Source organism: Aldersonia sp. NBC_00410 (genome assembly GCF_026342035.1).
In the GTDB taxonomy this organism is placed as follows: Bacteria; Actinomycetota; Actinomycetes; order Mycobacteriales; family Mycobacteriaceae; genus Aldersonia.
Map to the genome: position 1 here is coordinate 1 of NZ_JAPENM010000014.1, position 56,283 is coordinate 56,283.

At 65.4% G+C, this 56,283-nt stretch carries 56 protein-coding genes and 2 pseudogenes (1 of these 58 only partly in view); 27 read left to right on the forward strand and 31 right to left on the reverse strand.

Translation table 11 applies throughout. The features are described from left to right. A partial coding sequence (locus OG921_RS24500; RefSeq protein WP_266115156.1) for an AMP-binding protein occupies positions 1 to 2,370 on the reverse strand: 2,370 nt, incomplete at its 3' end. Between the two features lie 1,266 nt (positions 2,371 to 3,636). After that, on the reverse strand, positions 3,637 to 4,857 hold the full coding sequence (locus tag OG921_RS24505) for a lipase family protein (protein WP_266115157.1): 1,221 nt from the start codon (positions 4,855 to 4,857) through the stop codon (positions 3,637 to 3,639). Positions 4,858 to 5,218: 361 nt separating this feature from the next. Here OG921_RS24505 and OG921_RS24510 point away from each other — a divergent pair, with 361 nt between their 5' ends. The 4 genes from OG921_RS24510 to OG921_RS24525 all read left to right on the forward strand — a co-directional run bounded on the left by OG921_RS24510 (position 5,219) and on the right by OG921_RS24525 (position 7,673). Further along, complete coding sequence (locus tag OG921_RS24510; protein WP_266115158.1) at positions 5,219 to 5,539, forward strand: hypothetical protein; 321 nt, start codon at positions 5,219 to 5,221, stop codon at positions 5,537 to 5,539. An 869-nt stretch (positions 5,540 to 6,408) separates the two neighbouring features. Further along, complete coding sequence (locus OG921_RS24515; RefSeq protein ID WP_266115159.1) at positions 6,409 to 6,672, forward strand: hypothetical protein; 264 nt, start codon at positions 6,409 to 6,411, stop codon at positions 6,670 to 6,672. 295 nt (positions 6,673 to 6,967) lie between these two features. Then, the gene (locus OG921_RS24520) at positions 6,968 to 7,153 is read left to right on the forward strand and encodes a flavodoxin domain-containing protein (protein ID WP_266115160.1); all 186 of its coding nucleotides are present in this window, start codon (positions 6,968 to 6,970) and stop codon (positions 7,151 to 7,153) included. Positions 7,154 to 7,163: 10 nt separating this feature from the next. Further along, on the forward strand, positions 7,164 to 7,673 hold the full coding sequence (locus tag OG921_RS24525; RefSeq protein ID WP_266115161.1) for a hypothetical protein: 510 nt from the start codon (positions 7,164 to 7,166) through the stop codon (positions 7,671 to 7,673). Between the two features lie 103 nt (positions 7,674 to 7,776). Here the strand turns inward: OG921_RS24525 and OG921_RS24530 are convergent, their stop codons facing one another. After that, a complete protein-coding gene (locus tag OG921_RS24530) occupies positions 7,777 to 8,217 on the reverse strand; it encodes a hypothetical protein (protein ID WP_266115162.1) in 441 nt (146 codons plus the stop codon). Positions 8,218 to 8,552: 335 nt separating this feature from the next. Here OG921_RS24530 and OG921_RS24535 point away from each other — a divergent pair, with 335 nt between their 5' ends. The 3 genes from OG921_RS24535 to OG921_RS26745 all read left to right on the forward strand — a co-directional run bounded on the left by OG921_RS24535 (position 8,553) and on the right by OG921_RS26745 (position 9,981). Beyond that, a complete protein-coding gene (locus OG921_RS24535) occupies positions 8,553 to 9,368 on the forward strand; it encodes an SGNH/GDSL hydrolase family protein (RefSeq protein WP_266115163.1) in 816 nt (271 codons plus the stop codon). 245 nt (positions 9,369 to 9,613) lie between these two features. Further along, positions 9,614 to 9,829, forward strand: coding sequence for a hypothetical protein (locus tag OG921_RS24540; protein WP_266115164.1), 216 nt, complete (start codon positions 9,614 to 9,616; stop codon positions 9,827 to 9,829). Next, positions 9,826 to 9,981 carry a PIN domain-containing protein gene (locus OG921_RS26745; protein ID WP_353962103.1) on the forward strand — a complete coding sequence of 52 codons (156 nt, stop codon included), beginning with the start codon at positions 9,826 to 9,828 and terminating at the stop codon, positions 9,979 to 9,981. Before OG921_RS24540 ends, OG921_RS26745 begins: the two co-directional genes overlap by 4 nt. 109 nt (positions 9,982 to 10,090) lie before the next feature. Here the strand turns inward: OG921_RS26745 and OG921_RS24545 are convergent. Both OG921_RS24545 and OG921_RS24550 read right to left on the reverse strand, forming a co-directional pair. Next, positions 10,091 to 10,252 (reverse strand): annotated as a pseudogene (locus OG921_RS24545) (enoyl-CoA hydratase-related protein); the annotation flags it as partial. A 216-nt stretch (positions 10,253 to 10,468) separates the two neighbouring features. Next, positions 10,469 to 11,461, reverse strand: a complete 993-nt coding sequence (locus OG921_RS24550) for a LysR family transcriptional regulator (protein WP_266115165.1) — start codon at positions 11,459 to 11,461, stop codon at positions 10,469 to 10,471. A 116-nt stretch (positions 11,462 to 11,577) separates the two neighbouring features. On the opposite strand from OG921_RS24550, the gene OG921_RS24555 reads away from it, so the two are divergent. From OG921_RS24555 to OG921_RS24585, 7 genes are read left to right on the forward strand one after another with little or no spacing between them, the layout of a single operon-like run. Continuing rightward, positions 11,578 to 12,714, forward strand: a complete 1,137-nt coding sequence (locus tag OG921_RS24555) for an FAD-dependent monooxygenase (protein ID WP_266115166.1) — start codon at positions 11,578 to 11,580, stop codon at positions 12,712 to 12,714. Between the two features lie 38 nt (positions 12,715 to 12,752). Beyond that, positions 12,753 to 13,691: a VOC family protein gene (locus OG921_RS24560; protein ID WP_266115167.1), complete on the forward strand. Its 939-nt coding sequence runs from the start codon at positions 12,753 to 12,755 to the stop codon at positions 13,689 to 13,691. A gap of 33 nt (positions 13,692 to 13,724) precedes the next feature. Beyond that, the gene (locus tag OG921_RS24565) at positions 13,725 to 14,723 is read left to right on the forward strand and encodes a fumarylacetoacetate hydrolase family protein (protein ID WP_266115168.1); all 999 of its coding nucleotides are present in this window, start codon (positions 13,725 to 13,727) and stop codon (positions 14,721 to 14,723) included. Beyond that, complete coding sequence (locus tag OG921_RS24570) at positions 14,720 to 15,496, forward strand: SDR family NAD(P)-dependent oxidoreductase (protein ID WP_266115169.1); 777 nt, start codon at positions 14,720 to 14,722, stop codon at positions 15,494 to 15,496. The genes OG921_RS24565 and OG921_RS24570 overlap by 4 nt, the downstream gene beginning before the upstream one ends. Before the next feature lie 11 nt (positions 15,497 to 15,507). Continuing rightward, entirely contained in the window at positions 15,508 to 16,506 is a 999-nt protein-coding gene (locus tag OG921_RS24575; RefSeq protein ID WP_266115170.1) for a cyclase family protein, read from the forward strand. After that, positions 16,503 to 17,291 carry an SDR family NAD(P)-dependent oxidoreductase gene (locus OG921_RS24580; protein WP_266115171.1) on the forward strand — a complete coding sequence of 263 codons (789 nt, stop codon included), beginning with the start codon at positions 16,503 to 16,505 and terminating at the stop codon, positions 17,289 to 17,291. Before OG921_RS24575 ends, OG921_RS24580 begins: the two co-directional genes overlap by 4 nt. A 35-nt stretch (positions 17,292 to 17,326) precedes the next feature. Continuing rightward, on the forward strand, positions 17,327 to 18,517 hold the full coding sequence (locus OG921_RS24585; protein WP_266115172.1) for a S9 family peptidase: 1,191 nt from the start codon (positions 17,327 to 17,329) through the stop codon (positions 18,515 to 18,517). 144 nt (positions 18,518 to 18,661) lie between these two features. On the opposite strand, the gene OG921_RS24590 is transcribed toward OG921_RS24585, so the two are convergent. The 9 genes from OG921_RS24590 to OG921_RS24630 form a co-directional block, all read right to left on the reverse strand. Next, a complete protein-coding gene (locus tag OG921_RS24590) occupies positions 18,662 to 19,894 on the reverse strand; it encodes a cytochrome P450 (RefSeq protein WP_266115173.1) in 1,233 nt (410 codons plus the stop codon). A 12-nt stretch (positions 19,895 to 19,906) separates the two neighbouring features. Beyond that, positions 19,907 to 20,920 (reverse strand): PDR/VanB family oxidoreductase, encoded by a 1,014-nt coding sequence (locus tag OG921_RS24595; protein ID WP_266115174.1) that lies wholly within the window; start codon positions 20,918 to 20,920, stop codon positions 19,907 to 19,909. Between the two features lie 45 nt (positions 20,921 to 20,965). Beyond that, the gene (locus OG921_RS24600) at positions 20,966 to 21,775 is read right to left on the reverse strand and encodes an IclR family transcriptional regulator (protein WP_266115175.1); all 810 of its coding nucleotides are present in this window, start codon (positions 21,773 to 21,775) and stop codon (positions 20,966 to 20,968) included. A 214-nt stretch (positions 21,776 to 21,989) separates the two neighbouring features. Then, positions 21,990 to 22,583 carry a histidine phosphatase family protein gene (locus OG921_RS24605; RefSeq protein ID WP_266115176.1) on the reverse strand — a complete coding sequence of 198 codons (594 nt, stop codon included), beginning with the start codon at positions 22,581 to 22,583 and terminating at the stop codon, positions 21,990 to 21,992. A gap of 9 nt (positions 22,584 to 22,592) precedes the next feature. Further along, the gene (locus OG921_RS24610; protein WP_266115177.1) at positions 22,593 to 23,729 is read right to left on the reverse strand and encodes a phosphotransferase family protein; all 1,137 of its coding nucleotides are present in this window, start codon (positions 23,727 to 23,729) and stop codon (positions 22,593 to 22,595) included. Further along, complete coding sequence (locus OG921_RS24615; protein WP_266115178.1) at positions 23,726 to 24,082, reverse strand: hypothetical protein; 357 nt, start codon at positions 24,080 to 24,082, stop codon at positions 23,726 to 23,728. Before OG921_RS24615 ends, OG921_RS24610 begins: the two co-directional genes overlap by 4 nt. Positions 24,083 to 24,158: 76 nt before the next feature. After that, a complete protein-coding gene (locus OG921_RS24620; protein ID WP_266115179.1) occupies positions 24,159 to 25,217 on the reverse strand; it encodes a TIGR03857 family LLM class F420-dependent oxidoreductase in 1,059 nt (352 codons plus the stop codon). Continuing rightward, the gene (locus tag OG921_RS24625; RefSeq protein WP_266115180.1) at positions 25,210 to 25,371 is read right to left on the reverse strand and encodes a hypothetical protein; all 162 of its coding nucleotides are present in this window, start codon (positions 25,369 to 25,371) and stop codon (positions 25,210 to 25,212) included. Before OG921_RS24625 ends, OG921_RS24620 begins: the two co-directional genes overlap by 8 nt. Positions 25,372 to 25,527: 156 nt before the next feature. Then, positions 25,528 to 27,261, reverse strand: a complete 1,734-nt coding sequence (locus tag OG921_RS24630; protein ID WP_266115181.1) for a PEP-utilizing enzyme — start codon at positions 27,259 to 27,261, stop codon at positions 25,528 to 25,530. A 249-nt stretch (positions 27,262 to 27,510) separates the two neighbouring features. Here OG921_RS24630 and surE point away from each other — a divergent pair, with 249 nt between their 5' ends. Next, the gene (gene surE / locus OG921_RS24635) at positions 27,511 to 28,287 is read left to right on the forward strand and encodes a 5'/3'-nucleotidase SurE (RefSeq protein WP_266115182.1); all 777 of its coding nucleotides are present in this window, start codon (positions 27,511 to 27,513) and stop codon (positions 28,285 to 28,287) included. Positions 28,288 to 28,303: 16 nt separating this feature from the next. Here the strand turns inward: surE and OG921_RS24640 are convergent, their stop codons facing one another. Both OG921_RS24640 and OG921_RS24645 read right to left on the reverse strand, forming a co-directional pair. Further along, entirely contained in the window at positions 28,304 to 28,930 is a 627-nt protein-coding gene (locus OG921_RS24640) for a MarR family winged helix-turn-helix transcriptional regulator (RefSeq protein ID WP_266115183.1), read from the reverse strand. Further along, positions 28,927 to 30,612, reverse strand: coding sequence for an AMP-binding protein (locus OG921_RS24645; protein WP_266115184.1), 1,686 nt, complete (start codon positions 30,610 to 30,612; stop codon positions 28,927 to 28,929). Before OG921_RS24645 ends, OG921_RS24640 begins: the two co-directional genes overlap by 4 nt. Positions 30,613 to 30,789: 177 nt before the next feature. Between OG921_RS24645 and OG921_RS24650 the strand changes: the two genes are divergently transcribed. From OG921_RS24650 to OG921_RS24680, 7 genes are all read left to right on the forward strand, one after another. Continuing rightward, positions 30,790 to 31,989: a cytochrome P450 gene (locus OG921_RS24650; RefSeq protein ID WP_266115185.1), complete on the forward strand. Its 1,200-nt coding sequence runs from the start codon at positions 30,790 to 30,792 to the stop codon at positions 31,987 to 31,989. Further along, entirely contained in the window at positions 31,986 to 33,431 is a 1,446-nt protein-coding gene (locus OG921_RS24655; RefSeq protein ID WP_266115186.1) for an aldehyde dehydrogenase family protein, read from the forward strand. The genes OG921_RS24650 and OG921_RS24655 overlap by 4 nt, the downstream gene beginning before the upstream one ends. Further along, positions 33,428 to 34,261, forward strand: coding sequence for an SDR family oxidoreductase (locus OG921_RS24660; RefSeq protein ID WP_266115187.1), 834 nt, complete (start codon positions 33,428 to 33,430; stop codon positions 34,259 to 34,261). The genes OG921_RS24655 and OG921_RS24660 overlap by 4 nt, the downstream gene beginning before the upstream one ends. Further along, positions 34,258 to 35,742 carry a pyruvate, phosphate dikinase gene (locus OG921_RS24665; RefSeq protein ID WP_266115188.1) on the forward strand — a complete coding sequence of 495 codons (1,485 nt, stop codon included), beginning with the start codon at positions 34,258 to 34,260 and terminating at the stop codon, positions 35,740 to 35,742. Before OG921_RS24660 ends, OG921_RS24665 begins: the two co-directional genes overlap by 4 nt. Beyond that, a complete protein-coding gene (locus tag OG921_RS24670) occupies positions 35,742 to 36,461 on the forward strand; it encodes a TetR/AcrR family transcriptional regulator (RefSeq protein WP_266115189.1) in 720 nt (239 codons plus the stop codon). Before OG921_RS24665 ends, OG921_RS24670 begins: the two co-directional genes overlap by 1 nt. Further along, positions 36,458 to 37,501, forward strand: a complete 1,044-nt coding sequence (locus OG921_RS24675) for a ferredoxin--NADP reductase (RefSeq protein WP_266115190.1) — start codon at positions 36,458 to 36,460, stop codon at positions 37,499 to 37,501. Before OG921_RS24670 ends, OG921_RS24675 begins: the two co-directional genes overlap by 4 nt. A gap of 139 nt (positions 37,502 to 37,640) precedes the next feature. Continuing rightward, positions 37,641 to 38,018 carry a pyridoxamine 5'-phosphate oxidase family protein gene (locus OG921_RS24680; RefSeq protein ID WP_266115191.1) on the forward strand — a complete coding sequence of 126 codons (378 nt, stop codon included), beginning with the start codon at positions 37,641 to 37,643 and terminating at the stop codon, positions 38,016 to 38,018. A gap of 25 nt (positions 38,019 to 38,043) precedes the next feature. Here OG921_RS24680 and OG921_RS24685 read toward each other — a convergent pair whose 3' ends face one another. The 6 genes from OG921_RS24685 to OG921_RS24710 all read right to left on the reverse strand — a co-directional run bounded on the left by OG921_RS24685 (position 38,044) and on the right by OG921_RS24710 (position 43,874). After that, positions 38,044 to 38,559, reverse strand: a complete 516-nt coding sequence (locus tag OG921_RS24685) for a glucose-6-phosphate dehydrogenase (protein WP_266115192.1) — start codon at positions 38,557 to 38,559, stop codon at positions 38,044 to 38,046. A 231-nt stretch (positions 38,560 to 38,790) separates the two neighbouring features. Next, positions 38,791 to 39,306: an acyl-CoA thioesterase gene (locus OG921_RS24690; protein ID WP_266115193.1), complete on the reverse strand. Its 516-nt coding sequence runs from the start codon at positions 39,304 to 39,306 to the stop codon at positions 38,791 to 38,793. Positions 39,307 to 39,389: 83 nt separating this feature from the next. Beyond that, positions 39,390 to 40,640, reverse strand: a complete 1,251-nt coding sequence (locus OG921_RS24695; RefSeq protein ID WP_266115194.1) for a pitrilysin family protein — start codon at positions 40,638 to 40,640, stop codon at positions 39,390 to 39,392. Positions 40,641 to 40,872: 232 nt separating this feature from the next. Further along, entirely contained in the window at positions 40,873 to 41,949 is a 1,077-nt protein-coding gene (locus tag OG921_RS24700) for a dihydrodipicolinate reductase (RefSeq protein ID WP_266115195.1), read from the reverse strand. Positions 41,950 to 41,958: 9 nt separating this feature from the next. Then, entirely contained in the window at positions 41,959 to 42,960 is a 1,002-nt protein-coding gene (locus OG921_RS24705) for an LLM class flavin-dependent oxidoreductase (RefSeq protein ID WP_266115196.1), read from the reverse strand. A 71-nt stretch (positions 42,961 to 43,031) separates the two neighbouring features. After that, positions 43,032 to 43,874 carry an SDR family oxidoreductase gene (locus OG921_RS24710; protein WP_266115197.1) on the reverse strand — a complete coding sequence of 281 codons (843 nt, stop codon included), beginning with the start codon at positions 43,872 to 43,874 and terminating at the stop codon, positions 43,032 to 43,034. Positions 43,875 to 44,175: 301 nt separating this feature from the next. On the opposite strand from OG921_RS24710, the gene OG921_RS24715 reads away from it, so the two are divergent. Together OG921_RS24715 and OG921_RS24720 are read left to right on the forward strand one after the other, a co-directional pair. Further along, entirely contained in the window at positions 44,176 to 45,456 is a 1,281-nt protein-coding gene (locus OG921_RS24715; RefSeq protein WP_266115198.1) for an amidohydrolase family protein, read from the forward strand. A gap of 218 nt (positions 45,457 to 45,674) precedes the next feature. Continuing rightward, positions 45,675 to 46,892, forward strand: a complete 1,218-nt coding sequence (locus OG921_RS24720; protein ID WP_266115250.1) for a TetR/AcrR family transcriptional regulator — start codon at positions 45,675 to 45,677, stop codon at positions 46,890 to 46,892. Positions 46,893 to 47,198: 306 nt separating this feature from the next. On the opposite strand, the gene OG921_RS24725 is transcribed toward OG921_RS24720, so the two are convergent. The 3 genes from OG921_RS24725 to OG921_RS24735 are packed head-to-tail and all read right to left on the reverse strand — an operon-like array spanning position 47,199 to position 49,400. Continuing rightward, positions 47,199 to 48,404: a cytochrome P450 gene (locus OG921_RS24725; RefSeq protein ID WP_266115199.1), complete on the reverse strand. Its 1,206-nt coding sequence runs from the start codon at positions 48,402 to 48,404 to the stop codon at positions 47,199 to 47,201. A 37-nt stretch (positions 48,405 to 48,441) separates the two neighbouring features. After that, positions 48,442 to 49,227, reverse strand: coding sequence for a spirocyclase AveC family protein (locus OG921_RS24730; RefSeq protein ID WP_266115200.1), 786 nt, complete (start codon positions 49,225 to 49,227; stop codon positions 48,442 to 48,444). Then, on the reverse strand, positions 49,224 to 49,400 hold the full coding sequence (locus tag OG921_RS24735) for a hypothetical protein (protein WP_266115252.1): 177 nt from the start codon (positions 49,398 to 49,400) through the stop codon (positions 49,224 to 49,226). Before OG921_RS24735 ends, OG921_RS24730 begins: the two co-directional genes overlap by 4 nt. Before the next feature lie 98 nt (positions 49,401 to 49,498). Between OG921_RS24735 and OG921_RS24740 the strand changes: the two genes are divergently transcribed. After that, positions 49,499 to 50,161: a TetR/AcrR family transcriptional regulator gene (locus tag OG921_RS24740; RefSeq protein ID WP_266115201.1), complete on the forward strand. Its 663-nt coding sequence runs from the start codon at positions 49,499 to 49,501 to the stop codon at positions 50,159 to 50,161. A gap of 15 nt (positions 50,162 to 50,176) precedes the next feature. Here the strand turns inward: OG921_RS24740 and OG921_RS24745 are convergent, their stop codons facing one another. After that, a complete protein-coding gene (locus OG921_RS24745; protein ID WP_266115202.1) occupies positions 50,177 to 50,863 on the reverse strand; it encodes a phosphoribosylanthranilate isomerase in 687 nt (228 codons plus the stop codon). A gap of 112 nt (positions 50,864 to 50,975) precedes the next feature. Here OG921_RS24745 and OG921_RS24750 point away from each other — a divergent pair, with 112 nt between their 5' ends. After that, on the forward strand, positions 50,976 to 51,749 hold the full coding sequence (locus tag OG921_RS24750) for an SDR family NAD(P)-dependent oxidoreductase (protein ID WP_266115203.1): 774 nt from the start codon (positions 50,976 to 50,978) through the stop codon (positions 51,747 to 51,749). 83 nt (positions 51,750 to 51,832) lie between these two features. Here OG921_RS24750 and OG921_RS24755 read toward each other — a convergent pair whose 3' ends face one another. Further along, complete coding sequence (locus OG921_RS24755; protein ID WP_266115204.1) at positions 51,833 to 52,798, reverse strand: zinc-binding dehydrogenase; 966 nt, start codon at positions 52,796 to 52,798, stop codon at positions 51,833 to 51,835. A 94-nt stretch (positions 52,799 to 52,892) separates the two neighbouring features. Between OG921_RS24755 and OG921_RS24760 the strand changes: the two genes are divergently transcribed. Next, the gene (locus tag OG921_RS24760; RefSeq protein WP_266115205.1) at positions 52,893 to 53,537 is read left to right on the forward strand and encodes a TetR/AcrR family transcriptional regulator; all 645 of its coding nucleotides are present in this window, start codon (positions 52,893 to 52,895) and stop codon (positions 53,535 to 53,537) included. Between the two features lie 106 nt (positions 53,538 to 53,643). Here OG921_RS24760 and OG921_RS24765 read toward each other — a convergent pair whose 3' ends face one another. The 4 genes and pseudogenes from OG921_RS24765 to OG921_RS24780 all read right to left on the reverse strand — a co-directional run. Then, complete coding sequence (locus tag OG921_RS24765) at positions 53,644 to 54,450, reverse strand: alpha/beta hydrolase (protein ID WP_266115206.1); 807 nt, start codon at positions 54,448 to 54,450, stop codon at positions 53,644 to 53,646. A 358-nt stretch (positions 54,451 to 54,808) separates the two neighbouring features. Then, the gene (locus tag OG921_RS24770) at positions 54,809 to 55,036 is read right to left on the reverse strand and encodes a hypothetical protein (protein ID WP_266115207.1); all 228 of its coding nucleotides are present in this window, start codon (positions 55,034 to 55,036) and stop codon (positions 54,809 to 54,811) included. 257 nt (positions 55,037 to 55,293) lie between these two features. After that, positions 55,294 to 55,605, reverse strand: a pseudogene (locus OG921_RS24775) (LysM peptidoglycan-binding domain-containing protein); the annotation flags it as partial. A 263-nt stretch (positions 55,606 to 55,868) separates the two neighbouring features. Continuing rightward, positions 55,869 to 56,283, reverse strand: the final stretch of a protein-coding gene (locus OG921_RS24780; protein WP_266115208.1) for a bifunctional 3-(3-hydroxy-phenyl)propionate/3-hydroxycinnamic acid hydroxylase. Its footprint extends 1,130 nt past the window's final position; the window shows 415 of its 1,545 coding nt (coding positions 1,131-1,545); the start codon falls outside the window, past its right edge — the gene reads right to left on this strand; the stop codon is at positions 55,869 to 55,871.

Sequence of the window (56,283 nt, forward strand, 5' to 3'; positions counted from 1 at the left end):
CAGGGCAACGGAATTCCATACCGGCACACCGATCGGCACCGAAGTACCCGGATGCACCACCGACGCCGTCGCATGCACGGTGAATTCCGTCGGTCCGTAGAGATTGTGTAGTTCGGCGTGGGGTAATTTCTCTGCCACTGGCTCGGCGAGGGAGATCGGAAATGCCTCGCCGGCAACAAGTATCGCCCGTAGCGAGCCACTGGCGCCGTTCTCGAGCGCCGACACAAATGGACCGAGCATCGAGGGTACGAACGACAGCATGGTCACCGACTGTTGGTCAATCTCGCGTGCCAGATAGGTCGGATCCCGCTGCCCGTCCGGAATGGCGACCACGATGCGCGCGCCTGAGATCAGGGGGGCGAAAAGCTCCCATACGGACACATCGAATGTCACAGCCGTTTTGAGGAGTATCTTGTCGGCCGGTCCGATCTTGAATTGCTGTACCAGCCACAGTATTTGGTTGCCCACCGAACGGTGCGAGACCGCGACCCCCTTCGGTTGTCCTGTCGAACCGGAGGTGAAGAGCACGTAGGCGGTGTTGTCCGGATGCAGTCGACCCAGTCGCTCAACATCGGTGACCGGGCCGTCCGGCATGCGCGCCAGATCGTCGTCCACGAAAACGACAGACCCGAGTCCCACGATACTGGCGTCATCAGCATGACCGGCCAAAACGCACGCTGCGTTGACGGTCTCGCAAATATATGCGACGCGGTCGAGGGGCTGCTCTGGATCGATAGGAACATACGCTGCCCCTGTCTCCAGAACCGCATAGATTCCGATCACCATATGCGCCGACCGGCGGATCGCCACCGCCACTGCCGTTTCCGGCCCAGCTCCGTGCTCGATCAACACCCGAGCCAGACGCCGTACACGCGACGCCAACTGCGAATACGACAAGGACTCGCCTGCGAAGACCACCGCCGGCGCATCCGGTGTCCGCATCACTTGCTCATGGAACAACGACACCACCGTCGCACCCGAATTCACTCGGTGTTCGGTGTCGTTCCATGTCTGCACCACCAGTTGGCGTTCGGCGGCATCGAGCAGACTCAGTCGCCAGATCTCGGTATTCGGCGGGGCAGCAAGAAAGCGGCCGAAGAAACTGACGAACCGAGCACGTATGCGATCCAACTCTTTCTGGTCGTATCGATTCGGATTGCCATGGAAATCGATCGTCAGATCCGAATCACTGCCGCTTCCATGGATGTTGACCTGAAGATCCTCCAACCGACCGGACCGAAGAATATGGTATTTCGCTGTCGCCTCACCGAATTTCAGCTCCGAGTCGAAGAGCAGAAGATTCATGACAGGTCCGAACGTGCCGTAAACGTTGTCGAGCATATTCGCATCACGTCGAATGTCCTCGAAGCGGTAACGTTGATGCCGCAACGCCCCGAGCATTTCATGGGCCGACTCTGCGATCAGTTCTTCGATGGTGGTACGCGCCGAAAGACGAAATCTGAGGGGAAGAAGGTTTGCGAACATTCCTGCAGCCCGCTTGGTCCCGGAGGTGGTCCGCCCGGTGACCGGTAAAGTGAGGACTACGTCGGGAGATTCTGTCGTTTTCGACAGAAACGCCGCAATAGCTGCAACGACGACCTGCGCCGCGCTCTGGCCTGTTCGATGTGTGAGTTCCTCCAACCGAGCCGCCGAAGCCGCACTCAGTTCTTCACCGCTTACAAGATCATATGCGGCCGGAGGAGCGACCTTACGTGTGAGGCTGGCCGGAGCGGGGAGATCGGCTACATGATCCGCCCAATATTCACGATCCGCAGTGAATCGACGGGATTCGCGATACTCGTGTTCTGCCCTGTATAGCTTTTCCAGGCTTACTGTCGCCAGTTCCGAAGGCGTCCGTCCCTCGACTGAGGCGGTGTACAGTTCCGCGGTGCGACGGGTGACGTTCAATCCCCCCAGCCCGTCGAGCACCACGTGATGGGCCCGCGAGTACCAGAAATAGTGTTCGTCGGCCAACCGGAACAGCTTCGATTCCGACAACTTATCGTGCAACAAATCGATGGGTTTTCCGAAGTCCGCACGCATCCATTCCATTGCTGCACGAACCGGATCCGATTCGCCCCGGAAGTCCAAAACAACTTCCTCATGTGAATTCGGACCTTCCAGTCGCAGGTGGGGGTACCCATCGATCTCGACCAGACGCAGGCGCTCGAATTCCATTTCCGCTTCGGCACGCTGACCCGCCCGCACAAAGAGTTCGACGTCGAGCGATCCACGAATCTCCAAGTATTGCGCGATATTGAACGGAACGCCATTCGACATGATCTCCGCGAGCCATATACCGTACTGGCCCGGCGACAATGGGTATGTTACTGCCGACCGTGTTGATGAGCGTTCGGAATGCGTGACCATGTATGACCTCTCCCGCCCGGGGCAAATATCCCCCGGAACATCAATTAATCAAATCTGTATTCGCTCCTCCAAGCCTGGACGGACGGAAAACATTCTCCCGATGGACAACGCGGATATTGGGGAACGGAGCGGACATTCCGAGCGTCACGGCAACTTCCCACATCCAGGTACTCCGGCAGTGCGCACCGAATCCCCGTGGAGTTGGCATGTCGACCCGTCGCCTGATTGAGCACAGCTCGCACATCATCCTGCGGTCACGTGCGGACAGATCGCGGCTACGATCGGTGGCGGCCGTCAGCATGGTGCGCAGGCCGGATGTCGGCGAAAAGACCGACCGGACGTAGGCCGAGCGGGAGCGGACAGTGTCGCTTGCCGGAGTGGTGCCACACCGAGAACTCGAACCCCGGGGAATGTAACACCGTCCACACGTAGGACTCTCCGAAACCGAACGCGGACAAAGTGTTTGTCAGGAAGTTCGCGCGAGCGCTCCGCACCGATCCGTTCGGTCTCCGAGTGCACCGCCGCCACCGCGGTGTCCGTGTCTGCCCGCACCATGTCGTCGAGCAGTCCCACGACCTGCTTCTGGTGGCCAACCAATCGCGCCTCTTGTACCAGTGCGGACTCGCCCCGCATATCGACAAACGCGCGATCCATCAGGGCGCCTCCCTGAGCCAAGAAGTACGAACCAGGGGCGGCCCTCCTGAACCGCCGAGCATATGTGGAGCAACCATAGCCACGCCGTGTCACGCATGTTCCCAATCGCAAAACAACGGCACCCACACACGCTGAGCTACCCCTTGGCGCTCGGTTCAAACCAGCCGTCTTTCTGGGGTCCCGGCCGGGATCGAACCAACCTCCTAGGTCAGACGGGGCGCATCACCTCCGATTTGCAGCCACTGGACCGGTACGCCCGACCCACTGACCCGATATTGGCCCGATAAACGCTCCTCCGGCTCGCGAATCGGGCGGTATTGATGCCACCCCGGAGATGGCGCCATGTTGCCCCGCACCAGAGAGGGCGGGACGATCGGCCTCGAGCACTCGCCTTGGCGATGGTGTCGACATCGGTCCGTCCGGCCAACGGTGGGTTGCGCGATGTCACGGGCGCAGCCACGCAGACCCGGAGCGCGCACCGACACGTTCCCCCTCGCGGCGGGTGTGGCCCACGTGAGGCCATCGACCATTGTCGGCCAGCCAGGTTGACCCCCGAGCGGGCGGGGCGGCGTTGCCCGATGTGTTCCAGCCCGGCGGCCGGCCGTCACGCGGTCAACATGTACGCGCGGTCGGTTGACCCTGGAACTTCTTCTCGAGCCAGTCGAGTGCCTGGAACATGCCGAGTGGCGCGGCTGAGAGGTGGTCCGGCGTCGGAGTCAGCATCGTGAACAGCTCGACTCCGGCCGCGCAGTAGCGCTGCAGAGTGTGATCGATCGCGTCCACCGGAATCAATCCGTCGATCGGACTGTGCCATTCGAAGACCGGGGCGTCCGGTTTGCCCGGATAGAACTCCAGACTGTTCTCGTTCAACACCTGCCACGCTCCCGGATCGGCCATGAAGTTCTTGTTGTCCGTCATCTGGCCCGCGCTCTTGTAGGCCCCGACGAACATGGCTTCGTTGGTGCAGCCGTTGATGACCCAATTGGCGAGCCAGTGACCGTAGGGATTGAGTTGGTCGGCCACGTTCAAGCGGTCCGGATACTCGCGCTCGAGTCCGATGAGCGCGATTGCGGCGAGTCCGAACGCGATGTGCGGCTGATCGCCCAAGGCTCGCGCCATCGTGGTCAAGTTCATCGGGACCCCGCCATAGGCGGAGCCGACGATATCGAGCTCGGGCGCATAGGTCTCCGCGAGTGCTGCGGCCCACGCCGTGGCCATGCCGCCGCCGGAGTAGCCGCCCATCCCCACCTTGCTGTGGGTGACGCCGAGCTCGGGAATCTTCTTGACGGCTCTGATCCCGTCCAGTGTGATCTGTCCACCGAGTTTGGCGGCGCCATAGGCCATTCGCGGGCCGAGATGGTCCGGTAGCACGACCGACCAACCACGACTGAGCACGAGGTTCAGACCCGGCATTTCCAATATCAGGTTCGTCGGGTCGGACGTGTACAGCTTGGTGGCGACTTTGCACTTGGTGCCGAGCGCGTTGATGATGTGCTGATACGACATCAGCGGGCCGTCCGGCTGGTGATTTTGCGGAAGTAGGTAGGTCGCATTCGCCGCGATCGGCTTGCCTTCGGAATCGGTGCTACGGAACAACACCTCGTACACCCGACTGGTCGGGAAGTACACGTGCCATGGCTTTTCGCGAAACTTCAGCACATCTCCGGGCGCGTGTGCGGCAAGGTCGGCCGGGGCCGCATAGAACTGGTCCGGGTCGGGCGTAGGCATCAGCGGCGCTGCGGGAGCATGGCCCGCACTGCCGAGCGCGGCGGCCAACGCCATGCTCAATGCAATTGCGACAATTGCGGCGAACCGGCGCACAAACGCACCCATGCCATCACCTACCCTCGATACAGCACACGGTCCGAGGACCGTCGCTGCGCGACGAAAACGCACGGTTCGATGCACTATGCCAGAAGTTCGCTCAGAAGTAACCAGTGTTCGGATAGACCACTGTCGGCGACGTGTGAAATCTGGTCACGGAGCGACGGATGAAAGCAGACCCTCCGTGACGCTCCGGGCACGCTGCCGCGCTGCCCGAGCATGATCACAACGTTCCCGAGTACGCGCCCGATCTACTGTCAAGATCGCTCGAAAGGCACCGTTACGTACATCTGCCCGTTTCGTCCCGCCACGCGTCGGGTATCCGACGCCCACGCGATGTCGGCAATCTCGCGCCAACGAAGGAGCGCAGATGAAATACGAGCTCAGTCCCGACGCCGAGCAGGCTCTCGACGAACAACTGGAAAAGTCGGACACCGAGACGAATGACGATGGCACCGATCCGTTGGAGCAGGACCTCGACGTGCCCAAGGGCGGATCCGAGGACGACGCCACGGACGCAGTGCAGAAGCAGTACAAAGCGAAGTCGGGACTCGATCTCGACGACGACGTAGCTCGCGATATTGCGCGGGTCCCACGCGACAACGAGGGTGACGCGAAATCCGGCAACGACGACGAGACCAAAGCCGCCAAGAGCGAGGCCGAGTCCGACAAGGACGACACCGATAGCTGAGAGCGTACGAGTTCGGAAAAGAGGAGGTCTCCAGTCGGTGCCGCCCATCACCGCGGCTGCACTGAAGGCGGCCGGCCGAAGCGCTGGCCTGCGGAGGTCCTTGGCAGTGGAAGCGGCTTTGCCAGAAGATCGTGAGGCAATTCGGGTCTATTCAAAAAATATCAGCGACAGACCGACCGCGAATTGCCGGTTATCACACAGCTCAGTCGCAGCGAGATAAGCACTAGTGAATCGACCCGCCGAGCAGCAACCGTCCGCGTAATTGTGGCGCATTCCTACTCAGCCAACTTTGCGACGGCCCGTGAGCCCACACCAAGAAATTTGTTGGTGCCCTGGTCGGCCATCGTGGTGCTGTTGAACGCGGCCTTCAGGTCGGGAACTTCCGGTCTCGGAGTCGCGAATGGCCAGCAACGGCATCGACGGCGTCACCGACAGCAAGACCAATTCCATGGTTGCCCCGCTGCGCGGGCGGCAACGAGGCAACACGCCCGATCATCGGCGTCGTCCACCGACTGCCGCGCCAGCACTCGAGGTCCGGCTCAGGTCCTGGCTAAAGCCTGTGCGACCGAGGCGATGTAGTCGCAGTGAGCGTCGACGGTCTCGAGGCCGAAGCCCATGGTGGCGATCGCGAAGTGCGTGCCGCCGGCGGCCCGCCATGGACACTCCCAGCTGCGCTGCCAGAGCGAGCACCCGCCGCAGCAACGCGGCGCCAACGAATTCGAGCCAGAACACCGAGCCCCTGAACACTGCACCCTACGTTCGGCGCCGCGCCGATGCAGCGGGGGTTCCGGTGGCGCGCCCGGAGTTGCAGACTGATGTGGCGACCTCCGGAGGCATTCGGAGTCCCCGTTAACGAAGGAGTGATTCACGTGCGGCGCGCCTTTTTCTCGGTGTTGTGTGCAGCAGCCGTGGCGGGTGGCACTGCCGCCGGCGCGGCGGCGGCGGCCCCGCTCGACGCCGATCCGCACTTCCAGCCGGTCGCCGGCACACAGTTGGTGGATCAGGTTCGCCACGATCCCCGCTGCATTGGTGACCTGCGCCTGGACAAGGAGATCAGAAAATGGTTGAGGTCGATCCCTACCGGTTCCGCGGCCGGGTGGTGGGATCGCATGTGCGACCGGGACTGGGACTAGCCTCCACCTGCCCCGCAGCCACCTGCAGAGTGCCGAAGACAACACTTCGCCGTTGACGCACGAGATCCCAACCGCTCGCGCTCCCCGCTCCGGCGTTACTTTGCTGCAGGATTTTGCCGACCAAGTACTCGCAATCGGTGACCAACGACCCCGGACACAGCGTCTACGTGTTCGTAACGTGAACAGTGTCAGGATTCGGAGTAACGACCCGAAGGCGGTGACCCGGTCGTAGCGATCCTCGAGACCCGCGGTAAGCGCTCACGCACCGACCGCCCGCGCAAGATTGGGGTGCACAATGACCAGAATCTTGATCGCCTACGGGACCACCGAAGGGCAGACCGCCAAGATCGCCGAGTACATCGCCGACGTGGTGCGCAGCCACGGCTACGAGGCGGAAGCGCTGAACCTCGAGGAAAACCACAGCCTCGCTCCCGAGACCTACGATGGCGTGATGGTCGGCTCCTCCGCCGGACCACGATGAGGTGACCACCATGCTTCAACAGCAGGATGTTTCGCGATCGAGGGGTCTGCACGCGGTCGCACAGTCGGTTTGGCAATTCGGGGTCCTCCTGGTAGCGGGCCGAATCCACCAGCCGCGCGCCAACATCGATGCCGTTGCGGCGATCCCGGACGGGACCCATGGCCGCGTCTATCGGGAAACCACGGTCGATGGGCCACCAGCGGCGGAGCCTGTCGTGCTCGTGGTCGAATTCCGTCTGCGCGGCGTGCACGGATGGGGCCATCGCCTCTTCCGCTGGGAAAGCCTGTTCAACACACCGATGTTCGTCGGTTTCCCGGGGTTCGTGTCCAAGCTGTGGCTCGCGCACGACGAGCGGGAACGCTATCGCGGTATCTATGACTGGGACGGCGCGCGAAGCGCCGACTTCTACGCCAAGTCGCTGTCGTGGGTCCTGGTGTTGGTATGCGTTCCGGGTTCCATCTCTTACGAAATCGTCGAAGGCCGCAAACGGAACGACTGGATCGAACTCCCGCACGATTGAGCCAAAGGCGTACGCGGAGAAGGAGGTCCGGCGCCCGATTCACTGCGCAGTACGCTGTCGCGGCCACCGCCGCCGCATTGTTCCCTGTGCTCGACGAGGGCGGTTAATCCGCCGCGTGCTGACCGCTGGCGATGCGCCCGGCAGCGTCCTGCGTGTAGGTCCGGACTCGATCGGCGAGCCACAACAGTTGCTGATTCGCGGGGTCGAGTGGGTCGGCCGAGTTGGGCCGGCCCGTGGGTTCGAACAGGTAACCCTGGGTGATGGCCCGAACGACTTTCCCGAAGCAGATGTCCTCCGGATCGAGCCGATCGACCGTCGTGATGCTCAAGCCGGCGAGCGTCTGCGTCGCCTGGCTGCGTTTCCTGGCACTGCCGTCGCGGCGGGTGCTCGGCGCCAACTGGTTGAGTTCGACCTCGGCGGCAGCACACAACAACGCGGCCGGACACACTGCGCAGAACTCTCGCTCCGCCAATCGGCCGAGTCCGGTCTCGAGAAACGCACGGGTCCGCTCGGTGCGGAAGGAGTTGGCGGCCGCATCGAGCATCCACTGGAACCGGCTTTGGAGACCTGCCGCGTGATGTTCGCTGTCGCGATGCGCCATAGCCGATTGTGGGTTGCCGCTCCCGGGATCGTCAAACACCAGCGCGAATGAGTTTCGCTACGACGGCGGACGAGCGCTGACATGGCGAAGGTGCTAGCGCCCATAATTCCACGTGGCAGAGGAGAATCCGCAGCTCATAGGCAGTTCGTGCGGTCGTACGGCCACCGTCTTTCCGATCCGGGTCCACTCCCCACCGGTGCGGCGGCGGCGATATGGCGGACCAGTTGTGTTCGACACCGTCCCTGGGCACGGGACGGAAATGTGGCTACGGTCACATCATGATGCTCCATCTTCGAACATGGTCGTTCGCACTGCTCCTTTTGCCCCTCCTCGCCTTCAGCGGGACCCTTGCGTCGCCCACGGCCGCCGCCGCGCCGCCACACCCCGTGGTGTACGACGCGCTCGGCGACTCCTACGCGTCCGGTTACGGCGTGCCGCCCTACGGGCCGTGCGGTCGCTCGGCGTCGGCCTACCCCGAACAGCTCAACGGGCGGCAGCAGATCAAACTCGACAATTTTGTCGCGTGCGCCGGTGCCACCACGACCTCGCTCGTGACGGACGGACAGCTCAACGCACTCAATGCCGACACCGACCTCGTCACCCTCACCATCGGCGGAAACGACATCGGCTGGTCGGGGGCGGTCGGGGCCTGTCTCGGCGGCACCGACGCCCAGTGCGCCGGCGCCATCGCCAAGGCCCGCGAACGCATTACGACCCAATTGCCCGGCCTGCTTCGCACCGTCTACGACCAGGTCGCCGCGGCAGCGCCGAACGCACACGTCGCGGTGACCGGCTACCCGGAGCTCTTCTCACCGGAGAACGGCGCCTACCTCGGTGCGTCCCCCGCCGAGCAGGTCGCCCTCAACGACGGCGCCGACCTGCTCAACGACACGATCGCGGGAGTGGCGGCGAAGACCCGGCCCGTCTTCCAGTTCGTCGACGTCACCCCCCGGTTCGTCGGCCACGGCGTCAACGCGCCGGACGCCTGGATCCTCCCTCCGTCCGATCCGGCTGCCTTCCACCCGAACATCAACGGCTACAAGGCCTACACGGCCGCGGTCAACTCGGCGCTGGGTCCGGTCAAGCTGGGTTAGCGGTGTCCGCCGCCGTGCGTCGACGGGAATGCGCCCGGCGGGTCGACAAAGCAGGCAAAGGTGCCTACCCGCGCGGTCCTGCACCGCAAGTCCACCCCGGAATCGCCGTCTACCAACCCGACCTAGCTACACGACTGCGTGCCGATCGAACAGGCCTGAGCACGGAGAAGGGCAGCCCACGGCATCCGTGCCTCCGTCGCGTCGAGAGCGGTGAATCGCTCATAGTCACCAATAATCGTCGACCGGTGGCAGTCATCAGCCCCCTCGGGCGCCGCGTGCTCGAATCCGAGCCGCTGCTGCAGGCGCTCACCTCCGATCCGCCCCGGCACCTCGTCGCGTCATGGCTGCTCCACACCGAATTGCATTGCGCGGCAAAGCGACATCCGCACGTGATTGCGATCGAGGCGATCACCGCCGCGCTCGAGTCGGTCGATCTCGTTGATTTTCCCGTGGTGACATGATCGCAGCCGGCACCCACGCCCCACTCCGGTCGAACGATGCTCTCCACCTCGCGGTCGCGATCCGCCTCGGCGTCGACGAGTTGCTCACCTACGACCGAGAACCGGCCGACACTGCAGCCCACGCGGGCCTGAGAACCCTCTCGCCGCGCTGATCCGATCCACTCCTTGCCGAGGCGGTCGGCATAGGGCTCAGACCGCGTCGCATGCTCCGTCCGGTGCGGTTGTCCACAGCGTCCGGCTTGAATTCGTGTCGTCCCGCACCACAGCCCGGTCCACCACACGACCGGCGGCGACAACTTCACGCACGTGTCCGCGTTCGAGCGCCTCCTGCGCGGAAATCATCTCCGCTCCGCCCGTCCATTCGATCGCGGTCGACATGCCGACGACCCGAGGCAGGAACCAGGTGGAGCATGCCTCGGTCAGATGTGTCGGCGCCCCCGGGCCCGAAGAAGTTTGAGTTTGCGCGACATACTCCGACTTGCTCGCGACGGTGTACTCAACAGGCGGCGAGACTTTGTCGCTTTGCATTGGTCAACGACAGACTTGCCGCCGAACTCCGCAATCTTATGGACCCCATCCGTGCAAGCATCGCCGCGCTTTTTACGGCAAGGTGTTGGTGTGTCGACCCACACAGCGCGTTCACCGTCGTGCGCTGCTCGACTTCGCCAACTCTTCGCAGGTGCGCATCACAATGTCGCGGAGAAACTTGTGCTCGGGCTCATGTTCGAAGATCGGATTCCACCACATCGCTTGGACCAGTGGATCCAATCGAACCGGACTCGGATGGGCGACGAGTCCATAAGTGGCGGGAAAGAATTCGAACATGCGAGACGGAATCAGCGAGATCCGGTTGCTGTTGGCGACCAGCGGCGGCACCGTGAGAAATGTTTCGGTGATCACCTGTGCGTGCGGTTCGATACCGCGCATACGCAACTGGCGCGCGGCCGGGGTGGACGCGGAAAGGCTGTGGTACACCAAGACCCACGGCAGGTTCTTCAGATCGTCCTCTGTCGGTCCGAGGTCGGCGGCGGGGTGGCGTCGGTCCATCACGATCGCCCATTCGTCGCGGAAGAGATCGGCGTGCGGCAGGTCGGTGACGAACCCGTGCGGCACCACCATCAGGTCGGATTCGGTCAGGACCTGTTCGGCGCGCGAAACATTGTCCGGAGTCGTTGGTACCAAACGGATCCGGGCGTGTGGCGCGGTGCCCAGGAGCGCTGCGGAGATCTGCTCGCCGAGCAATGTGGTCGCGTAATCACTCACCACGATCGAGAACTCTCGGATCGTGTCGGCGATGTCGAACTGCGGCCTGCTGTTGAACACTCGCTGGATGCCTTCGAGCGCCACTGGTGTGCGCCGACGCAGATCGATACCGAGTGGCGTGAGCTGGGAGCGGTTGCCGACACGGTAGAGGAGTTCGTCACCGAAGTGCCGCCGGAGCCTGCGTAGGGCGGCGGATACCGCGGGTTGGGTGACGCCCAGTTGTTCGGCCGCCCGCGTCACGCTCTGGTGCTGAACCAGCGCATCGAGCGACACGAGCAGGTTCAGGTCGAGATTCGCGAGCGTGCGTGACGCGGGTCCGGCAGAGTCCGGCACCGCCAATTCCGAGTATCTTCCCCGATCGATTGCCATAAATAACCATTATGCCGGTCATCACCACATCGACCTTCCCTTATGGTGATGCAGCTCTCAGAGTGGAGGTATTCCGCTTTCCGGCACATGACCGGCATCACCTGGGAGTAACTTTCATGGCTCGACGCACCGCATCATCAGTCCTGGTCATCGGCTCCGGTATCGCCGGCTCGGCCGTCGCGATCTTCCTCGCTCGTGTCGGTGTGGCCGTCGACGTCGTCGAGGCGAGGGCCCGCGACTACGCCACCGGCTCCGGCATCACCCTGCAGGGCAACGCGCTGCGCGTCCTGCGCGACCTGGGCGTCTGGGAGCAGGTGCGCGAGCACGGGTGGGGGTTCGACACGCTCGGCCTGCGGGCGCCCGACGAGTACGGCACTCTGCTCACCGAAATCGAAGATGCCCGAACCGGTGGCCCCGACCTCCCGGCAGCCGTCGGGATGGAGCGGCCCGAACTTGCCCGCATCCTGCGGGATACCGCCGACCTCGCGGGAGCCAAAGCCCGCTTCGGCACAACGGTCACGTCCTTCCAACAGGACGACGACGGCGTCGATGTGCACTTCTCGGACGGCTCGCACGGACGCTATGACGTCGTGGTCGGTGCCGATGGCGTCCGATCGACCACCCGGCGCGCACTCGGCATCGACCTGGAGACTGTGCCCACCGGTATGGGCATCTGGCGGCTGATCTGTTCCCGACCCACCTCGATCGCCCGCACCGACCTCTACTACGGCGGTGCCGGGTACATCGCCGGGTATTGCCCGACGGGCGAGGACTCCATGTACGCCTACATCGTCGAGGACGCTCAGAACCGCTCGCGCCTGTCCAAACAGGAGCAACTCGAGACGATGCGCGAACTCGCCGAGCACTACCACGGTCCATGGGACGAGATTCGCACCCAGATGACCGACCCGGACGCCATCAACTACACGTGGTTCGAGACCCACCTGCTCGACGGGCCCTGGAACCGCGGCCGCGTCGTCCTCATCGGCGATGCCGCGCACGTGTGCCCGCCGACCTTGGCGCAGGGCGGGGCGCAGGCACTCGAAGACGCCGCCGTGCTCGCGGAACTGCTGATCGGACGGCCCGTGGGCGACGACCTCTGGGAGTCGTTCGTCGACCGGCGACTTCCCCGCGCCGGCGCCGTCGTCGGCGCCTCGGTCCAACTCGGCAGCTGGATGCTCGACCACAGCGCCGACGCCGACGTCCCCGGCTTGATGGGCCGCATCGCCGCCCTCGTCAGCGAACCCGCCTGAGCCCGAATCCACTTGCCACCTTCGATGAAAGCGATCTCATGACCGACTACGCCTTCACCCACCTCCGCCATGTCGCGCTGGCCGTCCCCGACTACGACAAGCAACTCGCCTTCTACACCCAGCACTGGGGACTGTCGGTGGCGGGCAGCGACGGCGACGTCACCTACCTGGCCGCCGAAGGGTCACCCGAACCTTACGTGGTGCGGATTCGCCGCGATGCCGACAAGCGGCTCGACCTTATCTCCTACGGCGCCACCGACCCCGCTGCGGTGGACGGCATCGCCGAGCGCCTCGGCCGCAGCGGGGTCCAACTCGTCGGCGACCCCGGCGCGATGCAGACGCCCGGCGGCGGATACGGCTTCCGCTTCTTCGACAACGACGGCCGCACCATCGAGGTGTCCGCCGAGGTGGCGCCCCGCACGCACCGCAAAATCGAAGAGGGTGAGTCGATTCCGGTGAAGCTGTCCCACGTCGTGGTCAACACCACCGATCCGGAGGGGACGGTTGCCTTCTACGAGAAGCACTTCGGGTTCCGCGTGTCGGATGTCCTGATGCACCCGCGGATGGGCAACATGATGTGGTTCCTGCGCACCAACGATTGGCATCACTCGATGGCCATCGCGCGCGGACCGCACGCGTCGCTACATCACGCTTCCTTCGAACTGCGTGGAATCGACGAGTACATGCGTGGCACCGGCCGGATGCTCCGAACGGGTGTCGAAAAGATCTGGGGACCGGGCCGTCACCTGGCCGGCAACAACACCTTCTCCTACTTCCTCGATCCGAACGGCAACACGATGGAGTACACGACCGAACTCGAAGTCCTCGAGGAGGATACGTGGCATCCGCACCTCTACGACTTCTCCGATCCCGAGGTTTCCGATCAGTGGGGCACCGCCAACGCGATGGACGAATTCGTCGCCGCGAAGTCGTTCAACGACGTCGACAAGGGCCTGTTCGTCGCACCGCCGGTCTAACCCATATCGCTGCAGATCCAGGAGCCACCGCACATGCGTTTCGCCACCATCTCGCGCGGCCACGACACCGTCGCCGTGGTCGTCGAGGACGATCAACTCTTCCCCATCGAGGGACGCTCGGTTCTCGACCTCGTCCGCGGCGGGCTGACTTCTGCCCTGGTCATCGGCCGCCGGGCAGTCGCGTCGGCGACCCCGATCCCGCTGGCGGGTGCACATCTCGTTTCGCCGATACAGCCGGTCACAATCCGGGATTTCGTGACCTTCGAGGAGCACGTCGAGGGTGTGCGCGCGAGTGTGCAGAACCAGGCGGGCGTGCCCGACGCATGGTACGAGGCACCACACTTCTATTTCACCAACCCGCACACGATCACCGGACCGGACGCGCACATCGCGGCGCCGCACGGGTGTACGGACCTCGACTTCGAACTCGAGGTGGCCGTGGTCCTCGGCCGGGGTGGCAGCAACCTGACCGTCGAGGAGGCAGCCGGCGCGATCTTCGGCTACACCATCCTCAACGATTGGTCCGCGCGTGATCTGCAACGGCGGGAAATGGAGGTGGGCCTCGGCCCGGCGAAGGGCAAGGACTTCGCCAACACCCTGGGCCCCGTGCTCGTCACGGCCGACGAGTTCGCCGCGAGCCACGACGCCGACGGATTCCTCACACTCGGCTGTACCGCGCACATCAACGGCGTCGAAATTGGACGAGATGTGTTGTCCAACATGGGCTGGACATTCCCGACGCTGGTGGCGTACGCATCGCGGAGCAGCCGTGTCGAAGCCGGTGACGTACTCGGCTCGGGGACGACCGGCAACGGTGGCTGCCTCGCAGAACTCTGGGGACGCCGCGGACGCCAGGATCCGCCCTCGCTACGACCCGGTGACGTCGTGCGCCTGACGGTGGAAGGTATCGGGACCCTGACCAACACCGTCGCTTCGCGCCCGGACGCGCCCGCACCGGTTCCACCGGTGCGGCGCCGCGACGACCGGAACGCCGAACGCGCTCGTCATCTCGGTACCGGGAGCCCGGTATGAGCTTCGCCGAACGGACAATCGTCGTCACCGGCGCCGCCGGTGGTATCGGTGCCGCGGTGACCACCCGGCTACGGGACGCGGGCGCAACAGTCGTTGCCCTCGACCGCACCGCGAACTCCGAGCGCGGCAGCCGGGCATTCGATGTCGCCGACCCCGGACACTGGCACACGCTCGCGAAAGAGCTTGCCGCACAGGGACACGTGCACGGGCTGGTCAACTGCGCGGGCATCACCCGTCGGGCACGTGTTCCCGAGGCCAGCGAGTCGGACATGCTCGACGCCTACCGAATCAACGCGATGGCGCCGCTGCTGGCCATTCAGGCCCTGCTGCCACTGTTCGGCCCCACCGCGTCGATCGTCAATATCGGCTCCATCGCCGCACTCACCGGCCACTACCCAGTGGCCTACACCAGCAGCAAATGGGCACTGCGTGGACTGACCCACACGGCCGCACTCGAATTGGGCCCACGGGGTATTCGGGTCAATATCGTGCACCCCGGTTTCATCGACACTCCGATGACGGCGTCGGCACCCGAGGAGTTCCGCTCCACCTCGATTGATGCGACATCACTCGGTCGCGCCGGCGCACCCGGGGAGGTGGCCGACGTCGTCGCGTTCCTGCTCGGCGACGCAGCGGCCTACGTCACCGGTAGCGAGATCACCGTCGATGGCGGCGCCACCTCGCACGGCGGCGTCAAGTCGATCTCCGATGCCCTGCGAACTCCGTCCCTACCAACTCCGCACCCGTCGCCGCAGTCGGCGACCGTCCGATGAAAGGCACCGCCATGACCCACGTAGAAGTCCCGTCCGCCGCGATGGCCATCGATCCGACCGACCCGGAGGGGGCGATCGCCGCTGCCGCTGCGCGCTGCTCCAACTGGGGCCGGTGGGGAGCCGACGACGTTCACGGGACGCTCAATTTCATCGACGACGCGAAGCGCGCAGCCGCGGGGCGGCTCATCCGCCGCGGTGCGACCTTCAGTTTGTCCCAGCAGTTCAATATGGATGGGCCGCAGAAGGGTTGGCGCCGACGCACGAATCCGCTCCACACCATGCTCGACACCGGCACCGAGGCGCAGGCCGGCATCCAGGGGTTTCCACACGGACTCGGCGGTGCCGACGACGTCGTCACGATGCCGCTGCAGTGCTCGACCCAGTGGGACGGCCTCGGGCACATTTTCGATCACGGCCACGCCTGGAACGGCCGCCCCGCAGGCGACGTCGTCACCTCGGCCGGCGATCGGGTCACCGGGATCGAGACCGCGGCCGACCGTATCGTCGGGCGTGGCGTGCTGCTCGACGTCGGCCGGGTATTCGGCACCGACGGTGAACTTCCCGACGGGTTCGCGATCACCACCGAACACCTACGGGCCACCATCGATGACCATCACCTCGCCGGCGCCGTCGGCACCGGTGACATCGTTCTGGTACGCACCGGCCAACTCACGCGAGCGAAACGCGAAGGGTGGGGCGACTACGCCGGGGGCGATGCGCCCGGACTCTCGTTCACGACGGCCGACTGGTTGCACGACACGGAGATCGCCGCGATCGCCACCGACACGTGGGGATTCGAGGTGCGCCCCAATGAGTTCGACGTGGCCTTCCAGCCGCTTCATCAGGTCGCCATCCCCAACATGGGGCTGTTTCTCGGGGAGATGTGGGATCTCGACGGACTGGCGGAGGATTGCGCGACCGATGGGGTGTACGAATTCTTCCTCACAGCCGCTCCTATTCCCGTGACCGGCGCGGTCGGCGCACCGGTCAACCCGATTGCCGTCAAATGAACGTCGACACTTCCGGTCGGCTGGCCGGCAAGATCGCCGTCATCACCGGCACCGCCGGCGGGCAGGGCCGCGAAGCCGCGCTGCGGTTCGCCGCCGAGGGCGCAACGGTCTATGGCTGCGACCTGCAGCCGGATGCGGCCGAGGAGACCGTGGACCTTGTCACCGCGACCGGCGGGCAGATGTCGAGCAGCCATCCGCTCGACCTCACCGACGAGACCGCCGTTCGTGGCTGGCTGGATGAGATCGGCAGCCGGCACGGCCGCATCGACATCCTGTATGCCAACGCCGGACTGGCGACCTTCGCCCCGGTCGACGAGATCACTTTGGATGATTGGCATTTCGTCATGTCGCACGAAGTCGACCTGGTGTTCCTCCCAGTCAAGCATGCCTGGAAGTACCTGATGCAATCGGGGAACGCTTCGATCGTGCTGGTCGGATCGACCGCAGGCGTGAGCGGCTCGGTCACCAACACCCGCCTCGCACACACTGCGTCCAAGGGGGCGGTCGTCGCGATGACCAAGCAGCTCGCCGCCGAAGGCGCTGCACACCACGTCCGGGTGAACTGCGTCAGCCCCGGCATGATCCGCACCCCGCAGTCCGAAGCCACGCTGCTCGCCGAGGAGCATCCGATGACCACCATCGCATCCGCAATCCCCCTCGGCCGACTCGGCACCTGCGCAGACGTGGTCAACTGTGCGACCTTCCTCGCCTCCGACGAGGCCGGCTATGTCACCGGCGTCAATCTCATGGTCGACGGTGGATGGTCCGCCGTCCTGCCCGGCTAACTCGATCCCGAACTCAACACACGAAGGAACACACCATGTTCGAATACTTTCCCGGCAACTACGTCTGGAACCTCGGCACCGTCGCCACGCTGAACAGCGGCGGCTACATCGACGAGATCGACCGCGCCTGCCGCCCCATCAAGGAGGCCGCGAGCCGAGGGGAAGACGCCGGCACCGAGGAATTTCTCGCGTCCTGGACCGCGGTGGTCGACGATCTCGTCGACCAGGCCGACAGCGAACTCGCCCAGGGGCATTCGCGCACCGCAGGACGCATGTACGGACGCGCCGCCAACTACCTCGTGAACGCCGAACGGATGCAGAGCGCGGATGCACCCGACCGCAACGCCATCTATCGGCGCGTCATCGAATTGATGGAGCGCTCCTTCGAACTCGCGGACCCGCTCACCACCCGGGTCGCCATCCCGTACCGGGACACCACGTTGCCGGCCTACTTCACCCGCCCCGCCCAGGTGGACGGCTCGACGCCGTGCATGATCCTGTGGAACGGCCTCGACAGCACCAAGGAACACCAGTACACCTCGGGATTCGGTCACGAGATGGCCGAGCGCGGTATCGCCACGCTGATGGTCGATTGCCCCGGAAGTGGCGAAGCGCTACGTCTGCAGGGGCTCACCTCACAGATCGAGTCCGAGGAATGGGCTGCCGCGTGCGTCGACTACCTAGAGACGGTCGACGGGATCGACACGACCCGAATCGGTTTGGCCGGCTGGTCGCTCGGCGGCTATTACGCGCCCCGCGCCGCGGCGTTCGAGAAGAGGCTCGCGCTCTGTGTCGCCTGGGGTGCAAATCATGACTGGGGCAAGGTACAACGTCGCCGAGTGGAGCGCGAAGGCGAACGCCCCGTGCCGCACTACTGGCGTCATGTGCTGTGGGTGTGGGGTTTCGAGGACCTCGATGAGTTCCTCGACTTCGCCGACGGCGTCAACCTCGACGGCGTGGTCGAACAGATCTCGGTGCCCTTCCTGATCGTGCACGGCGAAAACGACCGACAGATTCCGGTTGAATACGCCCACCGCTCCTACGAACAGGCCACCGCGAGCCCGAAGCGCCATCTGCGAATCTTCACCCAGCGCGAAGGCGGAGCCGAACACGTCGGACTCGATCATCTGCCCTACGTCAGCGAATACGTCGCCGACTGGGTGGCCGACACCTTCGGCGAACTGGCGCAGACCCGGGTGGTCGCCGACGCGAGCGCAGCTCGCTGAATGGCATCCTCGGTACCGGTCACAACCGGTACCGAGGACTCCGTCGGCTCCACTCTCATCAACGCCGGCAGGAAGCCAGCACCGTCAATCCCGGCGCCGCCTTCTTCGATTCGAGTCTGGCCGATGCGGCGTCACCGTGCGCAGTCACTCCGCGAACGCGACCGGAATCGACGCCCATCCACGCATTGTGTTGTTGTGATGTCGTGTCGGCACCCCGGTGAGCTCGATCCGACGGAATCGTTGCGCCAGCGCGATCAGCAGAGCTTCGCCTTCCAGCCGGGCCACATGCTGGCCGACGCATTGATGAATACCCATCCCGTAGCCGACGTGACCCGACGGGTCGCGGGCCAGGTCGAACCGATCGGGTTCATCCCAGCGCTGCGGATCGCGGTTGGCCGAGCCCAGGAACATCAGGATCTTTCGGCCCTCGGGGACCACGACATTACCGACGCGAATGTCACGGGTGGCAGTGCGGAAGAACGTCTGCACCGGCGATTCCCACCGGACCGCCTCGTCGAAGGCGATCCGGGCCAACGCCGGATTGGCCCGCAGCCTCGCCCACTGATCGGGGTGGGTAGCGAACGCGTAGAGTACCGCGCCGAGTCCATGCACGGTCGTGTCGACGCCGGCAGACAGCAGCGAACGCACGATGGTGGGCGCTTGTGCGACGGTGATGTCCCCCCGATCGGCGGCCGCCCACACCTGCGCACCGAATGTGGGCTGATCGCCGTAGACGGTCTGTGCCAACCGGTCCCGGGCGCACTGCTCGTTGACCCATCGCGACACTTCGCCGATCCGCGGCTCGCCCTTGGCGACGAGGTCGTTGTGCGGTCCGAAGGCGTTGAAGAGATGGTCTCCGTACGGCAGCAAATTCTCGCGGCCGGCGGTCCCGATGCCCACCGCGTCCGGGAAAACCCGCAGCGGGAACACCGCCGCGACGTCGCATTCGGCGTCGAGGTCGGTGTCGGCGTGCAAGCTCGCGACGAACTCCTCGGCGTCCCGGCACCAGTGTTCGTGTAGCCGGCGGACCGCGCGGACGCTCAGGATTGCGGACAGCACCTCGCGTGGCGAATCGTGTACCGGTGGATCGGACTCCAGCAACAGGCTTGGCGGCCGCCAGGGCTTCTCGTACCGGAAGTTGCTGAGGCCCACGCCGGCGCCCGACTGAAACGACTGCCAGTCGGTGAGCGCCGCGTGCATGTCGTCATAGCGGCCCATCGCGTACACGTCGTAGCGACTCAGATACGTGATCGGGCCGGCGGCGCGCAGCTGCGCGTGAAAGTCGTCGGGGTTCTCGAGGATGTCGTGTCCGAACGGGTCGACATCGCTGACCGGAGCCGATCCTACCGCCGGGTTGCGGTACTGAGTGATGGTCATCTGTTGTCTCCCTTATAGATCCAGGACCAGGCGGTCCGAGCATGACCGTGAAACGCAGAGGAACATGCAGTCGTTGCGGCTTCGCTCGTCGTCGGCGAGCAGGGAGTCGCGATGATCGGGCGTCCCATCCAGGACGGTCGCCTCGCAGGTGCCGCACGTGCCCTGCCGGCACGACGACAACATCGGCACCCCGGCGGCACCGACCGCCTCGAGCACGGACGTCTCGGGCGTAACGCTCACGGTGACGCCCGACCGGCGCAGCTCGACATCGAAGGAACGGTCGCGGACCGGGGCCGAGAGTCGTCTGGGTACAAAGTGTTCGATTCGCAAGGATCCCGCCGGCAGGTCGGCACCCGCGGCCCGAACGGCGTCGAGCAATCGCTCCGGTCCGCAGGAGTAGACCTTTGCCTTGGTAAGGTCATCGGCGAAAACCGTTGCGAGGTCGAATGGCCCGCGTTCGACGCTGGGCCACACCGTGACCCGCGGATCGGCCGACAGCTCGGTCGCGAAGGCCATCGACCGTGCCGACCTCCCCACGTAGGTCAGTGCCCACGGAGTGCCGAGACGATCGGCGTGATCCAGCATCGGCAGGATCGGCGTGACCCCGATACCGCCCGCGATGAATACGTAGCGGTGGGCGGGCACAAGCGCGAAGTTGTTGCGCGGCCCACCGATCGGCAGTCGGTCGCCGACGGCCAGGGTGTCGTGAATGTACGCCGAACCGCCCCGCCCATCCGACTCACGCAGCACCGCGATCCGGTAGTGGAAGGGGTCCCACCGATCTCCGCAGAGCGAGTACTGGCGGACCAGGTCGCCGGGCAGGATGACGTCGATGTGCGCTCCGGGCGCCCAATCCGGTAGCCGCCGCCCAGCGGGGTCGGCGAAAGTCAGCTCGCAGACACCGTCGGCGAGGTCGGTCTTGGCCACGACCGCGAGAACGAGACCATCGGCGGCTGCCGACGCCACCAGAGACGGAATGTCGGCAGTCGACTGCGCGTGCGTTGGTGGGTCGACGACTGTGGTCATGGCAACGACGATCGCCCAGCGGTGCTCTAGGTCACAATGCATATCTCATTGAATGGGAGCGACTTGGCTGGTTGCGGTTTCTGCCGGAGACATTTCTGCTGGAGACATCGGACGCCCGAGCTCGCGCTGAACGCCGCGGGCGGACGCCTGCAATATGGATACGAGGACGGTTGCTCTTTCTTCGCGGGGGACAACCACCGACAGTGCGGCGACCACCCGATCGGCGCGGTCACGGATCGGGACGGCGATCCCCATCGCGTCGTCGTGGATGAAACCTGGGCAGATGGCGACGCCGGACCGGCGGATCTCGGCGAGGAACACCCGCAGGGCCCGCGGATCGGTGATCGTCCGGTCGGTGTACCGGGGCAGCGGACCGGTGATGATCTGATCTTGGAATTCGCTCGGCGCGTGTGCGAGCAACACCAGACCCGAAGACGACGCGTGCAGGGACAGCCGCCCCGCGATTCGCGTCAGGTTGATCACCGCACCCGGGCTGGACAATCGCTCGATGAACAGCACCTCGGTGCCGTCCAGGACACCAATCTGCACGTGGTGCCCCACGATGGCATGAAGGTCCTCCAGAAACGGCATCGCCGCATCCCGCAGTCCGCGCATTGGCGCCGCCCGCGACGCGAGCTCCCACAGCCGGACCCCGATGCGCACCCGCCGATTCCGATCCCGTTGCAGGAGACCGTGCTCGACCAGTTCATCCACGAGCCGCGACGCCGTGGACAACGTAAGGCCGGCCCGTTCCGCGATGTCGGTCACCGACACCGCTACATTTTCCGGGTCGAACACCTCCAGGATTCGCACCACCCGCTGCAGGACAGACTCACCAGACATCGATCGCGCCATGGCATCGAGACTGACACCGAAGCGGCCGACTGTCGACAACCTTCGGCTGCCGCCACACGTCGCGATCGAGCACGATGATTTTGCTCCGCCAAAGATCACCATGCTTCTCGACCCGTTGGCCAATACTGGCCACATGGACGCTCGACCAACGCCGCGATCGGGTGGCACCCTCGTCGCGCGACCGTTCCGTGTCCTGGGAACGTTGCGCGGTTGGTCAATCCCACAGGTGATGGGTTTCGTTCAGCGACAACATCTCGCGGTAGCCATCGGGCTCCACGCGCACTCGGCTCACCGAGGTGTAGAAGGGTTCGGTGAAGAACATCTGAGCCGCACCGACGATATGAGAGAGGACGGCATTGATGACGCCGCCGTGGCATACGACGGCAGTCGTGGAACCGCCGACATGATCGACCGACGCGTCGATGCCGGCGAGGACGCGTGATCGGAAGGCCGCAACGTCGAACTCGTTCACACCGAGCCGGCCGGCGTTCATGTCCTGCCACAGCAGCTTCCGCTCGGTGTACGAGTCCAGGTCGAGTCCGTATGTGGTCCAGCCCCGGTCGAGCTCCGCGAGACGGTCGTCGACCACAGTATCGAGCGAGAGCGACGCGGCAGCGAACGCGGCGGTTTGCGCTGCCCGCCGCATAGGGCTGCTTACCAGTCGCTGCACTTTCCCATAGCGGCCATCGGCAAGCGCGCGGGCAAGTCGCTTCGCCTGTCCCTCCCCCTCCGGTGTGAGACTGGGGTCGGCACCCGCCGGATCACTGAGGTGGAACGGTTGGGCGTGGCGGATGAGGAGCAAGTCCATGCCGCGGCGTCACCCAACACCCAGCGCGAGCGTGACATTGCGCAGTGCGGCAACCGATCTCCAATCGATGACGGCCGCACAGTTGCGTTCCAGCAGGGCCAGGATCAGGCGGTTCACGACCGGGTTGTCCGGGAGGACGTCGAGGGCGGCGAGCGAGATGTACAGACCGCTGAGCACCTGGATCTGGTAATCCGATGTGGCGGTGGCCAAGTCGTAGCCGGCCGCGCGCTCGCCGAAGACCTCGACATAGCGCCGGATGAGTCGCATCTCGTGCGCGCGGCGGTCGGCAACGTCGACGCTGCCGGACATGAAGTAGCCGACGTCGTACATCGGGTTCCGCAACCCGGTGACTTGCCAGTCGATGATGACGGCCGACACGCTGTCGCCGGACTGGTCGAACAGGACGTTGTCGACACGCGGGTCACCATGGGTGAACGTCAACCGTCGATGCGGGAGCAGGTGCCACTCACGTACCAGTTCGGTTGCCTCGCGGATCGCGTCCAGGGACTCGACCGGTAGATCGTCGGCAAAACGGTCGAGAGCGATGGCAGCTCCGCGACCGGCCGCATCCGACCAGTAGTCGCACACGTCGGGCAGGCGGATCATCCAGTCGTCCGCGGACTCGTCCGTCAGGGGAAAGTACTCGGAGTGCAGCCGGGCCAACTCGACGACGACGGCCTCGGCGGCCTCCGGTCCGGCGCCCGCCACCTGGTCACCCGGTGTGGTCGATGTGCTGAGGTCTTCCATCACCAGGTTGATGGTGGTCTCGTCACCGGCCACCCAGTACTTCAACGGGATTCGGCAGGATTGTCGTTCGCTGATCGATCGGTAGGCGCCGATCTCGCGATGGTAGGCGCCGCTGCGGAGTCCATGGGCGTGGATGTCCGCGTTACTGGGGCGGAGTTTGACCACCAGTGCCGAGGGCGCGTCGCCTGGTTCGCCCGCGTAGTCGATACTCACCCGCACGGTGTCACTGACGTTGCCCGCACCGATCGGGGCCAGCGAGACACCGGCAACCGCAGCGGCGGGAATCCCGGAGTGACGCAGAACCGATTGAATCCACGCGGCGTCGATCTCGTCGACGACGTCGATCAGTCGCGGCGCCTCGGCGCTCGCCGTTTCCATACCGGTGATGTCAGTGCTCATGACCATGACCCTTCGAAATAGTTGGAGTTCCAGACGTCGGTGATGACACCGTCGCGTGCTTTGAAGATCTCGATGCCACAGAGCTTCTCGCCGGTCGAACGCCGCTCGGCGTTCCAGGTCAGCGAAGCGAATGTGTCGTCGCCGACGAGGGTCACGACAGTGAAGAACGGGTCATGAGCGGCGAGGTCCTTGGTGATGCGTTCGGCTTGCTCGTCCCGGGTGAGCTCGGTGACGGCCCCCGCGGAGTGTCGAGTCATCGGATCACCACAGATCTCGCGCACAAGGTCGACGTTCTTGTTGTTGTAGAGCTCGAACAGGTATCGCTCGACCAGACTGACAGGGCTCTCGGACATGGTTCTCCCTCTCGGAATCCTCAGGCTTCGGCGGGCAGCAGGGACCGGATCTGTCATTCGACCATGGGTACGGAGCTCACACTTTCTGTGGTTGTTTGGTGAAGGCCTCGACGGTCGAGGACAGTTCGGTGGGTGTTGCGCCGTGCATGATGACGCCGTCGACACCGAGATCGAACTGATCGCGAACGAGGGCCGCACAGCGTTCTGCGGAACCGGTGGCGGCACAGGCCAGCCACTCCGCAGGCACCACGGCACGCAGGCGGTCGAAGGTCGCGGCGTCGCCGACGGCGTCCGCCCAACCCGGTAGCTCCTGCACGACCTCGGACGCGCGGAAGCGTTCCAGCGCTGCGGGATCCCACCGGTTGGTCTCGACGAGCAGATCGCCGTAGACCTGCAGATAGGTGGCGATCCGGCCTACGGTCTTCTTCAGAAACGTCTGTTCGTCGATCTCGTCGCAGACGGTGGCATAGCACGACCAGACCTTGACCGACGCCGGATCCCGCCCGGCCCGCTCTGCGGCATCGCGGATCTCCTGCACGACGCGCGCGGTGGTGTCGTCGGAGAAGAAGGTATGGAGCACCACCATGTCGTAGGCCCGGCCGGCGAGCTGCAGGGTACGCGATCCGAAGGCTGTGGTGCACAACGGGATCTGCTCGTTGAAGGTCGGATCCAGCGCCAGCTTGGGGAACCGGCCGAGCGGGCCGTCGTAGTCGATGACGACCTCACCTCGCCAGAGGCGACGCATCAGGTGGGCGAACTCCTCCATCTGTTCGGTCGTGGTCTGACCGAGTCCGAGACCGGCGATCTGCGGACGCAACCCGCGGCCGATCCCGAGGGCGAAACGTCCGCCGGTCAGGCGGTGCATCGTGGTGGCGAAGGCCGCAGTGATCGCGGGGTGCCGGGTGTTGATGTTGGTCGCCGCGGTGGTGATCCCGATCGTCGTCGTTGCGGCGCCGGCGGCACCCGAGAGTGCGCATGCCTCTTTGACATTCAGCCGTTCGGAGATGAACGCCTGCCCGAGGCCCATCGACTCGGCCGAGGCGAGTTCGTCGAGCATGTCGCGGGGCGAGTCGACGTGGCCGCCGAGGGTGTAGAAACCGAGTTGGTCGGTACCGATGCCGGCGCGCTCAGACATGGGCCACCTCACCGGCGACCTGGAGCAGGCTGCCGAGCGCGTCGTGGTCGCGGGCGTGGGCCAAGGAGTTGGTGACCATCGAGACGAACAGATCGTCGCCGCGGCCGGTGCGGACGTCGGAGGCATGCATGCGGAACTCCCGGTAGTTGGACACGGCTGATCACCCGCCGTCGGGGTTGCTGTTCTCGCCCTTCGTGGCTCGGCTGGCGCTCGCACCTCGGAGACCGGACGGTTGGATCGAGCGGGGTGGGTCGGCCGGCCCCAGGAATGGGTGCGTCCGGGGCCGACCGAGCTGTGGCCTCGTCGAGCGTCAGACGAGGGTGACGGTGCCTGCGGTGCCGTCGACTTCGACGATCGCGCCGTCGGTGATGCGCTTGGTCGCCTCGGTTGCCGACACCACGCACGGGATGCCGAGTTCGCGGCTGACGATCGCGGCGTGCGAGAACGGCGCACCGACATCGACCACTACCGCGGCGGCGGCGACGAACAGCGGCGTCCAGGACGGGTCGGTGAGCGGCGCGACCAGAATGTCGCCCGGTTCGAGCGCCGACGGATCATCGGGGCTGGTGATGACCCGCGCCCGCCCCTTCGCGGTGCCACCGCAAGCAGGCACACCGGTGATGGTCTCGCCTACGGCAGCCACGGTCGCCGAGCTGTCGGCTCGCAGCGCCCACTCGGCCACCGGCGGCGGCGTTCCGTCGACGACGAAGGGTGGCTTCCGGTCGAACAGATCCAGATAGCTGCGCTCACGCTCGGCCACCGTCGCGGTGTAGTTCGTCGGGTTCGCCACGAAGTCCGGCAGTTCCGAGGCGAACAACATGAACACCTGGCGGGGTGATTCGAGCGCGCCCTGCTCGGCGTAGCGCCGGCCGAGTTCGAGCCCGGCCAGCCGGATCTCGTGCATCAGCATTGCTGCCGTGGTCCGGCCCCGCTCGCGTCCACGCATCCACAGTGCCGATGCGTTCAGCACCGCTTCGAACTGAGCCGACGCATCCGCGTCTGCGGCGAGCATCTCCCGGATCGCGGCAGCCGATTCATCGCGCTGCGCGGACCGCTCGGAGGCCTTCGACTCCGGCGCTTCGGCTTCCGCGACACTGCGCATGCGGTCGAGAGTCGCCAGCGCGAGATCGGGGTCCACGCCCCAGGTGATCGCCCGGATCTCCCACTCGGCCGGTCCACGGAAGTCCCAGTCGGCGAGGAACTCGTCCAGTGCTGCCCGGAAGTTCTGCACCGCAGACGAATCCGATGCGAGCAGGTTCGCGTAGAGACCTTTGGTGCCTCGGTCGAACAGGGCCGCGATATCCGGGTCCTGAGCGAGTCGGCTGAGCTTCCACATACCGAGCGACGGCCCGGCGGAGTCCACGTTCCCGAGTCCGGTCACCAGGGTGAGCGCCTGCTCGGGCTTGCCGACGGCCGTGGCGAGCTGTGCGATCGCGCCCAGCCCGACGCCGCTCTTGAGGCTGGCCTCGATGTGGTGCTTGAAGAGACGCCGCAGCAGGGTTTCGAACGAGTTCATGCGGTCGATGAGCTGGACGTCGGTGAGTGCGCCCAAATCCGGACGCGTCCGGCGGATCTCCTCGACCTCTACGCGATCGGCGTCGTAGGCAGCGAGATCGGTGGCGCCGAGCACCTGTTCGGCGAGCCACGCGCCGGCTTTGGCCTCGTACTCGGGATTCTCGTCGAAGTCCCGCTTCTCGCTCTCGTAGCTCGGAATGCCCGGCATGTCGCCGAAGTACTGCAGGTCGACGGCTTCGGCGGACATTCCCGGCACCCGAACGCCGAACAGCCGCATCAGCGACATGTTGATGTACAGGTAGCTACCGAAGGCGGGCAAGATGTTGAAGTCGACGGTCTCGTCGTACAGATCAGGATCCCAGACACCGCAGGCGACGAACGCATCCCGCCAACCCGGCTCGAGGCAGTGCTGAAAGCCCAGCGACGCATTCAGCGGGGTGATGGGGTCCGGGAAGATCTCACCGACATTCGCACGTGAGTACAGCGGGAAGAGCTTCGAGGTGTCGTCCATGAGGGGCCAGTCGGTCATCTGGCGGCCTCCTTCCGTGTCGCGGTGAGTTCGGTGGTGCCGCAGTTCCGCCTTCCGACAGCGTGCCGATTAGCGAACCTTTAGTCACATTATTGTGTGACGGCCCTCACTCTGTCAATATGGCCCGACGTGGCTTTTCTCGACAGGAGCGGCTTATTGGAGGTCGGCTACGCGTATTTGGCTGGACAATGTTGTGACGCGTGAGTCACTATCGTGAACGAGGGCGATACTGCCCGAGAGGAGCCGGCAATGCGTGTATTGGTCACGAACGACGACGGCTACGACGCCGTCGGCTTGGTCGCCGTGGCGGAGTCGCTGCTCGCGGCAGGCCACGAGGTGACCGTGGGTGCACCGCTCACCGAGCGCAGCGGCAGCGGCAGCTCGCTGGGCACCATCGAGGACGGCTCCCGAATCCCGCTGTTCGAGAAACGGATCGATGCGCTCGGCAACACTCCCGTCTACGCGCTCGACTGCCCGCCCGCGCTGGCCGCCATCGCCTTCTGTTCCGGGACCTTCGGCCCACCACCGGATCTCGTGGTGAGCGGGATCAATCCCGGGCACAACACCGGACGCTCGGTGCTGTTCTCGAGCACGGTCGGTGCGGTGCTGGCCGCCCGCGTCGCAGGTATCAGCGGACTCGCGATCAGCACGGGATTCGCCCCTGGGCACCGATTCGACACCGCAGCCGAGGTCGCCCGAGGTCTTGTGCAGTGGTTCGGCGCCCGCGATTCGGCGGCCGATCCGCTGACTCTCAACGTGAACGTACCGGAACTGGATTTCGCTGCGCTCCAAGGCATTCGGATCGCAGATCTCGGAGCAAAGAGCATGTTCACCCTGCGCGTCGCGCGAACCGACGGCGACCTGGTGTTGCGCCGGGTGGAGCGATCGTCGGGGTTCGCGTCGGGGACGGATGGTGCTGCGGTGGTGGACGGGTTCGTCTCGGTAACGCCGTTGAGTTCGGTAGGTGCGGATCTCGGGGCGCTCAGTGGGGACGGGTTGCCGGCGTTGGCGGCGGCGATCGGGTGAGGTGATTAAGGGAGGGCTACTCGTCGTCGGTTCCGCGCTCGCGCCCGGCGGTGAGGAGCAAGTCCTGGTGCAGTTCCATCCAGATGTCGTGGTAGCTGTCGTACATTGGGCGGGCGAAGGCGGCCTTGTCGCCGCCTCGTACCTTGGCCAGGGCAGAATCGAGCCGGACCTGGTAGCGGGACCAGCGGGGCATGCCTTCGGCGGCGGTCGTGAGGATGGCGTTCACCCGATCGTGCCCGGCCGCCAGGTCCGCGATGACCGCGGAGTCGTACTCGGCATCGGTGTGGTCGTTGGGTGTGGTGTCATCGCGCATCTGCCAGGCGGCACAAATCTGTTTGAAGTCGGTGTTGATCGGCAGGAACGCCGCATACAGTTCGGCCACCGTCCGGCTCTGCGCGTCGTCGAGTGATCGCTCGGCACGCAACTCGTCGTACCGCGCTCGCCCGGCCGGAGTCAGCATCGTCCCGGCCATGCGACCTTCCCGGCGGTTGGCCCAACCGGCGTCGACGATGGTGTCGACGACGTCACTTAGTGTCGTGGGTTCCAGCGCAGTCATCGCGGCGAGCACGGCGTCGGAGGCCAGGCCCTTGACCCGAAGGGCGTGCATGACCTCGACCAGGTCGCTGTCGGTGGTGGTTGTCATACTTTCTCTCCTTGTGCAAAACGTGCTGTAAGACTTCGCTTGTCGAGCTTGCCGGTGGGCAGTCGCGGCATATCGTCGGTGAACTCCACGACCCGAGGCGCCTTGAAGTGCGCGAGACGTTCCCGGCAGAACGCGATAAGGCCGGTATCGGTGAGCACCGAACCCGGACGGGTCTCGACGACCGCCTTCACCGATTCGCCGAACTCCGGATCGGGGATGCCGACCACGCCGGCGTCGATCACGTCGGGATGGCTCAGCAGCACCTCTTCGATCTCTTCCGGATAGATGTTCACGCCACCGGAGATGATCATGAATCCCTCGCGCCCAACCAGATACAGGTAGCCGTCGTCGAGGTAACCGATATCGCCCATCTGGCGCAACGCGGCTTTCTCGCCCGCGCTGTCGTAGGTCTGCGGTGTGGTGCTCTCGAAGCACACCCGGCCGCGTACACCATCGTCGACGGGCGCTCCGTCGGCATCGACGATACGTACCCGCGCCGCACCGAACGGCCGTCCGACGGATCCCGGGTGGTCGCGAACCTCGTCGGGGCCGATGTAGGTGTGCCCGTATCCTTCCGATGCGCCGTAATACTCGTGCAGGATGGCGCCCCACCAGTCGAGGATCTGCTCCTTCACGTCCACCGGGCACGGTGCGCCCGAGGTGAAAGCCACCCGATGACTCGGCGACAGTGCGATGCGTTCGCGTTCGGGTAGACGCAGCAGCCGGACGAGCATCGTCGGCACCCACTGCGAGTGGGTGATCTGGTGGCGCACGATCGCCTTCATCGCAGCCGCGGCGTCGAACCGCTCCATGCACACGACGGTGCCGCCGGCGGCGAGGGTGATCAGCGTGAAGGTGAACGGCGCGGCGTGATAATTCGGCGCGGGCGACAGCAGCCGCGTGGACGCATCGACGCCGAGTTTTTCGACGAGGCCGGAGTGCCGCTGCGGGGCGTCGGCCGGGTGGACGCCGAGGAGCTGCTGAGCGAACCGCTTCGGCCGGCCGGTGGTGCCACCGCTGTAGAGGACGCGTGCGCCGAGGAGCTCGTCGGCAATCGGGGTGGTCGGTTGCCCGGCGAGCACATCGTCGAAGGTCGCGAATCCGGGACGGGACGATTGGTCGCTGCGCAGGCTCCGCTCCGACGATTGGTCGCTGCGCAGGCTCCGCTCCGACGATTGGTCGCTGCGCAGGCTCCGCTCCGACGATTGGTCGCTGCGCAGGCTCCGCTCCGACGATTGGTCGCTGCGCAGGCTCCGCTCCGACGATTGGTCGCTGCGCAGGCTCCGCTCCTGGTGGCCGTCGGCGCAGATCGTGACGCCACCGGTGACGCCGCTGCGGGCGAGCGCCTCGGCGACGGTGTCGGCGACCGCACGGCTGGTCACAATCGCCCGTGGCGCCGCCTCCTCGAACAAAACGGCGAGCTCCGCGGGCTTCAGATGCCAGTTGACCGGGGTCACGTAGAGACCGCTGCGCATGCCGGCGGCCATCACCACCGGCCAGACGATGTTGTTCTCCATCACGATGACCACCGTGTCCCCCGCCGCAACGCCGTGCGCCCGCCAGAAGTGGGCCAGTTGGTTCGACTGTTCGTCGAGCTCGCGGTAGGTGATCGACAGCCCCGACTCCGCCATCACATAGGCGCTGGCGTCGGGTCGTTCCGCGACGATTGCCGGTGGGTACACGATCCTCCAATTGCGAATACTCAGTCACCTTTGCCGGACGGTCCGATAGGCCGTACCCCATGGTGACGTCTGCAAGGAATGTTTCGCTGTTGTGGTTCACAGCACACCATAGTTTATGATTTAGTGAAAGTGCAGTCGCAAACCGATTGGTTCCGACCACCGCCCAGGGAGCCCGAGATGACAAGCGTCGAGAGCATCGATCTGATGGACCTGCGGCCGTTTGCCGCGGGAACGGACCATGCCCTGTTCGCCCATCTGCGCGACGACGATCCGCTGCACTGGAACGCCGAGCCCGGCGGCCCCGGATTCTGGTCGGTCACCCGCTACGAGGACGTCAAGGCCGTCGCCTCGAATCACGAGGATTTCACCGTCGCGCAGGGCACCCAGATCGCCAGCCGGCGGGCAGAGGGTGAAGGTGCACGCAGCATCCATCACGTCGATCCGCCCGAACACGGCCCGTTGCGCGGCCTCGTCACACCGCACGTGCGGCCGGTGAAACTCAAGTCGTTGGAGCGCGACATCGCCGCTGTCATCGACGGTTTGCTCGACGACACGGTCGGCCGACCCGACATCGACTTCGTTGCCAACGTGTCGTCGCAGCTGCCTCTCGTGATGATCGGCCGTCTGCTCGGCGCACCCCTGGCGGACTGCCCGAACCTGTTGCGCTGGACCAATCAGATGGCCAGCGAGGATCCCGACTATTCCGAGGGCCCACAGACCGCGGTCGCGGCCCGCGACGAAGTGTTCGGCTACTTCCGCGCCCTCGAGAAGCTGCGGCGCGAGTGCCCGGCCGAGGACCTGGTGAGCGTGCTGACCGCGGCCGAGCTCGACGGCCTCCCGCTCTCGCGCGGCTATCTCGATGCCTACTACCTGATCCTGATGGTGGCCGGCAACGAGACGACCCGAAACCTGTTGTCCGGCGGCGTGAATCTCCTCGCCGAGAATCCGCAGTGGTGGGACTTCATGCGGGAGAACCCGGCGAAGATCCGCGTGGTGGTGGAGGAAATGGTGCGGATGGTCTCCCCCGTGCTCTCGATGCGGCGCACCGCGACCCGCGACCTCGAACTGCATGCCAAGCAGATCTCCGCGGGCGACAAGGTGGTCATGTGGTTCTGCTCCGCCAACCGCGACGAGCGCGTCTTCGAAAAGCCGGAAACATTCATCGGCAACCGCTTCCCCAACGAACATCTCGGTTTCGGCTGGGGTGCACACGCGTGCCTCGGCTCCAACCTGGCGAAGATGGAGGCCCGGCTGTTCTTCACCCGGGTCATCGAACGTAACCTGCAGATCGACGTCCTGGCCGAACCCAACCGTTTGCAGAGCAACTTCTTCCGAGGTATCAAGACGCTTCCGGTCACCATCGGGGAACGCCGATGACCAGCGTCCGGAGCGCCCTGCCGTCGAGCCTCGGCTCACCGGCCGCATTGATCGATGGCCGTGTGGTCGAGGCCGGTGACGAGATCCCCGTCCGCAATCCGTTCTCGGACAATGTCATCGGAGTGACACACCAGGCCACCGCCGAGACAGTCGACGAGGCGGTCATCGCAGCTCGCAGCGGATTCCGTGCATGGTCGGCCGTCGACGTCACCGACCGTGCCGCGCTGCTGCGTCGCACGGCGGAACTCCTCGAGGAGCGCGGGCCGTCGATCGCGGACACCGTGACCGCCGAGATGGGTATGCCGACGACCCTCGCGGTCGCGACCCAACAGGTCATGCCGGCCGCAGTATTGCGATCGATGAGCGCTGCAGCAGAGCGCTTTCCGTGGCGTGAACAGATCGACGGCGCGACACTGCAGCGGGTGTCGGCCGGGGTCGTCGCGGCGATCACGCCGTGGAACATGCCGGTCCACCAGATCGTCGCGAAGGTTGCCGCAGCGTTGGCCGCCGGCTGCAGCGTGGTGCTCAAACCCGCCGAGGCGACACCCTTCGACGCCGCCTTGATCCGCCAGTGCTTCGTCGACGCAGGACTGCCGCCGGCGGCGTTCAACATCGTCAACGGCACCGGCCCGGTCACGGGCACCGCCCTCGCCGGTCATCCCGGCGTCGCGCACGTCTCCTTCACCGGCAGCGTCGGTGCCGGGAAGTCGGTTGCCGCTGCGGCTGCGGGATCGCTGACCCGCACCACCTTGGAGCTCGGCGGAAAGTCGCCGGCCGTGGTGCTGCCCGACGCCGACTTCGAGAGGGTCCTGCCGCGGGTGCTGGCCAGCGGCCTGGTCAACACCGGCCAGGCCTGCAATGCCACCACCCGGATCCTCGCACCGCGCGCCGCGACCTTCACGGTGGAAGCGGCACTGGCGCAGGCACTGTCCGGAATCGTCGTCGGCGACCCAACCGAGTCGTCGACGACGCACGGCCCGTTGGCGTCACGGCGCCAGACGGAGCGGGTCCTCGAGCACGCGGCCCTCGCCCGCGCCACCGGTCGCGTCGTCGCGGGGACGGGCGAGCAGCTCTCGATCGGAGGGTCGCGATGCTTCGTCGAGCCACTGATCGTGACCGACCTCGGTCCCGACAGCCGCACCGTGCGCGAAGAGATCTTCGGGCCAGTACTCGTCGTCCAGTACTACGACTCGGTTGCCGAGGCCATCGAACTCGCCAACGACTGCGACTACGGGCTGTCGGCGGAGGTGTGGTCCGCCAGTTCGCAGCACGCCACCGAGGTGGCCGGCCTCCTGGACGTCGGCCAGGTCAAAGTCAACGGCGTCAAGACCCGAGAGCGGCCGGGCGTGCCGTTCGGCGGGGTGAAGAACTCGGGCTACGGGCGGGAACTCGGCGCCACCGGGCTCGCCGAGTTCACCGAGATCAAGGCGGTGATGGCATGAGCCGCAACCCCTCTGGTCGGACCTACGTGATCACCGGCGCCGCATCCGGGATCGGACTGGCGCTGGTCACTCGGATCCTGGACCGGGAGCCGACCGCCGACATCCTCGGTATCGACCTCGCCGCCTGCCCCGATACCCGCGTGCGCGCTGCGATCTGTGACCTGTCGGATCTCGACGCGATCGCCGATCTCGACCTGCCCGATCACGTGGACGCGCTCGCCAACGTGGCAGGTGTGCCGGGGACCGCACCTGCGGGAACCGTGCTGGCAGTGAACACCCTCGGCATGCGTGCCCTCACTTTCCGCGTCCTGGACCGCATGGGTCCGGGAGCGAGCATCGTCAACGTCGCCTCCATTGCGGCACACCGCAACACGCAGTCACCGGAGGCGATCGCGGCGTTGCTGAATGTCACCGATTGTGATCGGTTGGACGCGTGGCTCGCCGCGCATCCGATCGACGGCCCGGCCGCCTATGACACCTCCAAACGGGCCGTCGTCGATTGGACCGTCGCACTGTCGGCGGCCCTGCAATCCCGACACATCCGGGCGAATGCGGTGAGCCCAGGACCTACCGAGACACCGATCCTCGTCGACTTCGAGGCGTCGATGGGTGTCGACGCGATCGCCCGATCGGCGGCACATGTCGGACGCCACGGCACCGCAGCGGAATCCGCCGCGGCCGTCGCCTTCCTGCTCTCCGAAGACGCCGCCTGGATCAACGGCATCGACCTCCCCGTCGAAGGCGGATTGACGGCCACCCGCGCCGCCCTGCTGCCCGCACCGCTGACCTCACCCCGTATCGCCCCGACCGCGAAGGGTCTATCCCGATGAGTCCGACCAGCGCCACACCCGACGTCGTCGCTCTCGACGGCACCGCACCCGCCGACCGCGACCTGTTGGGCGGAAAGGCCTACAGCGTCAACAAGATGCGTGCACTCGACCTACCTGTCCCACCTGCATTCGCACTGACCACACCGGTCTGCGCCCGGTTCCACGAGAACGGCGGAGAGCTGCCCGACGACGTGTGGGACACCGTGCTCGACCATCTGCGCGCGCTGGAGTCGGAGACCGGGAAGCAATTCGGCAAGGGCCCCTTCCCGCTGCTCGTCTCCGTACGATCGGGAGCCGCGCAGAGCATGCCCGGCATGATGGACACCGTGCTGAACCTCGGTCTCACCAGAGAGCTGGCCGTCGAGATCGGCTCGGCCACCGGTGATCCCGCCTGGGCCGAGGACACGTGGGAGCGTTTCTGCACCGGCTTCGGCGAGATCGTCCGCGGCGACCGGACCGTCACGCCGCCCACGGATCCGTACGAACAGTTGCGGGAGGCGATCGGCGCGGTGTTCCGGTCGTGGACCAACGAGCGGGTGACCGCATACCGCAAGCGTCACGGCCTGGGTGTCGGCGGCGGCACCGCGGTGACGGTACAGGCCATGGTGTTCGGCAACCGTGACGACCGGTCCGGTACCGGCGTGGTCTTCAGCCGCGACCCGAGCACCGGCGAGCACGTGCTGTTCGGCGAATGGCTCGCGCGGGCCCAAGGCGAGGACGTCGTGTCGGGCGAGCGCACGCCGGAGTCGATCAGTGAGGTCGGCAGGCACGCACCCGAATTGTTCGATCGCCTCGAAGCGATCGCGACCGTGCTGGAACGCGAGCACCGCGACCTCGTCGACATCGAGTTCACCGTCGAGAGCGGCTCGCTGTACATGCTGCAGTGCCGCTCCGGAAAGCGTTCCGCGCAGGCGGCGGTCCGCGTCGCCGTCGACCTCGTCCACGAGGGTGTGATCGACCGTGCCGACGCGGTGTCCCGGATCAGCGCCGACCATGCGCAGGCTTTGGCGAACGAGACGTCGGTGCTATCGGGTGCCGCGGTACTGGCCCGCGGGACGGGCGCGAGTCCGGGAGTTGCGGTGGGCGTTGTGTATACCGACACCGACGAAGCTTGCGATGCCGCAGGACGTGGCGAGAAGGTCGTCCTGGTCCGCCCCTCGACGTCACCGGCGGATGTCCCGGCGATGTTCGACTCGGCGGCGGTCGTCACCGAGGTCGGTGGCACCACTTCACATGCCGCGCTCGTGTGCCGGGAGATCGGATTGCCCTGCGTGGTCGGCTGTGGGCCCGGACTCACCGCCTCGCTCGCGGGCCGTACCGTCACCGTCGACGGTGCCAGTGGCACGATCTACGCGGGGGACTCGGCGGGAAGTGCAGGCGGGACCGACGAGTACGTGGACGAGTTGCTCACGTATCTGCCGTCGAACCTGCCCGCCGACCACGCCTTGGCGCCACTGACACGACGCACGGCCCTCGCCTGATGTCCGCCGACCTCTCGAACGGAGCACCGATGACCGACGGAATCGACGCCATCTACACCGCCGCCGGGCTCGTCGGCGACACCGGCGCGGCACCCAAGCGGCCGAATCGTCGCGGGGAGCAGACCCGCGACAAGCTGATCCGTGCCGCCGAGGAATGCTTCACCGAGTACGGCTACACGCGCACGCGCATCTCGGACATCACCAACCGCGCCAACACCGCTCAGGGCAATTTCTATCGCCACTTCACCGGACTCGACGACATCTTCCTCGCGGCGCTCAAGCCGTCGTTGGAGGAACTCGCGAAGGCGCGGCTACGCCCCGATCACGCGCACGGTGAACTCGAATCTTTGATCGGGGTGAACACGACCTATCTGCAGGCCTACGCGCGGAATCGGCACATGCTGCGGCTGTTGCGTGAGGCAGCGGCGGCCAGCGAGAACAAGGGCTTCCAGCAGCTGTGGCTGAATCTGCGTGGCGACTTCGTCAAGCGCACCGAACGATGGCTGACGCGGCTGGCCGACCAAGGACTGATCGAGGGCGGCGACCAGCACATGCTTGCCGAGACACTGGGCTGCGCAACCGAGCAGATGGCTTATGTCCACGTCGGCCTCCCGGCGAGCACGCCCCGCCGCGAGGAGATCATCGGTCTCGGAAATGCGCTGGGCCAATTGTGGTATCGGGCGCTGCCGCTCACCAGGGTGGATGAACGCGCATCATGACCGGGCTCGCCGCACCGCTGCAGTCACGGACCTTGGGAATCGATGCCACCATCGTCGAGGTCCGGGACGAGACCGCCGACGCCCGGACCATCACGTTCGAGTGGGCCGGTCACGAGGGCTATCGCCCGGGACAGTTCGTCACCCTGCGCATCCCCAGCGTCCGCACCGGCTTCGTCGCACGAAGTTATTCACTCTCCACGTCGCCAGGAGTCGATCCGCGGCCCGCGATCACGGTGAAACGGACGCACGAGGGTTATGGGTCGAACTGGTTGTGCGACAACGCCGCCGCAGGCATGACGATTCACCTGCTCCCACCGTCGGGAGTGTTCACCCCGCACGGCTGGGATCATGACCTCCACCTGTTTGCCGCCGGCAGCGGGATCACCCCGGTGCTGTCGATCATCAAGGCCGCACTGGCCGAACACGACGGCCGGGTCACGCTCTTCTACGCGAACCGAGACGTCGAGTCGGTGATCTTCCGGGAGCTGCTGGATGACCTCGCGCTGCGGTATCCCGATCGGCTGCGCGTCGAGCACTGGCTCGAAGACGAATCTGGCCTCCCGACCGCCGACGCAGTTGCCAGGCACTGCACGATCCCGGCGGGCGACGAAGCGTTCGTCTGCGGTCCCTCGCCGTTCATGGATCTCGTCGAAGGCACCCTCACCGCTGCCGGGGTCGACCACCGGCATGTGCACATCGAGCGGTACGTCTCGCTCACCGGCGATCCGTTCACGCTCGATACCGGGCAGAATTCCAATACGGCCGAAAGCGCCACGGTGGTGGTACAACTCGACGGCACCACGCACACGGTCGAGTGTGCGCGTACCACCAGAATTCTCGACGCCTTGCTCACCACTGAGGTGGTCGCGCCGTACTCGTGCCGCGAGGGTGATTGCGGTTCGTGCGTCGCGAGGCTGGTGTCCGGGGAGGTCAACCGTGGTGCGGGCACCGCGCTGGAACCCGAGGACGAAGCCGACGGCTACCTGCTGACGTGCCAAGCGACACCGGCCGGCGACAACATCGAGATCGAATTCGACTAAAACCGTCGGATCCGGCGCACGCCGGCGTATGGCGGATGAGTTGGCCGGTCATCTTGTGCCATTTCGCATCCCGACGTGTCCGTCGCCGTGCATCGACATCCGCGGGTCGACGAAGCCGGCACCACCTAGAATGTCGTTCATGAGCGTCAAGGTGGATCTGGACCAACTGGCCGACACCCTTGCCGACTACAGGTTGGCTTACCTGATCACCGTCGGCGACGATTTCCGCGCCCACACGGTCGCGGTGGACCCGGTGCTCACCGCCGGTGTCCTCGACGTCGGCGCGATGGGACGAACCACGCGCGCCAACGTGACCGGCCACGGCGATGTCACCGTCATCTGGCCGCCGGGCGAGCCCGGCGGCTACACGCTGATCCTGGATGGCACCGCCCGTCCCAATGACGACACGCTGCAGGTCGTGCCCACCCGCGCGGTCCTGCACCGCAAGGCCACCCCGGAGTCGCCGTCCACGAACCCGAACTGCGTACACGACTGCGTGCCGATCGAACAGGCCTGAGCATCGCGGCAGCGAGCGCTCGCGACTACCGACCGGGTACCGGCGGCACGGACGCCTCGTCGCCCAATTCCAGGTGCAGGATCTGGTGCGCGTCCAGCATCCGACGCAGCGCCGTGTCGAGCGGCCAGGGAAAAGTGAGGTCGCTGCCGAACCGGTCATCGACCGCAGCCACCGACAAGTGCCGTTGCGACGTCACCTCGACGCGATCGACGATCGACTCGAACAACTCGATCGGCGTAGCGAGGTAATACAGCGGCCGCCGCGCACCCGGCGCACTCATCCCCGCCGCGTACAACACCCCGCGTGGGGTGATCACCAAGCGATCGGAGGCGATGACCACACCCGCAACCTCTGTCCTGCCCCACTCCATCGCAGCGACCCGAGCCTGCGCCACCCGCCTTCGGGTGTCGTCGGTGAGCAAACTCTCGACATCGCTCCGCTCGACCCGTGCGGCCGATCCGTGCTCCGGGCCGAAATATTGTTGCAACACCTCATCGACGAAATCGAACAGGAGCTCGCTCGTCGCCTGCTCCTCGGTCATAACAATCGCATCCCAAGCCCCCGCTGGCCGTACACCGCCCCCCGGTGCCGCGCCGGTCGATAGCCGGCAACCATTGGCGAGGCGCGCGCCCCTTCATCGACACCCACACCCGCGGTCCTGCGTGCCTAGCACACTACCGTGGAGCGTGCGTCCGAACAGGTCGATGTCGGAACTCGGCAATCAAGAATGGACGACCGACAACAGGGGCGGCCGATGCCCGAGACTTCATAATCACTCCGGTCGCGCTTCGCTTTCCGTCGATATTCCGTGTGGGTTCGCCAATGCCTCACGCTGGGCTCGCCGACGGCGCTCTGCTGCCGCGAATCGATGCCGATCGAGATCGGTGCGCAACGGCAATGGCGCAACCGGGACAGGCTTACCGTCGGCATCGACAGCGACCATAGTGAAGTAGGAGCTGTTGGTGTGGCGAGTCGTCCCGTCCTGGATGTTCTCGGTGTCGACACGAATACCGACCTCCATGGAGGTGCGTCCCGTGTAGTTGATCGATGCCGAAAACGTCACGAGTTCACCAACCTGGATGGCATCGCGGAAATGGACACGGTCGACCGAGAGGGTCACTACATAGGCCCCGGCATAGCGGCTCGCACAGGTGTACGCGACCTGGTCGAGCAATTTGAGCAGGCTGCCGCCGTGGACTTTGCCGGAGAAATTCGCCATGTCCGGGGTCATCAGCACGGTCATCGACAATGCGGCGGGTCGGGTCGCGACGGGGTCGTTTGCGGACATTGATTCTCCGAGTTACGAGTAATGCGCGAGTTCCGAGCCCCCTACTCCGCCGCCCATGATACGACCGGTGAGCCGAGACAAGCTCAGAATTCGTCTGCGTCGTGCGAACCGAGGCAGGCAATCGAGAGCTTGTCCGGATCGATGGCACTCGCGATGTCTCGTACCTCATCGATGGTGACAGCGTCCAAGTCGGCGATGAGAGCGTCCGGGTCGAGGTCGCCTCGATGGACTATCCCCTGGTGTGCCGCGTTGTCCGCCACCCTGTAGGTGTTCTCGAATGCCAGTACCCCACGCCCGGCGACGAAAGCGCGTGCTCGCGAAACTTCCCCCTCGGTTGGTCCGTGGGCATGCAGTTCACCGATGATCTCGCGCATCCGCGTGTACGCCTCAACACAATTCGCGGACGCGAGGCCGGCGGCAAGGTTGAGCGTCGCGACGTCGGCAAAAGCGCGAATGCCCGCAGAAATCGAGTAGCACAGCCCTCGCTGTTCACGGATTTCGTCGTTCAATCTCGAACTCGGCGAGCCGCCGAGAATGATCCCGCAGATCCGCGCCGCGGCCCGCGACTTGGCATCGGTGATGTCGTAGCCGAGTGGATAACTCATTCGCAAATGCGACTGGTTGGTGTCGCGCCGCTCGACCAGCGTCCTCGGCAGAAACTCCGGAGCCGATTCGTACGGCTCCGGCTCGTCGAGTTTTGGGAACCGCTCGAACAGCTCGGATATCTCGCCATCGTCGGAAACGTGGTCGGTATTGCCAACGATGTATGCGCCCCCGCGACACCCGGCCCAGCGCCGGTGCCGGAACGACTGCAGCGCCGCACGCGTAAACGTGGGCAGGTGTTCGGATGGGCCGAGGACGGGACGACCGAGCGGGTGGTCGCCGAACGACGCGAGAGCGCTCAACCTACTCGCAACGTAGGCAGGCTGATCGAGGTAGCGGGCGATCTCCTGGGCCACGACACCGCGCTCCTTGCCGAGATCGACCTCGTCGAGCCGAGGTCGAGCGACAAAATCGGTCATCAGGTCGATAGCCTGTGGCGCCGCCTCCGCGCGAACGGTGATATGAAACTCGACCAGATCGTGGGAGGTCGCAGCGTTCATCGAAGCACCCAACTGCTCCGCCGTGCGGTTGATGGTGCCGTGGTCTCGGTATATCTGCCCACCTTTGAACACCACGTGTTCGAGGAAGTGAGCCGTTCCGTTCTCATCGCGCCGCTCGGCGCGTGCGCCCGCGTCGAAGGCGACGAGGATGGTGGTTGCCCGCGTGCCATCGACGCGGATTCGATGCAGCGGAAGGCCGTTGTCCAGTGTCTCGGAGTCGATTCGAGCCATCCGAGCAGTCTAACGACCATATCTCGCGATTGACGGGCATCGCCCGCCCTCGGCACGGACACCCGCCGTCGACCAGTTGGAGGCCACTCAGTGTCGCTGCCCCACAGAATATTTCGATGGACACCTGAAGACAGCACCTATATCTCGATCACGGCGTCATCGATCGTCTGGACACCAGCGTCGCCGCATGCCGAGAGCCGAGTTACACCGCCGCCGACATGTAGCTGCGGACCTATTCGAAGACGTGCCGTGGCAACGTGTTCGGCAGATCGAGCGAGGTGAGCAGACCGGGCCGAGCGTCGACCACGTACGGAACCGCGTTGACCACGCGCATGGCGGTGGCGGACATGGCCGCGCGGCCCGCACCGTGGCCCTCAGCGGCTCCGAGGGTCATTTCGCAATGAATATCCGGGTCGCCCTCGATATCGACCCGGTAGGTTGCATCGTTCTCGACGCTGGGCCAGTCCGGTGCGACGTCGCGCGACATCCGGATGATGTGCTCGATCACAATCGCCTCGTGCCCATTGACGACACCGGCCGCGCGAGTGCTGACCGCGCCGCAGGTGCCGGCCGGGATGGTGCCGAACGCCACCTCGATATCCCGATCGGTCGTGCGCCGATCGAGAGTGCCACGAATCTCCTCGACCTCGACGCCGAGCCCCTCGGCGATCAGCCGGATCGGCGCGTTCCAGGCCAGTTCGATGAAACCCGGTGTCTTCAGCATCGGTTCGAAATCGAGCGGGCGCGCGAAGCCCATTCCGTTGATCATGACGTCGGCGACCGGGTAGTGATCGTTGAGCGAGACCTCGGTCGCCTTGATTGTGCGGATCGACTTGGACTGCGTGGTCAGCAGCAGGGCCAGCTGATCCGACCCGAATCCGGGGAAGATGCCCGAGGCATAGAAGGAGGCGTTGCCGCTCTTGGCGGCGACCTCGAGCCGATCTCGCCAGTCCGGCAAGAAGTACGACGCGGGGTACACCAGGCTCGTCGAGGTGGTGGAGACGACGTTGATGCCCGCGGCGAGCAGCCGCTCGTAATCCGGTAGTGCGCCGGCGTCGCGCTCGGGGCCGCTGGCCGCGTACACGACGCAGTCGGGCCGCAAGGCGATCAGGCCATCGGCGTCATTGGTCGCCGCCACGCCGATCGGTTCGAGTCCCGCGAGCGCACCCGCGTCCTTGCCGACCTTGTCCGGGTTGTGCACCCACACCCCGATCAGTTCCAGATCGGGCCGCCGGTGCACCGCGTCGACCGCATGCGAACCGACGCCACCGGTCGACCACACCGCTACCCGTTTGGTTTCCGATCCCACGCTTGCTCCTCAGTTTGTGCTGGATGCCGGTTCGTTGGGCCGGCGGCTGCGCTCCACCGCGCTCGCCGCGTGTTCGAGGTAGCGCCAAGCGATTTCGGGCGCAAGCCCGCCACACAAAGGGGCGAGTGGGAGTAGGCGGCCGGTGGCCATCGTTTCGGCCGCCTCGGCTACCGAGAGGACGCGGTATGCGCCGTTCTCGGCGCGCAGCTCGTCGACTGTCTCCGCCCGCGAGATGCTGGCGACCGTATCGTCGCCCGGCCGGTACGACGCCGCCATGCGTGCGTCGTGCAGCAGATGCGGACCCAACTCGCGCCAAGCACGGTCGATGTCGTCGGCCACGAAGACGGCCGTCGGTCCGGTCGGATCGGGGAACTGTACGAATCCCGGTTCGCGGCCGTGGGCGCGGCACTCCGCTTCGTAGATGTCTTTCAGTTCGGGGCGGTACGTCTGCGATACGAGGCCGAGTCCATTTCGCGCCGCGCGACGGGCCGCAGCGGGACTCCCGCCGGCGATCATCACCGTCGGGCCGGCGGTGCTACTGCAGGACGGCGTGACGGTGACACGACGGCCCTTGTACTCGACCGAGTTGCCGCGCAGAAGGTCGAGCAGGACCGGCAGGTACTCGTCGGCCATCTCCCCACGGCGATGAACGTCGATCCCGAAGTGCTCGTATTCTGCTGCACGATGGCCGATTCCGAGGGCATAGATCACCCGGCCCCTGCTGATCAGATCGAGCACAGCCATTTCCTCGGCGAGCCGGACCGGGTCCCACAGCGGGAGCACGACGGCAGCCATGATGATCGACAGCTTTGTGGTCCGTGCGGCAATCGCGGACGCGAGCAGTGTCGGTGCGGGCAGGTGCCCGTCTTCGGCGCCGTGATGCTCCGACAACACCGCGAGCGCGGCGCCGCGCGACTCGGACCAGGCGCACATCTCGATCGCCGCCGCATACAGATCGGTAGCGGTTGCACCGAATGCGGGAGCGCGCAGATCGAAACGAAGCGTGAACATCGATCCCTCTCGATGGTTGGGGATGGCCCGGTGCGATCACGCACCGAGCCACCGCTTCCCGACCCCCGGGTTTAGCCGAGCTTCACTTTGCCCATCAGGATGTCCATGATCGGCTTGCCCGGCGCGTACGAGCCGGTGATCGACGACATGGCGTGACCGCTGTCCACGATCAGGGTGACGCCGCTGATCCCGCTCGCCGCATCGCTATTGAGGAAGATCATCGCGTTGCCTTGCTGCTCGGGCGTATGTACCGGCGCCCCGGTTGCCTCGCGGTAGTCCTTCGCGAAGCCGAGCCACAGTTCTTCGTTCGCTCGCGCGAGCGGCGTGTCGGTCGGGCCGGGGCAGATCGCGTTGATTCGGATTCCCTTGGCGCGCAGAGGATATGCCTCCATCGCAACATAGGCGTTGATGGCCGCCTTGCTAAAGCCGTAGTGGATGAAACCGTCGGACTCGTGCGCAATGCACCACGTGTCCGCCGATTCGAAATCGGGGTTGGCCAGGAACTCCTGCACCTGTTCCAGGTTCTGCTCCCACGACAGGCCTGCCACCGACGAGATGAAGCATATCGCCGAGCCCGACGGCAGCCCGCCGGTGGACACCAGGCGCTCGATGAGATGGCGGTGGCCGATGAAGTTGGCGCGCATGAGATCCGGCCCGTCCGCGATTCCCGCGGCCGAGAAGACGGCATCGATCGGTCCGTCCAACTCGTCCACCGCCGCATTGATCACCGCAGGATCGCGCAGGTCCATCTCGATTGCCTTGTCCACGTCGAAGGTGATCGGCGCGATGTCCATCACGGTGACGTGGGCGCCGAGCGATCGCGCGGTCTGGGCAGCTGCCGCACCCATACCGGTGGCGCCGCCGACGACGAGCACCCGCTTTCCGGCGTATCCGAACAGCTCCGCAACCGTCATTGCCACACTCCTCATCTGGATACCTAACTTTTGTTGCACGTTACGGCGCAGCTCAACGCTCGTCAACGGCATGATGAGCCGGTCGTCGAATGCTGCGAGAATCCTGATTCCCTGCGGCTCATCACGCTATTTGGACCGATCTCGACCGATCGAAGCGACCGTACCGGGACACCCGGGCACCTCCGCAGCAGAACGCCGCCCCGACCGGCATTGACCTAACTTCTGTTCACTCGTATGGTTCGGACCACCGATAGCGACCGGGGGACCAACCTCGATTCTTGCGAATACCCAGGAGCGCAGCATGAAGATGGATGACTTCGTCCTCGTCTCGGTTGACGATCACCTCGTCGAGCCACCCGACCTGTTCGATGGCCACATACCGGCAAAGTACAAGGACGACGTGCCGAAGCTGATCACCCGCGAGGACGGCACCAACGCCTGGGTGTTCGAGGGCCAGGAGGCCACCAACGTCGGGCTCAACGCCGTCGCGGGCCGCCCGCCCGACGAGTACGGCGCGGAACCGACCAAGCTGAGCGAGATCCGTGACGGCTGCTACAAGATCGACGAACGCATTCGCGACATGAACGCGAACGGTGTCGCCGCGTCGCTGAACTTCCCGTCGTTCCCGCAGTTCACCGGCCAGTACTTCGCCCGGGCGAAGGACAAGGACCTCGGGCTCGCGGTGCTGAAGGCCTACAATGACTGGCACCTCGACGAGTGGTGCGGGGCGCATCCCGGCCGGATGATTCCGCTGGCCCTCCCGCCGATTTGGGATCCCCAGTTGATGGCGGACGAGGTGCGGCGGGTCGCCAAGAAGGGCTGCCACGCGGTCACGTTCTCGGAGAACCCGGAGAAGCTGGGCTACCCGTCGCTGCACAGCGACCACTGGGATCCGTTCTGGCAGGCCTGCAATGACGAGAACACCGTCGTATGCCTGCACATCGGTTCGTCCTCGTCGGTGGTCATCACCTCGCTCGACGCGCCGGTGGACACCATGATCACGCTGCAGCCGATGAGCATCGTGCAGTGCGCTGCCGACATCATCTGGTCGCCGTTGTTGCGCAAGTTCCCCGACCTCACCATCGCGCTGAGCGAGGGCGGCATCGGCTGGATTCCGTATTTCCTCGAGCGCATCGACCGCGTCTACACCATGCACCGGCACTGGACCCACCAGGACTTCAAGGGCCGGCTGCCCAGCGAAGTGTTCCTGGAACGGATCGTCACCTGTTTCATCGACGACCGCTTCGGGATCGAGAGCCGCAACAAGCTCAATCTCGACATGGTCACCTGGGAGTGCGACTACCCGCACTCGGACTCGACCTGGCCGCTGGCACCGGAATCGCTCGCGAATTATCTTCAGGGCGTGCCGGATTCCGACATCAACAAGATCACCCACGAGAACGCACTGCGGCTGTTCTCGTTCGACATGTTCTCCCACATCCCGAAGGAGCAATTGACGGTCGGCGCGCTTCGCGCCCAGGCCACGGACGTCGACCTGGGTTTCCGCTCCTCCGAGCGGCTGCGTAAGTCCGGCACCGAGACCGTCAGCGTGCTCGACCTCGCCAAGAGCCTGCCGGCCTGACACGATCCCGGGTGGCCGCCGTTCGGCGGCTATCCGGGCATGACCCGCGACCAAGTGCACAATGGCCACATGACCACGGAACCGACCGCTGCGGAGGTGTTGTGGCGCCCCAGCAATCATCCGATGCCGTAGCACGGATCCGCGCAGCCCGACCTGGATCGGCACCGGCCGCATCGACCGGCGCTCGCGATCAGCCGGAGAGCAGCCGACGCGACGAGATCTTGCAGACCGCGGAGGCGTTGATCGCAACCTCGGGTCTGCGAACCTCGCTTCAGGAGATCGCGAAGGCCGCCGGGATTCTCACGGGCAGCCTGTACCACCACTTCGAATCCAAGGAGGCGCTGCTCGTCGGGTTGGTCCGTCGATATCACGAAGACCTGGCGCGCGTCGGCGAAGACGGCCTTCGGTGGCTCGACGCTGACGACTCGCCCAGCATCGATGACAAGATCATCGAACTGGGTTCCGCTATCGCGCGTTGCGCGGTCCGCAACCGCGCCGGACTGCAGATGTCGTTCTACGAGGCGCCTACCGAGAGCCTCGAACTCGTCGAATTGCTGCGGCAGCGGCCGCAGCCCGTGCAGGACGCCATGGTGCAGACGCTCCGGGCGGGCCGGTGGAGCGGTTACCTCCGGCCCGACCTCGAACTCGGCCCGCTGGCCGACCGGTTGTGCCAGTCGATGATGCATGTCGGACTCGACGTCATTCGCCGTGACGCCGCACCCGACGACGTTGCCGCGATACTTGCGCGGATCATGCTCGACGGGTTGGCCCGCCGGACGATTGCCGACGCGGAGCTGGACGCGTCGAACGCAATGACCTCCGCGGATTCGATCATCCGAACCTGGGCGCACACCGACAAGGACCCCCGCTCGAACCGGGCCGAACATGTACGCGTGTCCGCGCTCAAAGTGTTTGGGCGCAAAGGGTTCGAGGTCACCACGATTCGCGATATCGCGGCGGCGGCGGAACTCAACCCCGCCACGGTGCATCGGGTGATCGGCTCGAAGGACGAACTACTCGCCTCGATCATGCATGCGTTCGGCGTGAAGACCAGCACCGCCTCGGTCGCGGTGCTGCAGTCCGACTCGAGCGCGCTCGAGAAGCTCGACGCGCTCAGCTGGATCCACATCAACGCCGTGCTGCAGTTTCCCGACGAGTGGAAGATCCAGCTGGCCTGGATGCGACGGACTCCGCCGGACAACGCCGACCCCGGCTACGCGTTCAGCCTGATGATGGAGAAGTTGGAGCGATTGCTGTCGGCCGGAATTGCCGCCGACGACATTCGGATCGACGCGGCCGATCTTGCGACGCTGTCGCGCTGCGTCATGGACGTGCTGTGGGTTCCCGAGAACATCATTCGGGACTTGGGGCCGCGCGCCGCACTCGTGCTGGCGCGGGACACCGTGATCCGAGGAATTGCGCGACGCGGCAAGTAGCGGGGTGCCGTTCCTTGATGCGCGCGCCGCATTCTTACTGGCCCCGTTGGGCATACGGCAACTACGGCCGATGTCGTCCACAGTTGGAGGGACAATGACCGTCTCCGAGATTCGCCAGTGGAATCCCACGGTCACCCAGCAGATCAAGTACTGGGCGGGGCCGGTCGTGAAGCTAGGGTGACGCGTGCGGGCCTGCGGATCAGCTACGTCGCCGGTGGCCGCGACACCCCGGGCCCGGACGAGTCTTTTGAGGAACAGGCCGACCCTTTCGTGTAACACTGGCCCTCCCCTGTTCGGTTGCTCGACTCACCTGGTTCTCACCGGCATCTGAGCAGGCCCGCGCACACTGGAGGTGTGCCCCATTCGTACGTTGGCGTGGTCGACGTCCCAGTCGGTCCAGCGCTTCAGAACCTCCTCGAATGCCACTCGAGCCTCGAGCCGTGCCAACGACGAGCCGAGGCAGAAGTGGATGCCCTGTCCGAAACTGAGGTGTCCCTCCTTGCGGTGGATGTCGAAGCGGTCGGGGTCGGTGAAACGGGTCGCGTCGCGATTGGCCGATGCGTTGAGCAGCAGCATGTACGACCCCTCGGTCACGGTGTGCCCGTGGTGTTCGACATCGCGGGCGACATAGCGCGCCTGTACCGGTGACGGCGGCTCGATCCGCAGCGACTCCTCCACTGCGGACGGGATCAGTGATGGATCGGCGACGAGTTCGTGACGTTGATCGGGATGGTCACCGAGCAATCGCCCCATGAATCCGATCAGCCGAGCAGTGGTTTCGTTGCCGGCGCCGGCGATCATCGCCGTGTAGGCGAGCACCTCGTTGCGGTCGAGCCGCCGCCGTGTCCCGTCTTCTTCCTCGATCTCGGCGTTCAGGAGCTCCGTCATCAGGTCGTCCGATGGATGCGTCGCCCGCCACTCGATGTACTCGGCGAACGCCCCCATCGACTCCGCGAAGATCTCCATGCTGATGTCGGCACTGCCCTCCTCTCGTCGACCGACGTTGATGCTCTTGTCGGTGATATCACGGATATGCTCCTGCGCCTCCTCGGGGATGCCCAGCAGATAGCCGATCGTGCGCATCGGCATGAAAGCGCCGAGGTCGACGACGAAATCGAACCCATCCGTGTCACGAAGGGGATCCAGTGCACGCGAACAGAATCCGCGCACCAGGTCTTCGACGGCCAGCATCCGACGCGGCGTGAATACCCGCGATAGCAGGCGACGATGCAGATCGTGGATCGGCGGGTCCTCCCACAGCAGAATGCCCGGCGGCACCTCGAGCCCGCTGAACAACATGTCGGCCGTGGTGCCGCGACCCGACCGGTACGTCTGCCAATCCGGCAGGGCCGGTGCGACGTCGTCGTAGCGGCTCAACGCGTAGAAGTTGTACTTCTCGTTGTAATAGAGCGGCGCCTCCACGCGCATCCGCGCCCAGGCGGGGTACGGATTGTCGTCGATATCGAGGTCGTAAGGGTCGTAGTAAACATCGAGGGCTGGGTCAGTGGTCATTGGCGATCGGCCTTCCGAATTACGTTGGCGGCAAGCATCATCTGGGCTGGTTCGGCACGCCGGGGAAAAGTTGGTCTGTCGGCCCGGCGGTCACATAGCCGCCCAGCTTCGTCGCGAGGTGTGGGGCGAAAACCGCTCCGTAGACAAGGTTTCCGATCACGATCACCGCGAAGACGGATACAACGGCCGACTGCAGCTTGGTCTTCGATACCCGATCGGAGAACATCTCGATGACATTGCGGCCCTGTTCGTCCGTGCGGCCGAGGAGATAGGTGAAGACCATGACCAGCACGCCCATCGCAATGGCGTCGTAGATCGGGTACTGATGCTTGGTTCCCTCGAAGATGGCAAGTCCGGGAATGACATACGCGTAATAGAAGACACCGAGACGAGCTCCGAGGAACGCGTTGAACAGCAACGCCCAGAAGAAGCCGACGAAGAGACCGACGGTCAGCAGCGTGATCGGCCGTCGCCATTCGAATCGCGTGCTCAGCCATCGCCCGAGTGCCGAGCCGATTACAGCCGGCAGGACGAAGTAGGAGATGTAGCCGATCGGCACCGACGAGGGCAGCCCGCCCCAGGTCTTGTTCAACGGCCACCACGACGGCATCCGCGGGATGGCGGGCGGGAACTGCGCGTACATCGCCCAGTCGTACGGCGCCTCGATCCATGAGATGGAGATCGCTGCGATCGAAACCAGCAGCAGTGGATGAATCCCGCGCCGGCGGAAGCTCAGGTACACGCCCAACGCGAGGAACAGGACGCCCCCGACGTACGCGAAGGCAATGGCCCCTATGAGTACGGGCGTCAGATCGTCGTTCATCGGTGAAGCTCTTCGCCCACGCTGCGAGCGTGCTCGGCGCGGGAGTGCTCCGCGCTCGCGCTGCGCCGCGACTCGGGATCGAAGTAGAGCACCAAGCCGAATATGAGAACTATCAGCCCGAACAGCGTCGAAAGCATGATGACTTGGCCCACGACCAGGCCCCCTTCACTCAACAACAGGTGTTGATAGTGGACACTATTATGCACCCCGGGTCAAGACCGCTATCGTGGGGTTTCGTCAACCGCTCAGCGCGGTCAGAGGAGTGAAAACTGTGCCCCAACCGCGTTCGACCAAGAAGCAGGCAACTGCCGAGGTGGCGAACCAGCCCGCTCGCCGACCGCCCGGCGAGGCACGCAGGCTCTTGCTCGATGCGGCACGAAAGCTGTTCGCTCGCAAGGACTACCGGACCACAACAACGCGTGAGATAGCCGAAGCCGCCGGCGTCACCGAATACCTGCTCTTCCGCCACTTCGGTTCGAAGGCGGGCTTGTTCCGGGAAGCGCTGGTTCTGCCCTTCACTAATTTCATCGATGAGTTCGGCAAGACGTGGCAGGCCGTCGTGCCCGAGGAAGCAAATGAGGAGACGCTGGCGCGGCAGTTCGTGGGCCAGCTCTACGACATTCTCGTCGAGCACCAGGGCCTGCTGCTGACGCTCGTCGCCTCCGACGGTCTGAGCGACGAAGAGATGGAGGCGGCCGGAATCGCCGATGTCAGGCGCGCCATCGCGCTGCTCGGGAAGATCAGCGCCGAGGGTGTGAGCCTGCGCGGAATGCACTCGGGCACACCGGATTTGCCAGCCCACTCCACCGTGGCGATGATCGTCGGCATGGTTGCGCTGCGGTCTACCTTCTTCGCAGACAAGCCGGTAGGAAGGGATGCGATTGTCGACGAGCTGGTGCAGGCGACGCTGCATGGGTTCCTGCACCGGCCGTGACGGGTCATGGCGCAGCTATCCGTCGCCGCGGTTTCCTTCGAGATTGCGGCCGGAATGGGCGAGCGAGACGAACGCATTGCAGAGTGATTCGGACTTGTCACCCCGGTCATCCTCGAGCCCGCTATTCGCATCCACCGCAAAGGGTCCGACCACCGACATCGCTTCGGCGAGGTTGGCGGGCGTCAATCCTCCCGCCAGAATCACGTGGCACCTTCGCTCTGCCAACGCCTGCACGATTGCCGCACTGACCGACCAATCGTGGGTGCGGCCGGTGCCGCCGAGTCGATCCTCGGTACGCGAATCCAGGTGGACCGCGCCACATATATCTGCCGCGGCGACCGCGGAACTCAGGGCAGCACCACTGGTGACGTGCACCGCCTTGATGACCTGTCGACCGTTCGCGCCGACGACCACTGCCTGCACTGTTTCGAGGCTGACCTCGCCGTGGACCTGAATCGCGTCGGCCTCCACCCGGTCGGCGAGGCGCAGAATCTCGTTTGCATCCTGAAGGTGTGTGACCAGGACGCGAGTGACATACGGCGGAACGAGGCGGGACAGCGCACGGGCCACGTTCGCGTCCAGTTCATCTTCGCTGCGGTGGGTAATGCCCGAGATGAACCCGACAGCATCGGCACCCGCCGCCACCGCGATCGCGAGGTCGTCTTCCGATCGAATGCCGCAGATTTTCGCCCGCACGGACACGCGATAGACCGTATCGCTTGTAGCCCCGGACGGCCGCTTGTGGTCACAAAGGGGGATGTACCTCGCCGAACAAGACCTTTACACTCTGACCACAATCTGGAAAGGAAGCTATATGGAGATCTCGGGCAAGAAGGCTGTCGTCGTCGGCGGCGCATCCGGCTTCGGCCGTGCCACGGTGCAGGCTCTCGTCAAGCGTGGCGCCAGTGTCGCGATCCTGGACCGGCCGGCGCCGCATTCCAAGGGCCAAGAGGTGGCCGACGAGATCGGCGTGCCGTTCTTCGCTACGGACGTCACCGATTTCGCGGGCACCGAGCAGGCGCTCGCCGACGCGGTTGCCGCGCTCGGCGGCCTGCACATTGCCGTCACGACCGCCGGTGGCGGCGCGGCGATGCGCACCCTCACCAAGGAAGGTCCGCACGATCTCGACATCTTCCGGCAGGTCACCGACCTGAACCTGATCGGCACGTTCAACATCAGCCGACTGGCCGCCGCACACATGAGCAAGAACGACCCGGTAGACGAGGAAGCCGAGGAGCGCGGCGTCATCATCAACACCGCATCCATCGCCGCATACGAGGGCCAGATCGGCCAAGTCGCCTACACCGCGTCCAAGGCCGCCATCGCCGGGATGTGCCTGACCATGGCGCGCGACCTGGGCAGCCTCGGCATCCGGGCGCTCGCCATCGCGCCGAGCCTGTTCGCCACAGGCCTGACCCAGGGAATCCCCGACGAATTCGCCGCCGCGCTGACCAAGGATGCGGCCTTCCCGAAGCGCCTCGGCAAGCCCGAGGAGTACGCCAAGCTCGCGCTGGCGATCGTGGAGAACCCGATGCTCAACGGCCAGTGCCTGCGCCTCGACGCGGGCCAGCGGTTCGCACCGAAGTAATCTGGGCGCCGCCGCCCAGGTGGGCAGGGTGACACCGTTGCCCTGCCGCCCGGGTGGCAGTTCGGCGGCGTCGCCGGCCGGCGTCAGGGGGTGAGGACAATCCGCCCAAACACATGGCCCAGGTCCATCTGGCGGTGCGCTTCGGCAGCCAGTTCCAGGGGCAGGACCTCGTGCACGACGGCATGCAGTTCGCCGCGCACGGCCGCTAGGAACTGCTCTGCCCGAACCGCAGCCGTGGCGGAGGCCGCGACCGTATTGAGGCTGAACGTGGCGATCGATCGGGATTGTTGAAACGCCCCCATGAGCCGCATGCCGAAGTCCGCCGGCGGTAGCCCGGCCACCACTCCGACGACTACCAAACGTCCGTTCGGCGCGAGTCGGTCGATGAACGCGGGCAGGCCTGCCCCGCCGACGATGTCGATGATCACGTCGAAGGTCTTCGGTGCAGCGGGATCGCCTTCTCCCGCGCGGTCGAGCACGTGCGTCGCTCCCAGATCGCGGAGTCGTCTGCCGCGCTCCGGCGACGACGTCGTCACCGCGACTGCGCTCGCCCCTGCGCGCGCCGCGAGTTCCACTGTCGCGATGCCAATGCTGCCCGCCGCACCGCGCACCAGCACGGACTCACCGGACGCGAAGTGCGCATGGACCAGTGCGAAGTGCGCGACGGTCGCCGAGCTACCCAGCGTCACCGCGTCAATGGACGACAAGCCGACCGGCAGCACGACAATGTCGTCGATGCCTGCAACCGCCTGCTCGACGTAGCCGCCACCGGTGCCGGTGAACGCCCACACGCGCCGACCCACCCACGACTCGTCGCCGCCGGCGCCAACCGCTGTGACGATGCCCGCGATCTCGCTGCCGGGGATCAGTCCCTTCGAGAACCCAAACCCGCCGAGTGTCCCGCGGCGAATCACTGCATCGACGCCGCCGACTCCGATCGCCTCGGTCTTGATAACTACTTGTCCAGGTGCAGGAAGTGGAGACGGTGCCTCGATCACCGCCATGCCGCTCGGGTCGCCGAATTCCTCGATCACCACTGCTCGCACCATCGCCTCCGTCCGGCTCCGTCTTGCCTGCGGTACCGTTGCGACGGTAATGGACGCCCCCGTCCACTTCCGCGAAGTGAGGACGATGACCGACCGAATGCCTCACATACTTCGTTCCGACGCGCAGGACAACCGCGACCGGGTCCTCGAGGCCGCTCGACAACTGTTCTCGGAGCGGGGAACCCGCATTACGATGCGCGAGGTCGCACGCCACGCCGGAGTCGGCCCCGCAACCCTGTATCGACGGTTCCCGACGAAGCAGGTGTTGGTCGATGCGGCCTTCGCCGACGAAATGCGATCGTGTCAAAGCATCGTCGACGACGGCTGCGCCGACCCCGACCCGTGGCGAGGGTTCTGCTCGGTCATCGAAGGGATCAGCGTCCTCAACAGCCGGAACCAGGGCTTCGTGGATGCGTTCATGTCCGCGAACCCTCAGATCGACACGGTGGCCGTTCACCGCGCTTCGCTGCTGCGGATGCTCGCAAAACTGGCCGACCGTGCCAAGGCGACTGGCGAACTGCGCCACGACTTCGTCATCGACGACCTCGTGCTCGTCCTGCTGGCCGGGCGCGGACTATCTTCGACGCCGCCCACCGACCGAGAGGCCGCGGCCCGACGCTTCGCCGCCCTTGCCATCGACGCGTTCCGGCAGTGCAGTGCGACGAGAAGATTGCCACGCTCGCCCGGGCTCATTTCGTTCGCGGTGCGCGGCAGCTTTACCGACCGTCAGCCGAGCCGCTGACACGTCGACTACCGCGCACCCCGTAAGCCGCTGGGACTACCTTCGGACCAAGCCCGTGCGAGGGTTCCAGCGGGAATTGTGTTCGGACCCAGGCGGATTCATCCGGCTAGAAGCCCTTGGCAGCCAACCAATTGAGGACGACGTCGGCGACGTCTTTCCAGCCGCCGTCAATGGTCAGGGAATGGCCCTTGCCCTCGAGGACGGTCAATTCGGTGTCGGCCGGGCCCTTCTTGTACTTACCGAACACTTCTTCGGTGACCTTCAGCGGGACGACGTGATCGTCCGTCCCCGAAACCAGCAGCAGCGGCCCACGTTCGGCGAGGTGGGTGTCGACCTTGGCCGGCGAGTGGGGGAAGAAGTTGGCGCTGGCGTCCTGGAACAACGGGCGTCCAGCGCCTGGAATAGTCCATGCGTCGTGCAACGCGTCGGATTCCTCTTTGGTGAGCATATTGCCGAACGCGTAATGGAATTGTTCTTCGGTCAGCGCCACGCTCCGATGCAGGTTCGCCGGGTTCTTGAGCACAGGAAAGGCCGATTTCAATTGCGCATAGGGCAGCGCCTTGACCCCTTTGATCGGTGCCGGATCGATAGCGGCAGCCGCGGCGACGACACCGGTGGCCAGCAGCTCCTGGGCGATGAGGCCACCGAAGGAATGGCCGACCGCGACAGGCTTGACGTCGGGCGTTCCGATCAGTTCGGCGTAATGATCGACTATCTCCCCGATGCCCACGTTTTTGAGGTCATCGGGGTTGTCACGTGTCGCCGCGACGGTGGTCCCGTCGCCGGGCCAGCCCGGTGCCGTGGCGGCGTATCCGTGGGCGCCGAACAGATCGATCCAGGGCTCCCACGCGGCCGAATGGATCCAGAGGCCGTGGATAAAGATGACGGGGTGGGGTTTCGTCGACGATGTCATCAAGCGGACCTCTTACTCTTGAAGTGGGGTACCTGATGATATTGAACCACCCCAGGTTTCATGCAGCACAGTCTCAGAACACGCCGGGCAGTTAAGGTTTAATCGGACCGGAACTCTTGACAGAAAGACTCCCGGGTGCTCAACCGGGGACCCGGGCGCCGACCACAAGCAGGGTGTGCCGCCTCGACACCTGCTATCGGCGGCCGAGGGCCGACGCGGGCACCATTCAAACGGACCCGAAAATGATCGCGGCCGACCGCGCAGTGGAACTCAGTGCCAGTGGAATCGGCATCCCTCGCCACGGAACTCCGCAACAGGCGGCGAGCGCTCCGGCGATAGCACTCACGTCAGGCCAGGATCAGCCGGGCGCCCTTAGCGCCACGGTCGTGCCGTCGAGCGCGGGGTCGGTGATCGTCACCCATCCCACGGTCCGCACCCTCGTGGCGGCAACAACAGCAGCAGGCACGGACGTGGGCTCGGGCACAGGGCGCTCGGGTAGCAGGAGCGCGGATTCGACACCTGCATCCTCAACCGCCCAGGCCCACTTCAGCTCAGCGACACAACCCGGCCAATCCGGGGTTTCCACGTCCTACCTGCACTTCATTTCCCGAAGTGCCGACAAACTGGCCGGCGCCGGAGCGTCGCGTAATCTCGATCTCCCGAATCACGAATATCGCCTCGCCCCGTGAGATGTATGCGGCGGCGTGAGCCGGATCCCGCATATTGGCCATGCGTTGATCACTCGCGCGCGAGCGGCGAAACGACAGCCGGGTGGGCCATCGGGGTCGCCGCTCGGCGGGCGGCGCGCACTGCCGGCCGGCGACCGACTGCGCGAGTTCAGAGTTCCGGGATCCGGAGAGTCGAACCGGCCTGGATGACATCGGGGTCAGCGATGTGGTTGGCAGCGGCAATGAGAGTGAACAGACTGCCGTCTCCATAGAAGCGCTCCGCCAAACGCCAGAGCGAATCGCCGGCCACGACCTTGTACTTCCGAGTGAGTCCAGGGATCAGCAATATTTGACCGACCTTGATGACGTCGGGATCGGGGATGCCGTTGGCAATCGAGATCACCTCGTACAGGCTGGCGTCTCCGTAGAATTGCAGCGCCAGCGCCGAAAGTGTGTCCCCAGCTACGACTTTGTGTTTTGTGGTCATCGTCCTGCTCCTTTGTGGCGTTCCCCCGCCGACTGGCCAGGGATACACAGTTCAGGCTCGGCCGGTGTTCGGGTTTTGGCTTGAGTAGTGCACTACCCGTTCCATAACCCGCGAGGAACGCGGTTTCCGCGTACTGAAGTCAGCGGCCGCCGTCGCGTTGCCGGCGGTGTGGCGAAAGGTCGGACCTCGTCGAGTCGAGCGAGTGCCTCGACATCCGCCCCGTCAGATGCGCGAATTCCCGAATATCTGAGATGGCCATGTTGCTACCGCTGTGTCGACAACATTGTCGGGTGGCCGACGTGGAAGCGGGGAAGCGCGGCGCACAGGACGGACAGTTCGTTGCCGCTACGCAGGACGGTGCCGTCGGGCCGGATGATGGCGGCGCGTGCGCGGCCGCGGCGTAGCCAGCGCTGCAGATCGGAATCCGGTTGAGCCAGTATGACTGTGCCACCACATTGTTCGATGTCGGTGCGTTGATTCGGGGTCGGGGAGACGGAGGTGACAACCGCGAACCGGCCGGCGACGACCTCGGCGAACCGACGGCCCCGGCCGAGGTCCGGATTCGGGATCAGGCGGCCCGTTCGGCTTCCGGGTCGCCGAGATCGCTGTATCAAACTGGAGCCGTGCAGGGCCGGGGTCTCGCCGTCCATGACCTTGTCGCCGAAACCCGGCATACGG

Excerpts from the sequence above, each read along its gene's own strand:
- OG921_RS24505 (WP_266115157.1), bottom strand. The coding sequence starts at position 4,857 with ATGGGTGCGTTTGTGCGCCGGTTCGCCGCAATTGTCGCAATTGCATTG.
- OG921_RS24510 (WP_266115158.1), top strand. The coding sequence starts at position 5,219 with ATGAAATACGAGCTCAGTCCCGACGCCGAGCAGGCTCTCGACGAACAA.
- OG921_RS24520 (WP_266115160.1), top strand. The coding sequence starts at position 6,968 with ATGACCAGAATCTTGATCGCCTACGGGACCACCGAAGGGCAGACCGCC.
- OG921_RS24525 (WP_266115161.1), top strand. The coding sequence starts at position 7,164 with ATGCTTCAACAGCAGGATGTTTCGCGATCGAGGGGTCTGCACGCGGTC.
- OG921_RS24530 (WP_266115162.1), bottom strand. The coding sequence starts at position 8,217 with ATGCTCGATGCGGCCGCCAACTCCTTCCGCACCGAGCGGACCCGTGCG.
- OG921_RS24535 (WP_266115163.1), top strand. The coding sequence starts at position 8,553 with ATGATGCTCCATCTTCGAACATGGTCGTTCGCACTGCTCCTTTTGCCC.
- OG921_RS26745 (WP_353962103.1), top strand. The coding sequence starts at position 9,826 with ATGATCGCAGCCGGCACCCACGCCCCACTCCGGTCGAACGATGCTCTC.
- OG921_RS24550 (WP_266115165.1), bottom strand. The coding sequence starts at position 11,461 with ATGGCAATCGATCGGGGAAGATACTCGGAATTGGCGGTGCCGGACTCT.
- OG921_RS24555 (WP_266115166.1), top strand. The coding sequence starts at position 11,578 with ATGGCTCGACGCACCGCATCATCAGTCCTGGTCATCGGCTCCGGTATC.
- OG921_RS24560 (WP_266115167.1), top strand. The coding sequence starts at position 12,753 with ATGACCGACTACGCCTTCACCCACCTCCGCCATGTCGCGCTGGCCGTC.
- OG921_RS24565 (WP_266115168.1), top strand. The coding sequence starts at position 13,725 with ATGCGTTTCGCCACCATCTCGCGCGGCCACGACACCGTCGCCGTGGTC.
- OG921_RS24570 (WP_266115169.1), top strand. The coding sequence starts at position 14,720 with ATGAGCTTCGCCGAACGGACAATCGTCGTCACCGGCGCCGCCGGTGGT.
- OG921_RS24575 (WP_266115170.1), top strand. The coding sequence starts at position 15,508 with ATGACCCACGTAGAAGTCCCGTCCGCCGCGATGGCCATCGATCCGACC.
- OG921_RS24580 (WP_266115171.1), top strand. The coding sequence starts at position 16,503 with ATGAACGTCGACACTTCCGGTCGGCTGGCCGGCAAGATCGCCGTCATC.
- OG921_RS24585 (WP_266115172.1), top strand. The coding sequence starts at position 17,327 with ATGTTCGAATACTTTCCCGGCAACTACGTCTGGAACCTCGGCACCGTC.
- OG921_RS24590 (WP_266115173.1), bottom strand. The coding sequence starts at position 19,894 with ATGACCATCACTCAGTACCGCAACCCGGCGGTAGGATCGGCTCCGGTC.
- OG921_RS24595 (WP_266115174.1), bottom strand. The coding sequence starts at position 20,920 with ATGACCACAGTCGTCGACCCACCAACGCACGCGCAGTCGACTGCCGAC.
- OG921_RS24600 (WP_266115175.1), bottom strand. The coding sequence starts at position 21,775 with ATGGCGCGATCGATGTCTGGTGAGTCTGTCCTGCAGCGGGTGGTGCGA.
- OG921_RS24605 (WP_266115176.1), bottom strand. The coding sequence starts at position 22,583 with ATGGACTTGCTCCTCATCCGCCACGCCCAACCGTTCCACCTCAGTGAT.
- OG921_RS24610 (WP_266115177.1), bottom strand. The coding sequence starts at position 23,729 with ATGAGCACTGACATCACCGGTATGGAAACGGCGAGCGCCGAGGCGCCG.
- OG921_RS24615 (WP_266115178.1), bottom strand. The coding sequence starts at position 24,082 with ATGTCCGAGAGCCCTGTCAGTCTGGTCGAGCGATACCTGTTCGAGCTC.
- OG921_RS24620 (WP_266115179.1), bottom strand. The coding sequence starts at position 25,217 with ATGTCTGAGCGCGCCGGCATCGGTACCGACCAACTCGGTTTCTACACC.
- OG921_RS24630 (WP_266115181.1), bottom strand. The coding sequence starts at position 27,261 with ATGACCGACTGGCCCCTCATGGACGACACCTCGAAGCTCTTCCCGCTG.
- surE (WP_266115182.1), top strand. The coding sequence starts at position 27,511 with ATGCGTGTATTGGTCACGAACGACGACGGCTACGACGCCGTCGGCTTG.
- OG921_RS24640 (WP_266115183.1), bottom strand. The coding sequence starts at position 28,930 with ATGACAACCACCACCGACAGCGACCTGGTCGAGGTCATGCACGCCCTT.
- OG921_RS24650 (WP_266115185.1), top strand. The coding sequence starts at position 30,790 with ATGACAAGCGTCGAGAGCATCGATCTGATGGACCTGCGGCCGTTTGCC.
- OG921_RS24655 (WP_266115186.1), top strand. The coding sequence starts at position 31,986 with ATGACCAGCGTCCGGAGCGCCCTGCCGTCGAGCCTCGGCTCACCGGCC.
- OG921_RS24660 (WP_266115187.1), top strand. The coding sequence starts at position 33,428 with ATGAGCCGCAACCCCTCTGGTCGGACCTACGTGATCACCGGCGCCGCA.
- OG921_RS24665 (WP_266115188.1), top strand. The coding sequence starts at position 34,258 with ATGAGTCCGACCAGCGCCACACCCGACGTCGTCGCTCTCGACGGCACC.
- OG921_RS24670 (WP_266115189.1), top strand. The coding sequence starts at position 35,742 with ATGTCCGCCGACCTCTCGAACGGAGCACCGATGACCGACGGAATCGAC.
- OG921_RS24675 (WP_266115190.1), top strand. The coding sequence starts at position 36,458 with ATGACCGGGCTCGCCGCACCGCTGCAGTCACGGACCTTGGGAATCGAT.
- OG921_RS24680 (WP_266115191.1), top strand. The coding sequence starts at position 37,641 with ATGAGCGTCAAGGTGGATCTGGACCAACTGGCCGACACCCTTGCCGAC.
- OG921_RS24685 (WP_266115192.1), bottom strand. The coding sequence starts at position 38,559 with ATGACCGAGGAGCAGGCGACGAGCGAGCTCCTGTTCGATTTCGTCGAT.
- OG921_RS24690 (WP_266115193.1), bottom strand. The coding sequence starts at position 39,306 with ATGTCCGCAAACGACCCCGTCGCGACCCGACCCGCCGCATTGTCGATG.
- OG921_RS24695 (WP_266115194.1), bottom strand. The coding sequence starts at position 40,640 with ATGGCTCGAATCGACTCCGAGACACTGGACAACGGCCTTCCGCTGCAT.
- OG921_RS24705 (WP_266115196.1), bottom strand. The coding sequence starts at position 42,960 with ATGTTCACGCTTCGTTTCGATCTGCGCGCTCCCGCATTCGGTGCAACC.
- OG921_RS24710 (WP_266115197.1), bottom strand. The coding sequence starts at position 43,874 with ATGACGGTTGCGGAGCTGTTCGGATACGCCGGAAAGCGGGTGCTCGTC.
- OG921_RS24715 (WP_266115198.1), top strand. The coding sequence starts at position 44,176 with ATGAAGATGGATGACTTCGTCCTCGTCTCGGTTGACGATCACCTCGTC.
- OG921_RS24725 (WP_266115199.1), bottom strand. The coding sequence starts at position 48,404 with ATGACCACTGACCCAGCCCTCGATGTTTACTACGACCCTTACGACCTC.
- OG921_RS24730 (WP_266115200.1), bottom strand. The coding sequence starts at position 49,227 with ATGAACGACGATCTGACGCCCGTACTCATAGGGGCCATTGCCTTCGCG.
- OG921_RS24750 (WP_266115203.1), top strand. The coding sequence starts at position 50,976 with ATGGAGATCTCGGGCAAGAAGGCTGTCGTCGTCGGCGGCGCATCCGGC.
- OG921_RS24755 (WP_266115204.1), bottom strand. The coding sequence starts at position 52,798 with ATGGTGCGAGCAGTGGTGATCGAGGAATTCGGCGACCCGAGCGGCATG.
- OG921_RS24760 (WP_266115205.1), top strand. The coding sequence starts at position 52,893 with ATGCCTCACATACTTCGTTCCGACGCGCAGGACAACCGCGACCGGGTC.
- OG921_RS24765 (WP_266115206.1), bottom strand. The coding sequence starts at position 54,450 with ATGACATCGTCGACGAAACCCCACCCCGTCATCTTTATCCACGGCCTC.